This window comes from Roseibium denhamense (genome assembly GCF_009711415.1).
Classification (GTDB): Bacteria; Pseudomonadota; Alphaproteobacteria; order Rhizobiales; family Stappiaceae; genus Roseibium; species Roseibium denhamense.
Window position 1 is genome coordinate 47084 of record NZ_SMLZ01000113.1, and the last position, 56091, is coordinate 103174.

Genomic DNA, 56091 nt, shown 5'->3' on the forward strand with positions numbered 1-56091 from the left:
CGGGCAAAAGCCAGATTGGCCGGGAGGTCCGGCCTATTCGGCCGGCTCCTCGGACTTGCCCGATCTGGACCGCGGTTTACGGGCCGCCGGTTTGTTCGCTGCTGCGGGCTTGGGCGCCGCTTTTCGGGTGGCAGGCTTGCGCGGAGATGCTTTCGTCGCTCCACTGGCCGCGGTGGCCGCTTTTTCCGGTGCCTTTTTGGCTGCCGCCGGTTTCGTAGCAGATGCCGACTTTGCTTCTGGCTGCACATTTTCCACCAACGGATCTTCCGTGACATCGTCAGACACCGGTGGGAGATCCAGAATCTTGTGGAACGTCTGCAAGACCTCCAGCGTGTGCGGGGTCATCTCGTCAATCGCCCCTGGAATAAACCGCACGACCTTGGACGCCAGCTCGCGTTCCTCTTTGGTCCTGAGCAGGCTTGGGAGGGTCGCAACCGCCTGATCCGGCGCAAACTCCGCAATCAAGGTCTGTTCCTGCAGCATGAAGCTGCGTTCATCGGGCGTCAAAGACTTGAACGGCTCATCCTGGGTCAGAACCCTCGCCGACCGCTCAAGGCGGTCACGCCGGACATTGCCCCGGCTGTCGGCAAGAAGGATCAGCATGCGGATGACCGCCTCGCAGAAACCGCCTTCCTCGATATGCATGAGCGCGGCCTGGACTGGAGGCAGACTGCGCAGTTCCTCCTTGCTCTTCAGGGTCCGCCCAGGCTGATGGGTCCGGCCGAACCAGCGCATATAAGGTGATCCCCAAATGCCATAGAACATGTTCTCGTACGCGGTGTCGCGCATGTCGCGGAACAAGTCGAGTGACTGCTCGATAAGCGCGGCATTGGCATTTTGCAAAGCAACAAACGGATTTGACGCATCCGCAGGTGTGCGCTCCGCCTTCACCCGGTCCGCCAGGCTTTCCAGGCCGTTCAGGAACGGGTTCATGCTGGACATCATCGCCCGCTGCAGGCGCAGCGGGTGCGTTTTGCGCCGGAAATCTGCAGACTGCTCCGTGACTCCGGCCTGCACCCATGGGCGCACGCAGACATCGTAGAATTCTGCTTGCTGTTCCGATGTGCGCGCAACCGCTGCAAACGGGATCTCGTCATCGCGTCCATCATCGATCTTCTTAAGATCATCCATCTTGCGGTCGTGGAACGAAACCGTGAACTTGCGGTCCAGCAACCCGCCTTCATAGTCATCGATGGTCATCTCATAGAGGCCGGGCGCCAAAGCCTCGATGGTTTTCAGCGTCGAGGTGACCTCGGTGTGTTCCTTCTTTGCGATCTGCGAGGAGACGAAGATCCCGAGGTGGCCGACCTGATCATGAACCATGTAGATGATCCGCTGGCCACGGATGGCAATTTCGCTTTCATCAGCATAGGTGTCGATAATCCAGTTGAGCGCCTGCTGCGGCGGCGTGATGTTGTCGCCCCAGCTTGCAAAGACGATGATCGGTGCCCGGATCTGCTTGATATCAACGTTGCGTCCCGGTTCCAGCTGGGCTTCGTTCTTGGCAAGCTTGTTGCCGACGAAGAGCTGTTCGACGATCCATTTCATCTCCGCTTCGTTGAGCAGGAAGTATCCGCCCCACCAGCGTTCGAACTCTAAAAAGCGCTTCGGCTCCGTGTCGACCTTGGCGTAAAGATCGTAGTACTTGCCGAAATAGTTCCGCGCCGGGTTCAGCATCTCGAAGTTCTGGACAATATCCGCGCCATCGAACACACCGTGGCCGAGATCCGAATAATACATGGCATTGTAAGTGCCACCCAAAATGCCGCCATTGTAGCGCATCGGGTTTTCGCCGACCCGTCCCGCCCAGGTGGAGACCGGCGCGCCGTTCAATACGATCGGCCCGGTCAAGTCCGGGTTGCTCGCCGCCAGCAGCAGGGTCGCCCAGCCGCCCTGACAGTTGCCGGTGACAATCGGGTTGGGCGCGTCCGGGTGCTCTTCCATGACCTTTCGCACGAAAGCGGCTTCGGCGCGGGTCACATCCGCCAGCGTCTGGCCCTTTTCGGGCATGCGTTTGAATGCAACGAAATAGACCGGGTGGCCGTCGCGCAGCGCAACTCCCACCTGACTGTCCGGTTTGAACCCGCCGATCCCGGCTCCGTGTCCAGCCCGTGGGTCGATGATGACGTAGGGGCGCTTCCACGGCTGCATGTCGCGGTGTTCGCCGTCCTGCGGCGGAATGATCCGCAGCAGCATGTAGCAGCACGGGCGCGGAAGATCCGCACCATCGACCACCACCTCGTAGTCATAGATCAAAACCGGCGGGCAGCCGTCAGCCTCATGTTCAATAAAGATGTCGCCGCGCTGGCGCAGCGTATCCATGGTTAGCACCATGCGCTGTGCCGCGTCCTGCCAATAGCTTTGCCAGGCATCGAGAAGCGATCCGTTTTTTTGCTGGACAGCCATGGCTTCCATGGTCTCCCCAAGATCCGCAATGCTTTTCTGCCAGCGGGTCTTGTGGTTGTCCGTAATGCCGGTCAAGTGCTTTGTCAGGCCGCGGCCCATCAGCTCGCCGAGGTTCGACAATTCCGTTGCCTGTGCCTGCAAGGCGGTAAAGCGTTCAGACGGTGTCCAAGCCGTCGCGTCGGTCAGGGAATTCAGGAATTCGTTCTGGCCTTCTTCGAATGCGTCGAATATGTCCTTCATCCGGACCTCCTGTCAGAGAATGCTGTAGCCGCCATCGATCGGGTGGACCCCGCCGGTGACGTTGAAGGCTTCGCGGCTCGCCAGAAAAGCGGCGTATGCACCGGTATCCTCGATGGTTGCCAAGTGGTGGGTCGGCGCTCTTGAGGCCGCATCGTTCAAGAGATCGTCAAACTCGGCGATTCCGGACGCCGCCCGGGTTTTCAACGGACCGGGCGACAAGGCGTGAACGGAAATGCCGCGTGGACCCAATTCGGCCGCGGCATACCGGACGGATGCTTCAAGAGCGGCTTTGACCGGCCCCATGACGCCGTAGTTGTTGACCACTTTTTGAGCCCCCATGAACGACACCGTCATGCAGGTTCCACCGTGGGGCATCAGAGGTTCGGCATGACGGATCAGCCTCAGGAACGAGTGGACCGAAATATCCATGGCAAGCGCAAAGCCATCGGCGGAGCAATCCACCACCCGACCATGCAGATCTTCCTTCTTGGAAAAAGCGATGGAGTGCAGGACCGTATCGAGTTTGCCCCAGGTGCTGCGGATTGTCTGAAACAGGGCCGCCATCTGCGCCTCGCTGCGCACATCCAGAGGCATGATGATGTCGGCTCCAAGGTCTTCCGCCAGGGGCCGGACATGGGGCTCGGCTTTTTCATTCAGATAGGTAATGGCCAGATCCGCACCCTGCGCCTTGAACGCCTTGGCGCAGCCATAAGCAATGGACTGATCGTTCGCGACCCCGACGACCAACGCTTTTTGACCGGATAAATCGAACATGAATGCACGGCTCCAATAAGAGGGTCTGCGCGGATTTTTCCATGCAGACATGGCAAATCACGCGTTGCAACGCGTTGTTGACTTCACCTTATCGCAGTGCAGCATAACTGGTGTGACGAAACTATGAAATTTGGGCCGGATCAGGATTAGTGCGGATATGCCAGCACTCAGGAAGACCGGCCGAGATGGTTGAAAAAGAAGCTCAGCAAGCGCTCATTATGCAGGTTCTCGCCTTCTGAATCCGGCAGGTGATCCTGCCCCTCATAAAGATGGACCTCTGGATCACGTCCCGCGGCGCGCAAGCGCTCCGCCAAACGTTTTGTCATTTCGGAGCTCCAGACCCGGTCTTTCGTGCCGTGGGACAGCATGATGGGGCCGGAATACGCCTCCACCTCGATCGGCGTTGTCGGCAGAAGACCTTCCGACGTTCCCTTCCAGGTCCAAGCCCTTTTTGCCAGGTCCCAGGCCTGCCACCCCGGATCGCCGCTGTCCCGATAGGATTTGGCATCGAAAGCGCCGCAGATGACATCCGCCGGCGCATGGGCGGCAACGGCATCGGGGAGCGGGGTCAGCCCTTCCTTTGACATCAGCGATGTCACGAGAAGGGCCTGTTCACCGCCGCGAGAGACCCCATAGAGGCCCACCTTGCCATTACAGGCTGAAAAGCGGCGCAAAGCATGAAGCGCTGCCACCGTCCGGTCCAGCGGTACGTTTTCGATGGCACCGGCATTCCAGGCATTTCCGCCGACCGAGTAAGCGTGCGGATAAGCCAGGAATCCATGCGCGGCAAACAGCGTTGCAGTCCGGTGCGACCAGCCGGACAGACCGCCTTCGGATCCGTGCAGAATAAGAACGGCGGGAAACGGCCCCTCGCCCGCCGGCCCGTATGTGGTCCCGAAGTCCGGCAGCAAGCGGCGGTGAATGGTGAGTTTCATGGGCTGCCTATCAGAGAAAGAACGATCAAAAAGTTGCATCTGAAATTAATAACAACTTTTCGATGACAACCAACAATAATACCCAAGTTGTTAAACCGGGCAGCCATGATGCCGGCTAACTCATCCTCTGCCTCACCGGCCTTGGGCCGCCCCTCCCTTGTCGTCCCGGACGCAGCGGAGCGGAGATCCGGGATACACGCGTTCCCAGAGATCAAGCCTTATCCGTTGGGTCTTTCGGCAAGTGAAATCGTGCGTGGGTCCCCACACATTCCCGCGTCGCGGGCTGCTGGATGGCAATCTGTGAAGGTTTGGCAAGACTTCTCCCCTCGCTCCGTCATCCTCGGGCTTGACCCGAGGATCCATGCCGCTCCCTCGCCACAAGCAGGGCTGATCGAGTGGATACCTCACGGTATGGATCCCGCATCAAGTGCGGGATGACAGCGGAGGATGTGGTGGGCTCTCACCTTTCGCGGTCAGCGGCCGTCAAAGCAATGAGTTGATGACGTTGTTCATGGAAACGCCGTAGCGGGGTGCCGGTTCGCCCTATCCCGCCTTGAAGAGCCTGCTCCCGACATGATCGGGGTGGTCATCCATCCCTTGCCCCAAGCCCTTCCAATTGTAAGGCGAGGAAGCGGCATGACGGCGCGAAAGAATAGCGCGCTCCCTGATCAGGTCATCAAATACAAACGGCCCCGGAGATCCGGGGCCGCTCAATAGTCTAGTCATGGCCGAGATTGCCTGAGACGGCAATCAGGCCAGCTCAAACCGGTCGGCTTCCATCACCTTGGTCCACGCAGACACGAAATCGAAAACGAATTTTTCGTGGCTGTCGTCCTGGGCGTAGACTTCAGCGTAGGCCCGCAGGATGGAGTTGGACCCGAAGACCAGATCCACACGGGACGCAGTCCATTTGGTGGTTCCGGTCTTGCGGTCACGGATGTCGTACTGGCCGTCACCGGTATGGATCCAGCTGTTGCCCATGTCGGTCAGGTTGACGAAGAAGTCTGTCGTCAGAGCGCCTTCCCGGTCGGTGAAGACACCGTGCTTGGCGCCGCCATGGTTGGTGCCGAGCGCACGCATACCGCCGACAAGGACTGTCATTTCTGGTCCGGTGAGACCCAGCAGCTGGGCGCGGTCGAGCAGCAGCTCTTCCGTTGCAACGGCGTAATTCTCTTTGACCCAGTTGCGGAACCCGTCATGGATCGGCTCGAGCGGTTCAAAGCTGTCGCCGTCAGTCATCTCTTCGATGGCATCACCACGGCCCGGCTCAAACGGCACTTCGATGGCGAAGCCGGCAGCGCTGGCCGCCTTCTCGATGCCGACATTGCCGCCAAGAACGATGGTATCAGCGACGGAGGCTCCAAACTTTTCGGCCAGCGGCTCCAGAACACCCAGAACCTTGGCAAGACGGGCCGGCTCGTTGCCTTCCCAGTCTTTTTGCGGCGCGAGGCGGATACGGGCGCCGTTGGCGCCGCCGCGAAGGTCCGACTGGCGGAAGGTGCGGGCACTATCCCATGCGGTCGCGACCAGCTCAGAGACTGTCAGGTCCGTTGCGGCAATCGCAGCTTTCAGACCGCCAATATCGTAGTTGAACGCACCAAGCGGAACCGGATCCTGCCAGATCAGCTCTTCTTCAGGTGCATCCGGGCCGATATAGCGGACGTTCGGCCCCATGTCGCGGTGGGTCAGCTTGAACCAGGCGCGTGCAAAGGTTTCCTTGAAGTAGTCCGGGTCAGCCATGAATTTTTCGCAGACGGCGCGGTAGGCCGGGTCCATCTTCATGGCCATGTCGGCATCGGTCATCATCGGCATGCGGCGGACGGACGGATCCGACGCGTCGACCGGCATGTGCTCTTCCTTGATATCGACCGGCTGCCACTGATTTGCGCCTGCCGGGCTCTTTGTGAGTTCCCACTCGTAGCCGAACAGCAGCTCGAAATAGCCCATGTCGAAGACGATCGGGTTGGTAGTCCAGGCGCCTTCGATACCAGAGGTCACCGCTTGAGAAGCGACGCCCTTCATGTTCGGGTTGATCCAGCCAAAGCCCTGGTCGGCAACATCGCCGCCTTCCGGCTCCGGACCAAGCGCTTCAGCGTCGCCATTGCCATGCGCCTTGCCGACAGTGTGGCCACCGGCGGTCAGGGCCGCGGTCTCCTCGTCGTTCATGGCCATGCGAGCAAAGGTTTCGCGCACCTGCGCTGCGGTTTTCAGCGGGTCCGGCTGGCCGTTGACTCCTTCCGGATTGACGTAGATGAGGCCCATATGGACGGCCGCCAGCGGGTTTTCGAGCGTGGACGGGTCGTCCAGGTTCTCATAACGCTCTTCACTTGGCGCCAGCCATTCTTTTTCGGCACCCCAATAAACGTCTTTTTCCGGATGCCAAATGTCCTCGCGGCCAAAGGAGAAGCCATAGGTCTCCAGGCCCATCGATTCATAGGCAACGGTGCCTGCAAAGAGGATCAGGTCGGCCCAGGAAACCTTGTTGCCGTACTTCTTTTTCAGCGGCCACAACAGGCGGCGGGCCTTGTCGAGGTTGCCGTTATCCGGCCAGGAGTTCAAAGGCGCAAAGCGTATGTTGCCGCCAGCACCGCCGCCGCGGCCATCGGCAATCCGGTATGACCCGGCAGAGTGCCACGCAAGGCGGATCATCAGACCACCGTAGTGGCCAAAATCGGCCGGCCACCAGTCCTGGCTGTCGATCAGCAGCGCCTTCATGTCTTCTTTCAAGGCACCGAAGTCGAGGCTCTTCAATTCTTCCTGATAATCATAGTCGTCGCCCAGCGGGTTGGACTTGGTATCGTGTTGATGAAGAATGTCCAGGTTAAGGGTCTTCGGCCACCAATCCGTGACGGTCTTGCCGGTCTCGGTCAAGCTGCCGTGCATGACCGGGCAACCGCCGCCATTGTCCACTTTTGCGTCCATGAGTATCTCCCTGTGGCATCTGCCATCAAAATATCTGCATGACCTAAATTGGCGGTCATGCATCCAAAATCCATGTGTCCGATCCTAAAGCCGGAATTTAAACCGGCTATGTCAGAACGGTTCTAAACTAGCAAGCAGTTATAATCAGTAGAAGTTGTATTTTCTAATAAAGGTGATAATTTTTTCTGATGATCAATATCACCCTCAAACAGCTCCGCTATTTCGAAGCTCTGGCGCGCCACAGCCATTTCGGGCGGGCCGCAGAAGACTGCGCGATTTCCCAGCCGGCGCTCTCCATGCAGATCAAGGAACTGGAGGCCACCCTTGGTGCACCGCTGTTCGAACGCACGGCCCGGAACATCTCCTTGACCAGCTTTGGTGAAGAGGCAGTGGTGCGGGCACGGGCCATTTTGAGGTCTGCTGACGAGCTGGGTGACCTTGCCCGTGCATCGAAGGACACGCTTGAAGGCCGGTTGAGAATTGGCGTCATTCCAACGGTGGCCCCATACCTGCTGCCGCAGATCGTCAGCAGCTTGACGGCGCGCTATCCGGGGCTGGATATCCATGTCCGCGAAACGGTAACCCCCAAACTTGTTCAGGAGCTGACCGACGGCCGCCTCGACACCGCTATTCTGGCCCTGCCCGTGTCCGAGCCGGGCCTTGCGGAAACGCCTCTATTTGAAGAAAACTTCGTGCTCGTCCGGCCGGGCAGCGAAGCCAACATGCCCGTCCCTTGCGCCGACAGCCTCAAGGAGATGCGGCTCTTGCTCCTGGAGGAAGGCCACTGCTTCCGCGACCAGGCTCTTTCCTTCTGCGATATTCAAACCGGGCGCCCGCGCGAAGTTCTGGACGCCAGCTCGCTGTCAACGCTCGTACAGATGGTCAATGCGGGGATGGGCGTCACTTTCATTCCAGAAATGGCGGTGCCGGTGGAAACGCGGTCGGCGGATGTTGCCATCAGCCGGTTCGCGCCCCCAGAACCGGCGCGCACCCTTGGCATGATCTGGCGAAAGACAAGCGCTCTCGCCCCGCAACTGCAAACCATCGCTGACATTGTGCGCGAGGCCGCCCACCGGACATGAGCCGAATTTAGGAGTTCAAGTAATTAGCTCGCGCGCTTGAAAATGTTGTACCAGCGCTTTTGCGGAACCGTAATCGCCCGCTCAAGCAGCTCCGCCGCATAAAGCGATGCATTTTCCTTGGCTTTTTTCACGCCGGACACTTGTGCCGGATCGAGATCGGACAAGCCGCCGCCAAATTCGAACAGATCGCGGAACGCCGCCCGTTCAACAATAGGCGTCATCAGAACATCGATGTTCTGTGCCTGGAGGAAGTCCTGAACCGCCTTCATGGCACGGGTGGTCACCGCCGCATTGGTGCGGGTCAGCACCACACAATGCTTGATGTCGTGCCGGACGATTTTTTCCAGTTTCTTGATCAGGCTCAGGATTTTGGCCCCGCCGCGGGCATCCATGCTGGACCCCTGGATCGGAACAACGACAAGATCGGACACGGACAGCGCATTGGCGACAATCAGGTTTTCCGTACCCTCCAGATCCACGATGACATAATCGGATTGTTCTGCCGCGAAGGTTATCTGCTCGGTGATCGATGCAGGAGAAACCTCGCTCACCACGGAAATGCCACGGCTTGCTCCGGGCAACTCGTGCCATTTGGAGATCCATTTCTGCGGATCGGCGTCGAATATGGTGACACGTTTTCCTCGGGCAGCGACTTCTGTCGCCAACAAGAGAGCGGCCGTTGTTTTTCCGGCTCCGCCCTTTGCGTTTGCGAAGGAAATGACTGGCATGTGGGGGTCTCCTAAGCTGGCCCGTGCACTGTCTAAGCAAGTAGGCCTTTGGCAGCCTATCTCACTGCGCAGTCTTCGATTTTTATGGTTACCAATTTCTTAAATTCGCAAAATGAACGTCGGATATTCAGAAAGTGTTAGGAATTTGCCCGCCAACCGCCGATCCTGCTCGGTAGAATTTGCAAGGCCATTGGCCGGGTCTTGTCCGATGCAAATTCGGCAAGCGGTGATTCCGTTGACATCCGCCGGGCGCTTCTAAGTTCAGGATAAGCGCCACGATGGTGCTTGACCGCGTTGCTATGCCTTTTCATGGCGCGTAGGTTAAGAGCGATTTCGTGCGCATCGTTTCCGGCAACAGGAATGGCTGATGATCCTCACCAGTGCTCGTCCGTGGCATCGCTTTTTGACCCTGGCATTGACGCTTTTCATGGCCGCGATGGTCGCACCACCTGCGCTTGCGCAGAGCCTCAAGCCCTACAAGGACCGCTTGTTCCAATACAAAAAGGTTCACGAGACGCTTTACGGCGGCGACTTTCTGGTTGTCGAATATTCCAAACAGCGGGACCTGAGGGACCGTGACGAAGTCGATGAGCGCAGGGTCTTTGGCAATTACGTTTCGTACCGGCCCAAACGAAGCCGCGGCGGCGGCGAGCTGAACGTGAATGGCCGCACGCTCAAATACATGGGCACGGGCAAGTGGAAAGGCGGGGCAAACGCGATTGTTCTTTACATCCACGGTCAAGGCGGCAACCGCTTTCAGGGCATGAACGACGTCTCGTTCGGCGGCAATTTCAACCGGATCCAGAACCTCATGGTCCGCAATGGCGGCGCCTACCTGACCGTTGACGTCAACTCCTTCGACAAGCGCGGGACAGCTGACATTGCCGCCTTACTTCAACAGCAAAAACAGATCTCCCCGCGAGCCAAGGTCGTCGTGGCCTGCGGATCCATGGGCGGGATCATTTGCTGGAATCTCATCAAGAACGCCAATTATGCGCGTCTGATCAATGGCATTGTGCTGCTCGGCTCCCCCAAGGATCCGAACTTCCTGTCCTCCGGCGCCCTGTCGCGCAATGTGCCGATCTATATGGGTCAGGGCACGCTTGATACGGTGTATAATTGGGAAACTCAGGCCAACTTCTTCAAAACGATCAAGGCGCGGGCACCGGGTTATCCAATCAAGTTCACTTTGTTCGACACCGGGACCCATGGCACACCGATCCGCATGACCGACTGGCGTCTCGTGCTCAACTGGATGTTTGCGGCGGGCTAGGGCAAGTCGCGTTTAAACGGAATCAGGTTTCGCTGCCATTCGGTTGTACCTCCTACGCAAAACCTGATGTTACCTGGATCTATATAAACGCGGCACGCCATAAATCAGCAGGCGATAAAACGGCATCGGTTGCCGGCCTCACTCGGCGGTCTGAGCCTGATAAACGAATGACCCATCAAAAAGCGGTTCCGTTGTCCGCACCCGCCGGGCGGGAGCAACGGCGAGCAATCCATCCGCGAGAAAATCAAAGACCAGACGGATCCTCCGGCTGGTGTTGAGTTCCCGGTGCGTGACAAGCCAGATCGGAAAGGTCACTGGCGCCAACTCATCAAACACGCTGTCAACTTCCGGGCACCTGTCCGCCACCTCGTCCGCCATCATGGACAGGCCTAGGCCCCGGCGGACATATTCCCAAGACACCACGCCGCTTGGTGAACTGACTTTGATATTGGCAAGGCTCACCGGCAGCCCAAGCGCCTGCAAGTGCATCACGAATTCTTCGTTATTGTCATAGCCAACGAAATCCAGGTGTCTTGCATCCTCCAGCGAGACCGGCCGGTTCAGACGGTTGAGAAAGCTGCGGGCTGCATATATCCGCGCCGGAGCGTCCCGGAGTTTGCGGGCATAAAGATCAGGATGATCTGGTGCCACATGACGGATCGCAATATCGGCTTCCCGGCGTCTGAGATCACTCAGCGAGTTGCTGCAGTGAAGCCTGACCTCAATGCCCGGGGCGGCTTTGCGCAATGCGGTGAGGATTTCCGGCAGGATATACGCCGCCATTATGTCGGTGGCAGCTATCGTGACGAGCCCGTCGATCTGTTGCGCCTGACCGGAAGCAGACAGGGATACCCGGCTTGCCGCCTCGCCCATGGCCCGGACATGATCGGCCAGTTCCAGGCCAGCCTGGGTCAGGACAAGGGATTTGGAAACCCGTTCAAACAGCGTCACCCCAAGGGATGCTTCGAGAGCTGCCACCTGACGGCTTAAGGTCGGCTGGGTCAGCCCAAGCGCCCGCGCAGCCGCCGACAGGGACCCTTCTTCGGCCGTCACAAGAAACGCCCGGGCCTGATTCCAATCAAAGTTGATGCTTTGCCAGTTCATGCAAATATGTATATCACCTCCCCATATTTCCGCAATTTACCTTTGATTTTCGTATCAATAAGACGGGCTGAGTTTTCACCAACTGGAGCTGAGCCATGGCAACGCCCGACCACCTTTGGACCAAGATGTCCCGCAAATATGCGGCCCAGCCGATCAAGGACCAGGCCGCTTATCAAGAAACCCTGTTACGGACCACGGAACATCTTGGCCCGGATGACCATGTGCTTGAACTGGGATGCGGAACCGGCTCGACAGCTTTTTTGATCGCACCTGCCGTCAAAACGTATCTCGCGACCGACTTCTCCTCCGGGATGATCGGGATCGCAGAGGAAAAGATGGCAGCCGCCCGGCAGGCAGGTGATGCGCCTGAAGGTTTGCGGTTCGCGGTCGCCGAAGGTTTTGACGAAGCGGTCGAAGCTGACCCGGACCTTGGCGGCTATGATGCCGTGCTCGGCTTCAATTTCCTGCACCTGATCGAAGATCCGGCAGCCCTTTTGACCCGCGTCCGCACATTGATCAAGCCGGGCGGGTTGCTGATCACAAAAACCGTGTGCCTGCGCAAACGGGCCTGGCTGTTTGCGCCTCTGATTGCTGTCATGCGTTTTGCCGGCAAGGCACCTTACGTGAACATGCTCTCCTTTGACGGGCTGGAAACTCTTATCCAAGATCAAGGGTTCGAGCTTATTGAAACCGGCACGATTCCCGAGCCCTACAGCCGGTTTGTCGTGGCCCGCAAAGTCTGACTGCTGCCTTTTTGCGAACAGGCTAAGAAAGACAATTCCATAGCCGGGTCTCCGCAGGCGCGATAAAGTAGAGCATCGATTCTCAAGTCGCTCTGTCGTGCCGGGGACCCTTACCATGCTGCGAACGCCCGCCCGCTTCCTCCTTTTGGCCGCCCTATTCCCTGCCCTTGCCGCTTGTACGGACGATATGGATGGCGTTGCGCTGGGAACGCTGGAACGCGACCGTGTCGCACTGACAGCCACTGCCGCCGAGGTCCTGATTGAGCTGCCGGTGCCGCAGGGCACGCAGGTTGCCAAGGGAACGGTCCTCGCCCAGCTTGATCCTTCTGAACAGCTCGCCATCGTCAATCAGGCCCGCGCAGAGGTAGCCAAGGCCAGAGCCAATCTTGAAAAGCTGGAAAATGGCGCAAGAGCGGAAGAAATCGCCAAGGCAAGAGCCGATGCCGCCGGGGCAAAGGCCGAACTGGTGGATGCGCAAGCCACATTCCAGCGCTATCAGGATTTGACCGGGCGCGGCACCACAAGTCAGGCACAGCTCGACAGCGCAAGAGCTGCCCGCGATGCAGCCGACGCCACCTTGCAAAGCGCGGAAGAGCAATTGAAAGAGCTGGTGACCGGCACACGTCCGGAAGACCTTGAAATTGCACGCGCAGAATTGGCCGCGGCCGAAGCCAGCCTTGCGACACAGGAAAAGATCCTGTCCGATCTCACCATCACGGCTTCGAGGGACGGCGTTCTGGATAACCTGCCCTGGAACCTTGGGGAGCGGGTCACTGTTGGCAGCCCGGTTGCAATCATGCTTGCCGGAGATGCCCCCTATGCAAGGGTTTATGTTCCGGAGCCGCACCGGGTCAAAATCAACGAAGGCGACAGCCTCGAGGTCCGTGTCGACGGGCTCGACGAGACACTCCCGGGCAAAGTCCGCTGGATCAGTTCGGACCCGTCGTTCACGCCCTATTACGCCCTGAACCAGTCAGAGCGGGCAAGACTGATGTATGTCGCGGAGGTCCAGTTGCCCGAAAGTGCCAGCGACCTTCCAAATGGCGTCCCGGCCCAGGTGCTCCTGCCGTGAGCGCTGCCCTCTCCGATATCGTGGTCCGCGCCGAAGGCCTCGTGAAGAGTTTCAAGGGGTTCCGGGCGGTTGACGGCCTTGATCTCACCATCGAACGCGGAATGATTTACGGGTTTCTGGGCCCCAATGGCTGCGGAAAGACGACGGCCATGCGCATGCTCACAGGTCTTTTGACCCCAACAGAAGGCACTGTGGAAGTGCTCGGCCTGTCCGTGCCGAAAGATGCCGAGACGCTGAAATACAAAATCGGCTACATGACCCAGTCCTTTTCGCTCTATGGCGATCTGACCGTCCGCGAAAATCTGGATTTCATGGCAACGATTTACGGCCTGTCCGGCAAGCGCCGGAAGTCCCGCATCGGCGAGGTCATGGAGCGCTACGAGCTGACGGATCTTGCCAACCGGTTTGCGGGCAAGATGAGTGGCGGCCAGCGTCAGCGCCTTGCCCTGGCAACGGCAGTCCTTCACGAGCCCCAGCTTCTTTTCCTAGATGAACCGACATCGGCTGTGGACCCGGAATCCCGCCGGCACTTCTGGGAGCAGCTATTCGATCTCGTGGAAGCCGGCACGTCCATCGTCGTGACGACCCATTTCATGGACGAGGCTGAGCGCTGCCACAAGATTGCGATCATGGAGGCGGGCAAAAAGCGGGCCGACGGCCGGCCGAAAGACCTAATGAACGGGATGGGCGCCAATGTCATTGAGATCGAGGCGCCCAATCTTCGCGCGATCCGGCACGACCTGCTTGGCTCGGATGGCATCCTCGCAGCGGCGCAGCTCGGGGCGCGGCTGAGGGTTCTGGTCAAACAGGAGATTGCCGATCCGGAGGCATTCTTGCGGGCCAACCCGGCACTTCACCCGGCTACCGTGATCGAGAAGGTGAGGCCCAGCCTCGAAGACGTCTTCGTGACGACCACCGGAGAGGGCCGCCAATGAGATCGCTGTCGCGGATCGCCGCAATTCTTTTGAAAGAATTCAACCAGCTGCGCCGGGACCGGATGACCTTCGGCATGGTGATCATGATCCCGCTGATCCAGCTCATCCTCTTTGGCTATGCCATCAACACCAATGTCCGGGACATTCCTGTTGCTGTGGTCGACTTGAGCCAGACCGGCATCAGCCGTGTGCTCACGCAGATGGTGGAAGCCACACGCGTTGTCAAAGTCACCGAGCACCATTCAAGCGTTGAAGCCGCCGAGGCCGCGATCAAGTCCGCACGGGTGCGGGCCGCGTTCATCATTCCAAATGATGTCGCTCAGCGCATTGCCCGCTCCCCGGCGACAGGCCTTGGCACGCCCGCCTCCACGGATGAAGAAACGAGCCGTCCGGTTGCCCAGTGGATCGTGGACGGGTCGGACACGATGATTGCAAGTTCGATCAAGGCTTTGCGGTCCATGCCCTTGTCCGAACTGTTCCGCGAGGCGCCGAACCGGTCGACCCCGACCTTTGAAGTGGCCTTGTTCTTCAATCCAGAGCAAAGGACGGCGATCAACATCGTGCCCGGCCTTGTCGGCATCATCCTGACCATGACCATGATCATGTTTACGTCTGCTGCGATCGTGCGCGAACGCGAACGCGGCAACATGGAAATGCTGATCAACACACCCGTCAAACCGCTGGAACTGATGATCGGGAAGATCATTCCCTACATTTTCATCGGACTCATTCAAACGGTCATCATTTTGGGTCTCGGGCACCTGCTGTTCAATGTTCCCTTTGGCGACAAGACAGTCGATCTGTTCGCCGGGACGCTCCTGTTTATCGGAGCCAGCCTGTCTTTGGGGCTTGTGCTGTCTACGATCGCGCAGACGCAGTTGCAGGCAACGCAGATGACCGTCTTCGTGCTGATGCCCTCAATCCTTTTGTCCGGATTCATGTTCCCTTACGAAGGCATGCCGGTGATTGCGCAATATATTGCCGAGGTCCTGCCGGCCACACATTTCATGCGCATGATCCGGGGGTTCGTCCTGCGCGATGCCGGCCTGCTCGATCTGCACCGCGATGTTCTCTGGATGGCCGGTTTCTTCGTGATCGGGATGATTGTTGCAGCCCTCCGGTTCAAGAAACGCCTGGATTAGGCCGACCCATCATCAAATCTCTAGGCGGCCTCATCACTGCCACAATCACACTTACAAATACTCACCCTAGATACAACACGCATCGCGATGATTTATTTCATGCTTAATCATGTAATGTACAAAATTTAATAAAATATTTTTCTTTAGATTACTTTCAAACTGAAGCAACATTATTTTCCATAACGTCTATAAAGATGAATGGAAAATAAAATGATCTTTCCAGCTGAACGTCAACTTGGATTACTCTGCACAGCAGCTCTCGTTTTACTGCCCCTCCCAACAGCAGCCGAAGAGCCTGCTCCCGTTCAGCAAAGCGAATTGAACGCACTCGTGCAAGAAGACCCGGCAGCAGCCTTTTTGGATGCTTTTGAAGCTGGCGATGAACTCACGGAAGCAACGTTCACGGCTCGGCGCGGCGTCGGCGCCAAAGTCAACCAATCAGGGCAAAGGTTCACACGGTTTCCACGGTCCGATCTGACCGCGTTTGGTGAATGGACCAACCACTTGCCAAAGCGTGAAACCGGTCCGGTTGCCCAATCCTGCATTTCCTGCCACTCCGCGCCCTATGCCAACGGTGCCGGACCAAACCCGCTGAACGGGATCGTTGACCCGCTGCACACGGGGGACCCTTCGAAGTATTTGCACCGCAACACACCTCACTTGTTTGCGCTCGGTGGCAAGCAGCGCATCGCGGAGGAAATGACCGCTGACCTGAAAGCTCAAGAAGCGCTTCTGGAAAAGGATGTGTGCACCTTGAATGAAGCGGCATCCCGGCCACTCTCGGCAAAAGGCGTTGCATTTGGCACCTTGTCCGCCAAACCCATGCTCGATCCGGATACCGGGATCTGTGTTGCCGATTATGACCGCAGCGCAATTGAAGGCGTCGACCCGGACCTGGTGGTCAAAGTGTTCGGCTGGAAAGGATCGCACGCGACCCTGCGTGCCTTTACGCGCCATGCGGCGCACAACGAACTTGGAATGCAAGGTGAGGAGCTGGTCGGCGGTCATGATGGTGACCATGACGGCGTGACCAACGAGCTCTCGGTCGGAGACCTGACGGCACTCACGATTTATATGGCGGCACTGGAGCGCCCAACGTCAAAGCTGGAACTGGCCGCGCACGACTTGATGGACCTGACACCGGAGGAAACATCTGAAATACGCCGCGGTGAAGTGATCCTGGCCGAAGCCAAATGTACCGGTTGCCATTTGCCTGTCATGAAAGTATCGACACCCATCTTTAGCGAGCCAAGCCTACAGGCTGGTTTCAAGGAGGACGTGTTTCCGTCTGGCCAACCCGCAGCAGAGGCAGGCCTTTCCGCTGACACTGCCATCTGGTTCGATCTGACCACGGATTCCCCGAACAATCATGTAATCACTGCCACCGGCAATACGCTTAACCTTGGAGCGTTCCCAAAAGCGGAAGACGGCTCTGCAGAAATTGCATGGTACTCGGACTTCAAGCGCCATCACATGGGCGAAAAGCTTGCCGATCCGATCGACGTCCACGGGTTCGGGGCAGCCACCTGGCCTACTGCGTCTCTCGCCGGTGTCGGCTCGACCGGCCCTTGGCTGCATGACGGCAACGCAACGACATTGGAGGCGGCCATCCTGGCTCATGGCGGGGACGCCGAAGACAGCCGCCGGGCTTATGAAGCTTTGGCGGACGATGACAGGAAAGCCCTGATTGCCTTCCTTGAAAATCTTATCATCATTGATCTCGATCCTGAGGAAGAGGAACAGCAGGAAGATCACGCTGACGCATCCAAAGCTCCAGCGGCGACACCAGCGACACTCTTGGTACGAGCTGTCCCGTCCCCCAAACCGTAAGACCAAACTCTGCCCCTCCGGATGTTCTCGGTCATGCGCGGCACGGATCCGGCATGACACAAGAGAAAATGGGACGAGTGCGCAAAGAAGCGCTGCGCAAGGTTATGCGCAGCGCTTTGTAGCCAACCTGTTGCTTTCCGGCCTTTGAAGCACCGGACCAAGGCCGCAGGGGCGAAGGCAGGGGCCGGCAAATCCGTACTGACGTTTTGCCCGAAACCCCTCTAGAAACTGGCGCCAACGAAACACCAATCCGCCTGGCCTTTTGCGGCCGCACGCTTATTCCCGGCAAAGCACATGAATGCTGTCCCCCGACCGGATGACATCGAGCTCCGCCTCGAATGTCTCGCTGAGCTTCCGGCTTTCCAGCATGTTTTCAACCGGACCGTGGTCGAGCAGCCGCCCCTGTTTCATGATGGCCACCTTGTCCGCGAACCGGGCTGTCAGGTTCAAGTCGTGCATCACGGACACAACCCCTCCGCCCCGCCTGGCGTAATCCGCCGCAAGGGCCATGATCTGGTACTGGTGCTTGATATCAAGACTGGACACCGGTTCGTCCAGAAACAGCCAGCGCGGAACGCCATCCTTGGACACCGGCTCCCATACCTGGCACAGCACTCTGGCTAGCTGGACCCGCTGCTGTTCGCCGCCGGACAGGTCCTGATAGGTGCGGCCCTCAAACCCGCTCAAACCGACCTTATGCAGGGCATCCGCTATCCGGCCCGCCCGTGCCGGACGGCCTGCGCGAAGATCGAGAAGACCCAGTCCGATCACTTCCGCGACGGTCAGCGGAAACGACAAATGACTCGCCTGAGGCAGCACGCCGCGTATTTCGGCCTGGTCTTCAGGGCTTGTTGCGCGGACGTCCCGTCCCGCCAGCTCTATCCGGCCCGAGTAGCTTCGTTCGCCGGTGATGGCCTTTAAAAGCGTCGTTTTCCCGGACCCGCTCGGTCCGATGATCGCGAGCAGCTCGCCAGCCTGGGCCGTGAAGGACACGCTTCTGACGATACCGGCCCGTCCTATGGAAACGCTGACGTCACCGACACTCAGGAACCGGCTGGCCGGATCTTCACAAACAGGAGTTTCGTGGGATCGTGCAAGTGCGGTCATAGTCCGCTCAGCCCCCTGTTTTTCAAGAGAATCCAAAGGAAGAACGGCGCTCCGGCAAAGGCGGTAATGATCCCAATGGGCAACTCTGCAGGGGCTACAATCGTTCTTGCAAGCGTGTCGGCCGCAATCAGAAGAATGGCACCAAGGAGCGCTGCTGCGGGCAAAAGGAACCGGTGATCCGGGCCAATTGTCAGGCGCAAGAGATGCGGAACGACAATCCCGACAAACCCGATCCCGCCGCTGACCGCCACGGACGCACCGGTCGCCGCGGCAACCAGCAGGATGCTGATGTTCTTCAAGCGCTGGACACGTATCCCGATATGCGCGGCGGCGGCTTCGCCAAGCGTCAGCGCGTTCAGACCGCGCGCGAGAAACGGCGTTGCAAACAACATGGCCAGAATGATCGGTGCGGCTGACGCAACTTTTTCCCAGTTGGCACCGGCAAGCGACCCAAGCCCCCAGAATTGCAGATCCCGAAGTTCCTGATCATCGGCCACATAGACAAGCAGACCCGTGGCCGCGCCGGTGAGAGCGCCCAGCGCAATGCCTGCCAGCAACAGTGTTGCGACCGAGGTAAATCCACCGCGTGTTCCGATCCGGTAAAGAAGCAGTGTGTTGATCAGACCGCCCGCAAAAGCGGCAATCGGTACGGCATAGATCCCGAGCACGGCCATGACAGGCGCAAGAGCTGCATTGCCGAGCACGATGAACAAGGCCGCCCCGAGGCCTGCGCCGGCGGAAACGCCAACAATGCCCGGATCAGCCAGGGAATTCCGGAAAAGGCCCTGCATCACCGCGCCGGAGACGGCAAGTGCTGCCCCAATCAGCGCGCCGAGGACAACTCTTGGCAAGCGGATCTCGGTAACAACAACCCAGTCCCGCATGGAGACGCTTGCTGGAAGCTCTTCTGCTGTGAAGAGCTTTGGCACATGCGGAAGCAGATCCAGAACCGGGACCGTAATCGGTCCTGTCGCCAGGCTGCCAAGGACTGTAACCCCTAGGACAAGCGCCAACAGGAGGATCAAGGAGCGTGCAAGAGCGGCCCGGTCACCTTGCCGTGCGGCCGCTAGACCTGTCCGTTCGGCCAGCCATCCCGGCCGTGCATTCGGGAACGTTTCTCCAACGGCCATATCAGCTCCGGAAGGCTTTCAGCTCTGCCGCCAGATCGCGTATGGCATCTGCGGTCCGGGGCCCGAAACCGAGCAGATACTGACCATCCATCTTGATAAGCCGGTTGTTTTTTCCAGCCGGGGTTTGGGACAAGGCAGGATGGGAGAAAAGCTCGTCCGCTGACGCTGCATGATCTCCTTCCCGGTCCATCATCAGCACCACATCCGGCGCAGCGCTCAGAAGTGCCTCATCACTGAGCTGCTTGTAACCGGAGAATGCCGCCACGGCGTTGGTTGCCCCGGCCAGTTGCAGGATGCCATGCGCGGCCGTGCCACTGCCGGATGCCATAATCCGGCCGCCAGCGGTAGACAGAACGAACAGGACACGGATTTCCGGGCTTCCGGCATTTGCGTCTCTCGCGGCGGCGTCAAGACCGGCCTCCATTGCCACAATCAAGGCGGCTGCCTTGTCCGGTACACCCAGCGCCTCTCCGACCGCGCGAACCTTCTCCACGATGCCTTCTGGCGTGAAGCTGTTGGGAATGTCTGCAATCGGAAGCCCGGTTTTCTTCAGGACATCCACGGCCTCTTGCGGACCGCTCCCATCCAGCATCAGCACCAGATCAGGATCAACAGATAGGACACCTTCCGGCGACAAGGCGCGGATGTAACCGACATCCGGCAAGTCTTGAGCTTCTTCCGGGAAGACACTTGTCGTGTCCCGCGCGACCAGCCGGTCCTCCTCGCCCAAGGCGTAGACAATTTCGGTGACCGATCCGCCCACCGCGACAACCCGCAGAGCATCCTCACCAGCCCAAAGCGGCTTACCGGTCATGAAAAGGGCGGCTGCCGTGAGCAAACCGGCCGTCATGAATTTAAGGGATTGCCCTATGTTCAAATAGGTCATTCAGCTGCTCCAAGATTGATCGCCCGGTCCAGTTTCGGCAGGTTTTCGGCAAGACCGCGCCAATCCGCGCGCTCCGCATTACCCTCGCCCCGCACTCCGAAAAAACTGATGATCTGCTGCCCGTCGCTGGCATAGGCCTCAACCGAGGTCACGTGGCCAACATCTGCAGGTTTTCTGACCGCCCAGACCTCATGGATTTGATCCGTGCGCAGATGCAGATGGAACGTTGGATCCATCACATTGATCCATGGTCCCTTGGTCATGACCGTTTCCACCTGGCCGGAATGGATCTGGATGCAGCCGCGGTTGCCGACGAAGCACATGATTGGAATAGCTTCAGAGGCCGCGTGCCGCAGCAGAGCCGGAACAGCCCCTTTGTCCAGCGGCCATGCCCAGCTCTCTCCGGCAAGCTCGAAGGCACTGACCCGGTCAAGGTCCAGATCCTTCAAAAGGCCATGGAACTGATGGGGATCCGACATGGCCTGCCAGCGGTTTCTCAGTTCCGTTTGTGCGCCATCTGCCGGCACCTTCCGGCTGAACGGCTTTGCCGGTGTCACCTCCGGCAGCCAATCCGGCGTCTGATCTGCGCTCAAAAGCGCTGCGACCAGATCATCCCAAGCCGCCATATCCGTTTCCGGGCGTGCATGAATTTTCTGGACGGCGTCTCCATGCGCATCAAAGAATTGCAGCGACCGGCGCACATCTTGTCCCTCATGCTTATCGACCGCAAATCCGTAAATCCAGTTGGCCGGGAACATGCGGGTATCGATATGCTCACCGAGCATCAACGCGGCCCGTTTGCCGTTCACGAACTTTTCGAACGGCCCGATTTTTTCATGCACGGCGCTCTCGTTCCGCGTGAGCGCCATGACGGTTCCGACCTTTTTCAGGCCGTCAAACAAATCCTCGAACCGGGGGTCAATCCGGCATGTGCCATGGCCGACAAACCCCGCCACAAGCTCAGCCTCGGAGATACCGAGGGACCGGGCGAGATCGCGTTCGCGCATCTTCGGATACTGGGAACGCGCCGCTCTGATTACGGCTGCATCCGGCCTTGTTTCTGCATGGAACTGGTCAGCAGTCATGGGTTTGCCTTCGTCTGAATAAGTCGTTTCCGCACCTGCACTCCGACCAAACGCACCCCACCCAGAACGGAATAACCCATTGGATTAGAAACTTAATCTTGAATCATTCCAAGAAGGCGGGAAATCGGCACAAGCGCGATCTAATACTTGACTCGTATACTCATGTTTCATATTCACCGCAATACCTGAGTCACTGACTCATGTTTAAAGCGCCGTTTGAGAGGCGGCGAAAAGGACGCGACAACGCGCACTCTTGGAGAAGTATTATGGGGCTCACAAAAACCTGCCAAACCCGTTTGATGGGCGGGGTTGCACTATGGGTTTTGACATTTACCGGCAGCGCGTATGCGCAGGACGGCGCATTCGAAGACAGCGCAACACCATTGCAGCGTATCGTTGTCGGGACCGGTGTCGACAAGGTCGCTATTGACACGCCGCAAGCCGTAACGGTGCTTGATCAGGACGCAATTGACGCGCAACAGGCCCGTACAATTGGCGATGTGTTCAAAGAGATACCGGGGGTCATGCCAATCGGCAGCAACTCGGTGTTTGGAGAAAGCATCAACATCCGCGGGATCGGGGAAAACCTGTCCTCCGACGAGACCCGGATCATCCTGCAAGTCGATGGGGTCAACAAGTTTTTCGAACAATACCGGATGGGATCGTTTTTCTCTGATCCGGAGCTTTACAAGCAGGTGGAGGTTCTGCGCGGACCGGCCTCCTCAACGCTTTATGGATCTGGCGCCATGGGCGGGGTGGTCACCTTCACCACGAAAGACGCGAGCGACTTTCTTGATCCCGGCGACAAGTTTGGCGGCCGCCTGAAAACCTCCTGGGACTCCAATGGCAACGGCTGGCTCGGCAGCGCGATTGTCGCAGCAGAGCCTATTGAAAATGCCGAGATCCTGGGCGCGTTGAACTACAGGAAATCACAGGACCTTGCCGACGGCCAAGGCAATGACATCGACGATTCCGATTTTGATTCGATCAACGGCCTGATCAAGGGCCGTTACACATTCGGCGCAAATAACGATCAATCCGTCCTTTGCAAGCTATCAGCGCTGGACCAGCGATGAAGACAACCAGGGTTATGACCAGATCACCTGGGGCACGACCTTTGGAAATGTCGACCGGACGGTAACAGATCAGACCGCGATTGCCGGTTATGAGAATGCGTTCACCGGCAACAATCTTCTAGACTTCAAGGCTCAGGTCAGCTGGTCCGACACGCGGGTCAAGCAAAGCAACATGGACCCGGTTTGCTTTGGACCTACGACTTGCGTCTACGCGTTCGGCCTAAATTCCGAATATTCCTATGAAACCTGGCAGGGCAAGGCCGATAACGTATCCACGTTCGACCTTGGAAGTGACTGGATGGCCTATGTCACGACCGGTTTGGATGCCCAGTACCAGGAACGCCGCAATCCCCGCGACATGGGCGCCTATACCCAAAGCGGATCCGCTACCCATCCGGAGGGCGAAACCAAAAACATGGGCGGCTTCGTTCAGACAGAGTTTGTCTGGAACGACCGCGTGACCCTGATCCCCGGCATGCGCATCGACTATGGCAATGTCTCGATCGGCAGCTACACGGACAGCAGCGGCGATACGGTTACCTTGAATGAGGAAAAGACCAAGATCGGCTACTCACCGAAACTGGCGGCCATGGTCAAGATGACCGATTGGCTTGGCATCTTCGGATCGGTCGCACACACCGAACGCCTGCCATCCCTGGATGAAGTCTTCTCGAACTACACCGTCAATGCGATTGAGAAGGAAAAATCCAACAACTTCGAGGCAGGCTTTACACTCGCCTTTGATGACCTGGTCCGCGGCGGCGATGCCTTCCGCCTGAAAACAACCGCCTTCCGGAACAACATTACCGACTATTATGCAAGCTACTGGAACGGCACCACTGTGGTGACCGACATTATTCCGGAAGCCCGGTACGAAGGGTTCGAGGTCGAGGCGTCCTACTGGACAGACACGATCTACGGGACACTTGGGGCATCCGTCATCCGCGGTAAAAACCGCGACACAGGCGGCGACCTGAATGCCGTTCCAGCCGACAATGCCTTCCTGAAGATCGGGTATGTGCACCGCCCCTGGAATCTCGATTTCGGCTGGCGGGGTGACTTCTACGCCGCCCAGGACCGGGTCGGCACTTCCGGAAACACGACCGCCGGATATGCCCTTCACAACCTTTATGCGGCCTGGAAGCCGGACGAGGGCCTGATGGCGGGTAGCGAACTCCGGTTCAACGTCGACAACGTCTTCGACAAGTCCTACCGGAACCACCTGGATGGCGACGAAGGCGCGGGCCGGAGCTTCAAGTTGAGCTTTGCGAAGACGTTCTGATTGAACCGAGGGTGCCCGGACCATGCGGGCACTCTCCCCTGTTTGAAGGAGACCCGGCATGCCCCCGTTAAACTGGACCTTGTCTGTCTACGCCGTGGCCATCGCGGCCGGCACTGTCTTTGGCCCTGGTGCCGTCGAAGCGGCTGACCCCGTGATTTCGATGGAACTCAACAAGACCGAGCCGTCGGGCGCAGGATGCCGGTTCTCGTTTGTCCTTCGGAATGAGACCGGACGGGATCTGCCCGCAGCCGCCTATGAAGCTGTCCTGTTCAACACAGACGGCGTCATTGATCAGATGTCGGTGCTGGAATTCGGAGCCTTGACGTCTGGCAAGACGGTGGTCCGCCAGTTCGAAATGCCGGGTGTCGACTGCACCAAGGCCGGACGTCTTTTGATCAACGGTCCGGTGGGATGCACTGCCACCAACACGCCCGGACATTGCTCTGCCGCTCTGACTGTGTCGAGCCGGTCAACCTTCCCTCTTGTTCAATAGGAATTTGCCATGCTGCCTCAATTGATCAGTCAGATTTCCGCGTTTCTTCAGCTTGGCGGACCGGTTGTCACCGTCATCGCCGGTCTGTCGGTAATTGCACTGGCGCTCATCCTGGTCAAAGTCTTTGAGTTTGTCAGTTGCGGGGTAGGCACGGGCACGCGTGCAAAGGACAGTGTCGCCCTCTGGCAATCGGGCCGCCTGACCGGCCTTCAGACCCGATTTGCCGATCCGAAGAGCGCTGCATGCAATGCCGTTGCGACCACATGCAAGCTGTTGGCCCAGCGCGCGCGCAAGGCAGACATTGAAGAGCGGGTCAGCGTCCAGGCGTCCAAAGACCTGCATCATTTTTCCAAAGGCGTCAGGGCACTCGAGGCAATCGCTCAGGTCGCGCCTCTTATTGGCCTATTTGGAACCGTGCTTGGCATGATCGAGGCTTTTCAGGCCCTGCAAAATGCCGGTTCGAATGTTGATCCTTCGGCGCTGGCGGGGGGCATCTGGGTCGCCCTAATGACAACGGCCGCCGGACTGGCGGTTGCCATGCCGGTTTCGCTGGTGGTCACCTGGCTGGAAGCACGCCTGGAGGCGGAGCGCATTCTGATTGAAACGCTGACATCCGCTTTGCTACTGCCATCAGCGGCGGAATCCGACCATCCTGAACCGGCTGCGTTCGAGCCACAGCTGTCCTATGCACGTTGATCCGCTTCCCAAGAAACACAAACCAATCTCACTGACACCGCTGGTTGACGTGATCTTTCTGCTTCTTCTGTTTTTCATGCTGTCCTCGACATTCACCAAGTTTGGACAGGTAGAGATCGGGGCACCGCCCGCGAGCGGTGGTGCGGGGGCCATGCCGAAAGCCATTTTGACGGTCAGACCAGAAGGGCTGCGGCTCAACGGATCGCCCATTGCGGACGAGATGCTGGAAGACCAGGCCGGCACGCTCATGGCCAAGGATATCGACAACATATTGGTGCTGGTGCGCGGTGAGAGCACGACACAGCAGCTTGTCACCGTCATGAGTGTGCTGCGGAACGTCGAAGGCCTGACGGTCACGGTCGCAGGTGGACAATGATCAATCTTCCGTCCAAACCGTCGAAACGCCCGATGGAGACGACCGTCTCGTTGATCAACATCGTTTTCCTGATGCTGATCTTCTTTCTGGTGGCCGGCCAGCTTTCCCCGGCCCAGGATCCTCACGTTACGCTGTCAGCAACCGAAACTGCCGATCCGCTTCCGCCGCCCGATGCCCTTTTTGCCCGGCAAGACGGCAGTCTTTACGTCCGTGAACAGGAAGTCACGGCGGCGGACTATCTGGCCCAAGTGAGCGCTATCCATGACGGCCAGGACACAATTGTCCGCCTGGCGGCCGATGAAGCGTTGAACGCAATACGTTTGCTCGACCACATCGGCGCCCTTTATGGGGCGGGCGCAGCCAAGGTTGTGGTTGTGACGCGCAAGGGGGCGCAATGACACGGCGCGGCCGCGTGTGGACAATTGCCCTTCTTGCCTCAGCCGCTTTACATGCCGGCGCGGTTGCCGTGAGCCTTTCCGCAAAGCCGAAGCTCGAACTCGGCGGCGCCGGGGCCTACGAGGCCCCAACTCTTGGCAGTTCGCCCTTCAACACCGTTGTTGCGGGCACACTTGCGGCAACTGTAACCCCGGCGGTCGACGTCCCGATCTCCGAACCAGCTGCCGACGCTTCTGTTGTCAGCGCCAAACGCGTGCAATCCGCCCCCCTGACCACGGCCCGCCCTGTTTCTCCGGCCGTGCCAGCGACGGCGGCCGTTTCAACGCAATCCTCAACGGCCCTGCCTTTGTCATCACGGGGCACCCCTCTTCTGTCTGCCAAGCAGGCGCAAAACACACCCGAACAGTTCCTGAAAGCCGCAAGTCCCGTCCCCTCTAACCTTGCGAAGCCCGCACCGGTGGAAACAGCACCGCACCTCCCGCCTGAGACGCCTGAGGATGAGCCCCGCGAAAAAGAGGCCGACCCGGTGCGGGAACAAGACAGGCAGCTCGACGAGAGCGTGGCCGAACCGGCTGCTGCCGTTGAGATATCCAGCAAGAGCCAGCAAATTGCCCCCGAACCAGCTGATGCCGTTGAGGAGACTACGGCCTTGCCTGCCGATGCTCCCTTGCCGCGCACCAAACCGGCACCGCCAAAGCGGACGGTTACAACGCAACCGGACCGAAGCGTGCAGGAGCAGCCCAAAGCTGCGGCCAAAACCCGGTCCGGCGCAGGCGGACAATCAAACCAAACGGCACAAAAGGGTGGATCTCAGCGCAAAGGCAAAAGCGACACGGCCGGTAATGCTGCTGTTTCCAACTACCCGGGAAAAGTCTACCGCCAATTGCTGCGGGCGGTTCGGGCGCCGCGCAGCGGACGGCCACCCCGGCGGGACGCGCAGGTGCGCTTCACGGTCAACGCGGCTGGTGCGGTTTCGGGCATCCGCCTCTTTCAATCGTCAGGATCAACCGCATTCGACAAAGCTGTGCAAGCCGCGGTCCGGTCCGCCGCCCCCTTTCCGGCCATTCCACCGGCCGCAAACCGGTCCACCTGGACCTTCACCCTGCCGGTTGGCCAGTAACAAGGCATATGACTATGATTTCACAGGCAACTGGCACACACCACAAAGCCCCCCATATTCCGTGAGCTCCAACCTCAAATAAGCGCAAGACCAGCAGCGAACGGCACAGCAAGTGGATCCAGGATCGAGTCCGGGATGGGGGATTGCCCCAGACCGCTCTTGAAAGTGGCGCCAACGAAACACCAATCGGACTTGCCTTAGCATGGCGCAGAGGCGAAGGCAGGGGCCGGCAAATCCGTACTGACGTTTTGCCCGAAACCCCTCTAGAAACTGGCGCCAACGAAACACCAATCCGCCTGGCCTTTTGCGGCGGCTGGCGCTCCCGGATCCCGGTGCGATGCGCGGCCCGCAGGACGGCTTTGACCGGGCTTGCCCAGGAGACATATCAATGGCCACCAATGGCGCGGCGCCCCATCAGACCCGGCGCACCTTCGCGATCATCTCGCACCCGGACGCCGGTAAGACAACGCTCACCGAAAAGCTTCTCTTGTCGGGTGGTGCAATCCGGGCCGCCGGTCAGGTCCGTGCGCGCGGCGAACGCCGTAGGGCCCGCTCAGACTGGATGAAGATCGAGCAGGAACGCGGGATTTCGGTGTCCTCGTCCGTCATGACGTTCGAGCGGGGCGGCATCATCTACAATCTGCTCGACACACCGGGCCACGAGGACTTTTCCGAAGATACGTACCGCACGCTCACCGCTGTCGATGCGGCCATCATGGTGATTGATGCGGCAAAAGGCATCGAAACCCAGACCCGCAAGCTGTTTGAAGTCTGCCGCCTGCGCGACATTCCGATCATCACCTTCGTCAACAAGATCGACCGTGAAGGCCGTCACGCGCTGGAGATCTTGGACGAGGTCCAGGAGGCCCTTGCCCTGGACGTCTCCCCGCAGACCTGGCCTGTCGGCATGGGCTCGGACTTTTTCGGGGTCTATGATTGGCAGAAAAAGGAATTCCACACCTCGGCCGGGGAGCGCGGCGGGCCGTATACGCAAACTAAGACCGTTTCCGGCCTGGACGATGAGACCCTTACCGGCACCGTTTTCGACCGGATCATGGATGAACTCACCGAAAATGTGGAACTTGGCAGCGAAGGCTATGCGGAGTTCGACAAGGAGAGCTTCCTGGAAGGTCACCTGACCCCGGTCTTCTTCGGGTCCGCCCTGCGGGATTACGGCATCGAAGAGATCCTGAATTTCATCGCGGACTTCGCACCGCCGCCCCATTCGCAGCCGGCGACCGGCGGACGCACGATCATGCCGGAAGAGGACAAGGTCACCGGATTTGTCTTCAAGGTGCAGGCAAACATGGACCCCAAACACCGGGACCGCATTGCTTTCGTGCGCCTGTGCTCGGGCACCTTCAAGCGGGGCATGAAGCTGAAACATGTGCGCGCGGGCAAGCAGATCGCGGTATCGGCGCCGATCTTCTTCTTCGCCGAGGAGCGCGAGATTGCCGAAAACGCCTATCCGGGCGATGTGATCGGCGTGCCCAACCATGGCCAGCTGCGGGTCGGCGATACGCTCACCGAAGGCGAGAACATTCATGTGACCGGCCTGCCTGCCTTCGCGCCGGAAATCCTGCGGCGCGTGCGCCTGTCCGACACCATGCGCGTCAAGCAGATGCGCCAGGGCCTCCAGGATCTGGCCGAAGAGGGTCTTGTCCAGATCTTCAAGCCGGACCTTGGCTCCAACTGGATCGTCGGCGTGGTCGGCGCCCTGCAGCTGGACGTCGTCGTCGACCGTTTGAAGGCGGAATACGGCACCGAAATCGGTTTTGAAACCGTGCCCTACTCGACGGCGCGCTGGATCGAGACCGACAGCCAGACGCTTCAAAAAATGATCGAGGCACACCGCATGTCGATTGCCAACGACCGCGACGACAAACCGGTGTTCCTGTTCAAGAACGCCTGGGAAATCGGCCATATCACCGAAAAATTCTCAGATGTCACTTTCCGCGAAACCCGCGAGATTGTTTACGAAGACTGATTGTTAAGTTAGTAACTTTGTTATTCCTGTCGTAATCCCGACGATGTTTTTTACATGCGGGAGTATTTCAGTTATTTTTTCCCAGTATACAGACAAGAGCGCTTTCTTGGGCGAGCCAGAATTAATCTCTGTAGAAATGGCAGTTAAAAACTCCCCAGCATCTTCGTTCTTCGATTTAAAAACTTCCTCAGAAAGAATTCGTAACATCTCTTTTACTTCTTTCTGATCGTCTCCCAATTTGTTAAAGGAATTCTGTATTTCTCCTGTGTTAAAAACACTGTTATCGCCCATCGTTACGTTGTAAATAACACCCTCTTCCATCAAGCTGTTCCTCTTCAAAAAAAGTACTGCTTCATCTCGATCTAATACCCTGATGTCATCATCTTGGTAGTCAGATGCCTCCCAAGCTATTACTTCGTTTCCGCCCTTTTTGTTTCTCGCAACAGCCCTCACAACGGACTTCGTGTTCCTAATTCTTTTACTGATTGGAACACTATAGAAATAAAGATGTTCACGATCTTGCATTGTTTGAAGTATATCGCCCCAAACATGGCTTTTACTGATCTGAGCAGTATACAATTCTTGCAATTTTGAATTACTATCCACCGCAAGCTTAACCGGCTTTTCTAGAATTAAAAGTCGAGCCAAAATCTTGTATTTGTAATCCCGCGCACTCGAATCACTACAGATTTCTACGACACGAGGACATAGAACTACGCTGTTACTCATCACCAAGCATCCTCATCCGACTCTTAATTGTAGCCTTGAGGTCTTCGTCCCGCGCTTCGAAAAAATCCTTCGGCCACTCGATCCCACCAAATTTATTGATCTCGGAGAATCGAATACCAGCCCCGTCTCCAACACTCGAAGACTCTATGAAGAAGAGCCCCACTTCTTCAGATCCAGGTGAAATTGATTTATGATCGTAACTTTTATATTGCTTTTCAGCGATTCGACGAGCAAACCTTTTTATTAAATACTCACTATGAGTTTCAATTATTATAGTGAAATTACCACCCTCTTCCTTCCGTTTGAAATTATACAAATCAATGAAAAAATCTGCAAGCTCTGCCTGCATATTTGGATGAAGGTGAATCTCAGGTTGTTCAACTATAAATATCGCATCTTTGTCCGCAATCAGTCCTTTATACAGTATTGGCAAAACTTGGGAGTATCCGAAACCTGAATCTATAAGATCGACATTTAGATCAACTCCGTTTACACGGCGCCGTGTGTAGATTTTACCCAAAAAGTCTTCATATTCAGAGGCATCCATCTCAATGTCAAATCTACCAACCCAATTGTTGATGAACTCCTTCGCCTCTTGGTTGTGTTTGAGGACATTTATTATTTCAAATGCCTCTTCTTTAAGGTCACTTCCATAGGCGTCGTAGTATCTACGTGGGTATCCTCTAAGTGGTTTGACAACAGCAACTTCGCGACTGTGAAAGTAATTTCGTACTTTACTCTCTAATCCGCCGAGCCACTTACTCAGAATGTTTACAGATAACTCATCATAATCTGCTTGATACACAACCTCAAATATACTCGCATTCAAATCAAATAGATTTTCTCGAGCTGATTTGTAATGATCGAAAAAACTTGGATTTCCATCCCCACTTTCCTTGGATCCAATAGCGCTATTAATCACTCCGCCATCGAACGAACAGAACAATTGGTTATGCGAATAAAATGAAATATTTGAAATATTAATTCTTGATGACCTCTGCGCAGAGTTATTTGTCACCTTTAATTCGTAAACTATTCTACACCCTCCTGAAAAATTAAATATCTCCGAAATCAACTTCTGTGAGATATCTATGTCGACTAAACTGACTTGGTGTAATTCGTATCTAGGGCGATATCTATTGTAATGAGATTTCCGATCACGTGCTATTCTCCGCCTAGACAAACGGAATGCTATTTTTTCATTTTCAGTAGGACCGAACAATTCTTCCGATTTTTTAATAAGATCTTTAACTTCGACATAGAAATTACATTTGTCTTTATACTCTTTGAGAGTATAATTTTCTTCTCTTTTTCTGCTCCATCGCTCAGACCTTTCTACTAAGCTAAGCACGTTTTCATCAAAATTTTTATCATGAGCACGCGAGCTCAAAAACTCCAAGTAATATATCCCTCTCTCGATCAGGTTTTGAATTTCTTTAAATGCATACGACAAAACCTGATCTTTAACATCGCTTACAATTTTCTCTGATATTGTAAAATCAAATACTAACTCTTTTCTTGTGTCTTTTAGATTGAAGATGTTCTCAACTGAACCGAATGAACACAACGGCCCGTTGATCTTTATAGCAGAATTGGAACTTTCATCTATAAGGGACGAAGATTGCGAAAGCATCATTATTAACTGCAGCACAGAACTTTTGCCGCTTCCGTTAGTGCCCATTAAAATATTCATAGGCCTCAATGAAATTTCTGCATTCTGAAATGCTCGAAAGTTTCGAAAACCAATTTCGATTTGCATATTGAACTCGTATTTTTAAAAGAACTATTCAATGTAAATTTATCACACATTATTACATAAGGTGCAATAATTCCACTATACACTAAATGGATGCAGCGCCAACGACCGCGATGACAAACCGGTGTTCCTGTTCAAGAACGCCTGGGAAATCGGCCATATCACCGAAAAATTCTCAGATGTCACTTTCCGCGAAACCCGCGAGATTGTTTACGAAGACTGAGCGGCGGCTGAGCTGCGCCCGGTACATGACATCCCATTGACACAAAATTCCGCCAGATTTTGCGCTGGTCGGGGCACGGTCATCGGGCTGTCATACGGGATGAGATCGCACTCATGTTCACGATACCGGAGCTCGCGGCAGACGCGCTTGGCAATTTTCTCACATCTTATGTTCAAAGGCGTTTTGGCCAGTCAGACCCGGAACTTGCGGAACTCGTTCCTTCCATCGGACGGATCGCGATGGAATGCATTGGCAACAGCGATGCGCTCTACCACAATATTGAACACACCATGTTGGTGACCCTTGCCGGCCACGATATCCTGCGCGGACGTGCGCTTCACAGTCACATGCCGCCTACCGATTATGCCCATGTGATTGTTGCCTGCCTAACCCATGACATCGGGTATGTCCGGGGGATTTTGCCCGGCGACAACAAAGAAGCCTATCTGGTCAACGGGGAAGGCAAGACCGTCCGGCTCGCACGTGGTGCCTCTGATGCGGCATTGACGCCTTATCATGTGGACCGCTCAAAGCTTTATGTGCTTGAACGACTGGAGGGTACCGGTCTACTCGATCCACAAAGGGTCGCCGATGCGATTGAAGGATCCCGGTTTCCCAGCAAGTTTCCCGATGACAGCGAAATACTAGGTGATGATGCCAATCTTGTGCGGGCTGCAGACTTTATCGGTCAGTTAGGTGACCCGCATTACATCCGCAAAGCCAACGCGCTCTATTTCGAGTTTGAAGAAGCAGGGCTCAACAAGCAGCTGGGGTATGAGACGCCAGCCGATCTTGTTCACCGTTATCCGCAGTTCTATTGGAACAGTGTGGCTCCATATATTCAAAAAGCGATCGAGTATTTAAAGATCACAGCGTCCGGACGGCAGTGGATCGCAAACCTTTACTCCAATTTGCTGCTCGCTGAGCGGGATATCGCCTTGCTGGGTCCGCAGCGCTGACGATCCTACACAATATGGCTTTAAAACATATCCGTTTGCGTATCCATGAGGATGTAAACGCCAGCCGCGATCATCACGAGCGGGGCGAGACGTTCGAAGAACCGCTTGCCTGCGTCCGTGGGTTTGAACACCGTGTTGACGGCCAGGGCGCATGCCAGGGTCGCGGCGATTGCAGCCACGCCGCCCAGAAGGATAAACACATCCAGCTCCCCGCGTGTGTCGGCAAAAAAAGCGGCCATGACAACAAGCGTGTCCGTGCTGAGCGAGAGAAACAAAAGAGTGGCGGTGAGCACAGACCCGGCTTGCGGTGGAGGGGGTGCGTGACGCGTTTTGCGTGACCGGTTTTTCAAGATCTCCCGGAACCCGAATGCGACCGGCACGATACCCAGAAGTCCCAGATCCGCCGGAGCAAACACCATTGCCCCCGCGCCCAGAACCAGCGCACTGCCTAAAACAATAACATGGGCAATGAGAAAACCAATTGCCGCCATGACCGCCCGGCCACCCGCGGCCAGGGCCAGAACCGCAAAAAAGCCGTCGACATTGGTCAAACCATAGGCCAATGCGACCGTAAGCATAAGGATCATAAAGTCGGTTCCAGCGGCAGCGATTCAGTGAGCAAGACGCAGAAGAGTCTAGCCGCTGCTCGAACAACTTGTCTGCATCTATCTTTGTCCGCCCTAGGTACAATCCCGCCCATTACGGTTCTCCGGGCGGTGCGCTACCCCTCAGCCCCTGCAACGCGGATTAGGACAACCGCAGCGGCCGCGATATGGCTGAGCGTTATCAAGACCGACACGAGATGCCGAGTTTTGAAGCGCTTGGTCTGACCGGCATCTGTTGCATCGTTGATGGCTGGCATCAGGATCTGGCGTGCGTAGACCGTCGACAGCACTGTTGCGATCAAAAGAGCGCAGGAAAGCGGATCAATAAACGCTGCACCACACGCGGCAATCGCCGAGACGCCCATTACAAACAGATAAAAATGCGGAAAGGCCTTCCGGATCAGGGGACCTGCTGTGTCCGCAGGAAGCGCGGTGAACACGAAGGCCGCAAAGCCAAACGAATAAAGGGTCATGCCACCGAACAAAAGGGCGGTCGCTAAAAGTGTGAAGGCTGAAACGATCATTGATCCGGTCTCCGGGACATTTTTGGCAGCATGTAAGGCACCCGCGCCTGATAGGCCCTGAACCGCGCCCCGAACTGCCCTTCAAACCGGCGCTCCTTCAACACCGGCGCCGCGAGGCAGTAGGCTGAAAGGACGAGCGCGACTACAAGCTGGTCGGGTGTCCAAACCGGAACAGTCCAGGTTGTGAGTGCAAACGAGACGTAGATTGGCTGGCGTATCAGCCGGAAAAGCCCCGTCTCCGGCATGTCCGGGAAGACCGGCCGGATGTTCTGGGCCAGCGACATCCAGCCGAGCGCACCGGATTGAACTTCCGCGCCAGCATCATAGCTCGCCTTGATCAAGAGCAGCCATGAGAAGCCATAGAGCCCGCACAAGAGCCAGAAAACCGCTCCCTCAGCCTGCCACCAGACAATTCCGCTTGGCGACCAGAACGCAAACAGCAAGAGCAGTTGCAGGGATGCGATAACGGCATAAGTGGTTGTAGACAGCGCCGGGCCGTAGCCGAACGGGGCGAGCTTGCTCAGGAAGGACCGTCCGCGGCGGCTTAACAAAAGCGAATGCGTGAGTGGAAACTGCAGCAAAAGGGCCGCGTTCGCCAGATAACTCCAAGTGCCGGAAAGCTGGCCCAGACTTTCGCTCATTCCGAAAAACATGGCCACGATCATCGCAGCCACGGCAGCACCAAATATCAGATGACAGGCCAGCCCGTAAACAGTGGCAACCAGCAGCCTTGTGCGGCCAGGTGGGACGGAGCGCAAGCCCAGAACAAGGCGCAGCAATCGCAAGGCCGGATGTTTCTCTTCACTGATCATGGGAAGGGAGGTAGCGCCAACAAAGGACAGCTCCAGCCCGTTTGACAGAGTGTCGCAGCTGAGTTGCGCCGGGGTCGAGAGGATTTTTTGGGTGTCCGGCCCGGCTGTTGCACTTGCCGGGCGGTGCCATGCCTCCATGTTTTGTCACGAGAAAGAGGAGAGGTCTCCGATATGTCAGATCCGGTCGTTGCCCAAACTGCCCCGTATGCCGTCGATGTCGAGGAGGGCAAAAACTACTTCTGGTGCGCCTGCGGCAAGAGCAATACCCAACCGTTTTGCGATGGCAGCCACAAGGGTACGGACTTTGCGCCGGTCAAATACACGGCCGAAAAGGACGGAAAAGCATTCTTCTGCGGTTGCAAGATGAGCGGAAAGGCCCCTCTTTGTGATGGCAGCCACTCCAGGATCTAACCTTGGGCGCCGCGGGCAACGCATGCGTTTTATCGTCATTTGTGTCAGTGCTATCGCATGACTGCATTTGATTACAATACAACCTGAACGGTAAATTACGCCGATTTTCTTAAAACCTGTTCTAAAACCCCACCGTGTAAACAGGTTGCGGTCAGATAGATCTACGTTTTTGAAACTAGGGCCGGTTAATATGAAACCAGCTGGCGGACGCCCCGCTGATCGACTGGCCTAAGTGAAATAAACCATGGTTCAAGCCCGCTCTGTTAAAACAGCAGCTGAATTGAAAGACATGAAACGGCTTTATAGGCCGTTCTGGGCCGTGATCCTCATCGGCGCTGCAGGGCTGTTTGTTTTCGTGACAGTGCTGACCCTCGCGCTAGACCGCACCTCTCTTCGTGCGTCTGAGCAGATCATGGCGGCAAATGTCGACGACCGAATGAGGCTGCTTGAAAAACTGACGCTAGAATACGCGTATTGGGATGAAGCAGCTGCCAACCTCGTTGATACCGTTGATTTCGACTGGATCAGCGCAACTTTCGAAGACTATTCGAAAACAACTCTAAACATCGATGCCATTCACGTTGTAGATGGGTCAAACACTGCAAAAGCGCATGTCGTTGATGATGCCATAGCGGACGTCGATCTGAGTGACCGATACGGTCCATCGGTTTTAAAAACACTCGACGCAGCAAGGGTTAGTGAAGACCAGCAAGTTCCGGTTCCCATCACTGGATTTGTCGAACAAGGAGCGCGCTACTACCTGATAAGTGCAGCCCGCATTACCAGTTATGACAGTGAGAAAACAATCCCGACAGACCATGTGATCATGCTTACGCAAAATGTAGGCGAAGAGTTTCTGGCAGAGCTCGGTCAGCGCTACCATTTACCAGGACTGCAGGTGTCGCGTGATCCTTCTAAGCTCTGGCAAGGCGGCATTCCGATCCTAGGTTCGGACGGCACCCAGATCGGATACTTTGTCTGGTCGCCGGAACTGGCAGGCTTCAAACTCCGCCCCGCTCTGGCAGTCGGGATCCTTGGTCTCGGCATAATCGTCCTGATCGCAGCGCGTGTTTTCACAAAACGGGCGACTCAAATCGTCCATGAACTTGATCTCGCCAGACGGGAAGCCGTTGCCGTTCGCAGCCTCTTGGAAGACCAAGCCCGCCGCGATCCGTTGACCGACCTCGGCAATCGCCGCCTGCTAGATACGGTTTTGGGGGATATGGAAGATGCCCGTCCCCCTGATCCGCCCCATGCGCTTCTGAGTATTGATCTGGACGGCTTCAAGGAGATCAACGATGCCTTCGGTCATGAGACCGGGGATCAGGTCCTTCAGCATGTCGGCAAAATCCTGCTCACCCTTGCCCCGCATGATGATCAGGCCTTCCGCCTTGGAGGCGATGAGTTTGTAATCATCTTCAAATCCGCTCAGCGCGAACATGTGGAAGCGGTTGGGAGCCTCATCGTCGAACGTCTCTCCAAGCCGGTATCCGTCAACGGGTACAACTGCAAATTCGGGGCAAGTGTCGGAATTGCGTTCTCCCGCAACCCAGGCGATTTGCTTCGCAATGCGGATGTCGCGCTCTATTCGGCAAAACGCTGCGGCCGGGGACGGACATCCGTTTATTCTCATGCCCTGATGGATCTCAGGGAAGACCCTCAGCTGCTCGCCCAGCAGACGTGACTGGCAAAACGATATTTGCCAGCCGGTCTTTTTGAACTTAAGCCATCCTTCAGGACGCTCTGGCCGTCGGCGGCAATTCAATATCGATGCCGAGGGTCGTCACATCGCCGGACCGGTCCATTTCAAGGCGTACGGAATCGGGATCTATCGCGATCCGCTTGGCCACGACTGCCAGAATATCTTCCCTGAGGTTCGAGATCAGAACCGCATCGGACCCATCGGCTGCCCGTTCATGCGCGAGAAGGATCTGCAGCCGGTTCTTGGCGACCGAGGCACTCTGGCCTCTTTTGCCAAAGAGGCTGAGGATGTTCATGCCGCCCTCCCCTTGAAGATCTTGCCGAAGAAGCCTTTCTTTTCTTCCGGGATCGTGACCGGAATGTTTTCGCCAAGAAGCCGGCGGGTCGCCTCCGTATAGGCCCTCGATGCCGGTGAGGTTTCATCGGAGAGCGTGACCGGAAGGCCGACGTTGGATGCTTTCAGCACATCCTTGCTTTCCGGCACGACGCCAATCAGCGGTACGGACAGGATATCGACCACATCGTCGGTCGCCAGCATGTCACCGGTCTTGGCACGGTCCGTGTCATACCGTGTGATGAGAAGATGTTTCGGCATCCGGCCGCCATCTTCGGCAACCTTGGTCTTGGCATCCAGCAAGCCGATGATCCGGTCACAATCGCGGACGGAGGACACCTCCGGATTGGACACGATAATTGCCTCGTCCGCATAGCGCATTGCAAGCGTCGCCCCGCGTTCAATCCCGGCAGGACTGTCGCAGATGATCCAGTCGAAATACATGCGCAATTCGCTAATCACGCTCGCAACACCCTCCTCGGTCAAGGCATCCTTGTCGCGGGTCTGCGACGCCGGAAGGAGATAGAGGTTGTTCAGCTTCTTGTCGCGCACCAGAGCCTGCTTGATCGAGGCTTCACCGCGGACAACGTTGACGAGGTCGAAGACGACGCGGCGTTCCGCCCCCATGATCAGGTCGAGATTGCGCAGGCCAACATCAAAATCGATTGCGCAAACCTGATAGCCTTCCTTGGCCAGCGCCGACGCCAGCGCGGCTGTGCTGGTCGTCTTGCCAACCCCGCCTTTGCCTGACGTAACCACTACTACAGTGGCGTTGCTCATGGTGTTCGTCCCATCGTTGTCAGCCGTCCCGTTGCCCGGGCCATCTCGGCCTTGGTTAATTCAGTTCTTCGAAAACAAGGGTCTCGTTCTCGAACCGGATCTGCGCCGGTGCGTTCTTGAAGTCCGCGTTGAAATCATCCGCGACTTTGTAAAGACCATTGATGGACACCAGCTCGGCATCCAGTTTCGTGCAAAAGATCCGGGCACAGTCCTTGCCTGCGACCCCGGCTAAAGCCCGTCCGCGCAAGGCGCCGTAAATGTGGATGGACCCGCCCGCGATAATCTCTGCCCCCGAGCTGACCGAGCCGATGACCGTGACATCACCATCCGGATGCAGGACGCTTTGGCCTGAGCGCACCGGTTCCGTAATGACAATGGATGAGCCACTTGCAACGGAGGCCGGGCCGGCAAGTCCGCCCTGCTTGGGTATGCCGCCGGATTTGCCTGCGGATGTTTCGGTGTCTGCTGGTCCATTTTTGGCCTCTGACGCCTTGGTCCCGGCCGGAGCATTAGGAGCAGGCTCAGAACTGTCGCCCTTTGCTTTGCCCGCAGTCCCGTTATCTTTTTTGATGGCCGCCCCCGCGCGTCTGGGCGCGTCACCGGGTGCATCATCGGACTGGACTGCGGAAACGTCCTTTCCGGGCGCTCCATCCTTTTTGGGCAGCCCACCTTCCCCAGTGTTTTCGTCGGTCTTGGCGGCCTTCTTGTCGGCGTCTTCGCCGGTCCCAGAACCGCAATCGGCTGGCTGCGGCACATCCACCTCGGCGGTGAGCCGCCCGCCGCCGAAGCTTGGCGGCATGCCCGGCTTCAGGCGCGTGCCAGCAATACCGTCAATCCCGAACACCTTGACTGACCGCTCAGCGAGACCTGCCAACACGGTCTCCAGATCCTCAATCGCAATGTTCGTCCCGCGCACGTCGAGGACGATTGGCCGGTCAATAAAAAACCCAGGAGTACGTGCAATGATGCGGTCGATTTCAGCAAACCAGGCATCGTACGGCGAGGCCGGTGAAAGCACGATCGCAATAAAGGATTTTCCCTTGAACTTCATCAACGAGGTCCGGCGGCTGTCTGCAAATCAATTGGTTAGGCACATAAACCTATCATTAACCGTACGGGACAATCGGGCAGCCATCCGTTTTCCACCGATATCAATTTTCACAAGACTTTTCAGATAATTGGCGCTTCCAACAAGGAGAAAGCCCGGACCGGGCCACCAAGGCTTGGGAAAACTGCGCATGCAGCTTGCCAGAATCACAGCCCGACCGGCGGATGTTTTGGTTTGCCGGATCAAAAGTTAACTCACAATCGGTAAACCGCTTCACTTTTGCCTTATTGCAGTGCAATATATCCACATGATCATCAGTTCACATCCTGTGATAAAGTTTTTTCATGAGTAATTTCAGTGATATAGTTGACTATCTTGGGCTCTCACCGACAGAGGCAGCCACCGAACTGAACGTCACGGAGACGCTCATTCTTCGCTGGCGCAACACGGACGAGGCCCCGCCGCTGTACATTTGGCAATCTCTTGTCCGGATGGTCGACGATGTCAGGTATGCGGCCGAGGAGGCTGCCAAATCGGCAGATCTCGATGCCCTGGATGCGGCGGACCTGAACAAGGTCACGCTGCAGGTCCCGGGGCCGGAAGGCTTGAGCGGCCCGAAACGCGCAGCGACCGCCCTTGCGGTTGCCACGCTGGCCCGGGTGTTTGTCTGAAATGGAATAGACCGCGACCACGTGGAATGCTGCTTCTCCAAGATGAAGCCTTGCCGGAATTCACAGCGCTTTGGAAAATGGGCAAGGTCTGGTAACAGGACCGAACTGCAAAATTGAACGCGCACCGCCGCCCGGCATGGCCTCAGGCTTGGGCTGGCCCCTACCTTCCCCGCGCGGCTCCTTCAGGAAGATGCCATGTCCGGAACAATCAAGGGAATTCTGACGGCACTCACGGCCTTCGCCCTGTTTTCCACCCATGATGCGATCATCAAGGTTCTGGGCGAGACCTACTCGGTGTTCCAGATCATCTTCTTTGCCATGCTGTTCGCCTTTGTCCCGATGTCCATGCTGATGCTGGCGGACAAGGAGCGGTCGAACTTCCGCCCAAGGCGCCCCGGTCTGGTGTTGTTGCGCTCCAGCATGGCGATTGTGGCCATGTCCGGCGGGTTCTATGCCTTCACCACCCTGCCGCTTGCGGAAGTCTACGCCCTTTTGTTTGCAACCCCGCTTCTGGTTACTGCTTTGTCTGTCCCGCTTTTGGGCGAAACCGTCCGGCTTCAACGATGGGCCGCGGTGATAGTCGGCCTGATCGGTGTTCTGGTGGTTTTAAGGCCCGGCGTCACCGAGCTGTCTCTGGGCCATTTGGCAGCGCTTGTGGCCGCCTGCGCCAACGCGCTGGCCACCGTGTTGGTGCGCAAGCTTGGCGGCACCGAACGCCCGGCTGTCCTGATCCTTTATCCGATGATCTTTTCAATGATCGCCATGTCCGTGATGATGCCGGCCGGTTATCAGCCCGTTGCCCTCACCGACCTTGCGCTGATGGCTTGTGTGGGTCTCCTGTCGGTCCTTGCACAGCACTGCATCATCGGCGCCTACCGGGCAGCCCCTGCGGCCGTGATTGCGCCGATCCAATACAGCCAGATCCTTTGGGCTACCGCCTTCGGCGCCCTGTTCTTCATGGAATTCCCCGACATCTATGTCGGTATCGGGTCAAGTATCATTATCGCATCCGGCCTGTTCGTGGTCTGGCGCGAAAGCCGCGAGAACGTTTCCCTGCGCCTGCCGGTCCTCAAGACCGCCAACCCCCGCTTTGACACTGGCCCTTCCCCGCGCGCGGGCGAGCGGGAAACTGAGGACGATTAATGGCAGGCTCCGCGCTGGCATCGGGCTGCTGCAGGAAACGCCCAAAGATGCCCGCCCCCTGACCAAGAGAGCAGCGTTGAACGTTAAGCTGTTTCCGGTGTATTGCCCGCAGATTTAGCGCAAATCGCATTTAATCGGTGTCGTCTTTCACTTTCTGAGATCAATGATTTCAACGCAAAAAACGACACATGAGGGATTGGACATAATGCGACACGCGCTAGCGCAGCTCTGCGATAAACTTCCTCTCTGCGGATCTCAGCGAGGGAAGGTGCGGCTGGAAACGCTCCCACAGATCCGCATTTGCGGATTTTTTGGACAGCGCCAGGAATATGTCCGACACGCCGATCGGATCCTGGAACTCCTTAACGGCGGAGATGCCCAAATTATTAGCGGTCCAGATAGTCAAAAGATAAGGAGCGACAAAGGCATCTAGCCTGCGCAATTGTGATCCGCGCAGCAGCTCCTCGATGGATTCACGCCCTTCGACAGTCGCCTTGCCGCTTTCTTCGAGCGCTCTGAAATTCGGATGCATCCGGCCATTTGCTATTTTGCCGATTGTCATTCCATGGAGGTCTGATGCATCCCCGGAAAACGAAAAAGGCGCGTCCTTGTGCGCAAAGATCATCATCTCGAATTGGGTAATTGGATCAATCGGATATTCGAGCCAGGCCTCACGTTCCTTCGTGTAAACGACCGGAAAAATGAGATCAGCCCGGCCGCGCTCTGTTTCCAGCTGTGCCCGAGGCCAGCTCGTAACAAGGAATTTGACCGGAACTCCAGATTCTTCTGACGCACCCCTTACAATATCCACCAAAAGACCGGTGGGCACCCCGCTTGCATCAAGATACAGGTAAGGTGGCGCCTCAAACCCGGTCAAGACCAGCGCCCGGTCTTCTGCTTTCGCGACCAATCCAAATATCGAACAGAGAACGAAAAACCCAAGCTGCATCAGCCATATAGTTCTCCGCATGCCCAAGGCCCCGCCCTCTTTCTTACGTTACGTCAAAACGGTGCACCAAATCACAGTGGCGTTCAACCTCCATGACCAGATTAAAGCGGGGACGACTTTTAATGGTAAATGACATGGACGCTCGCAGCGGCGAACACTGAGGACACCGGGCAGCATGCGCAAGCGATTTATTTGGTATAGAATTTGGGAAGATGAGTGGTGCCCGGAGGCGGATTCGAACCACCGACACGCGGATTTTCAATCCGCTGCTCTACCAACTGAGCTATCCGGGCGTCTGACAGGCGGGCGGGGTGCCCGTTCGCTGAAAGCCCGGCTCTTATAGAAGCAGATCCAGCCCTTGTCCAGCGCCCCGGCAAAGTTTTTTGCAAATCGGCGACACTGTTCCTGGGGATAAAAATCCGGCTGGCTCCAGACCAAAAAGGATCAGCTATTTCAGCCACTTAAAAATTCCTGCCACGACCCTGCCCGCGGTCCGCACCGGTCATGAAAATGCCGTTCCGGACGAAATCCGGAACGGCTTGGATGAAGCCCGGTCAGGCCGGGTGCATGTTGGAGCTACGGGCGTTTTGTTTAAATCGCCCAAGAGCGCCGACAAACTCTAATTTCGTCATCACCTCATTGTTTTGACGAGCGCTGACCACGAAAGGTGAGTGCCCGCCACACCCTCTGCTGTCATCCCGCACTTGATGCGGGATCCATCCCGTGAGCGTTCCATTCGATCAGCCCTGCGTGGGGCGAGGAAACGGAATGGATCCTCGGGTCAGGCCCCAGGATGACGGAGGGAGGGGAGAAGCCTTGCCAAACCGTGACAGACCGTCATCCCGGTTCGCGCTGCGCTTGACCGGGATGACCGCAGTTGTGTGGAGCGTTGCCATCAAGCTCGACCGCACCACAATCGATCAGCTTTGGGCAGTGAACCAGGTCCGATTCACCACCCGCTGATCTCGCAGTGGCCGGATCACTGCTCGGTGATGCGGCCATCGGTGTAGGGTGTATAGCCATCGCCTGCAGCAATGAAATCCGCGACAACAATTTCAAGGCCCGGACCGTAGTCATAGGCGTTTTCGCCCTTCTCGGCGAAGACGGAATAGCCATCACCGCCACCGCGCATGTAGTTGTTGGAAACAACCCCGTAGGTCTTGTCCGGATCGATGGCTGTCCAGGCACCATCTTCCATCACTTCGACCAGAAGGATGCGGCCCTCACCGGCCGGCTTCTTCTGGGTCCAAGTGTATTTCAGACCGGCCACCTGCGGGAACCGCCCGGCGCCTTCCTCAACCTTCGACACGCCATTTTCCAGAGCCGCGATCACATCAGAGCCCTTCAACTGGAATGTTGCGACCGTGTTCTGGAACGGCAGGACGGTGAGCACCTCTCCCATCGTGACTTCACCCGCGTCGATGGAAGCCCTCAACCCGCCACCATTTTGAATGGCGATCTGAATGCCCTGGTCCTTGACCCGGTCAAGCATGGCATCGGCAACCAGGTTGCCCATCTGGCATTCGCCGGCACGGCAGGATCCGCGATCACCGTCAATTGCGGCATCCGATGAACCGATCACCTTGGCTTTCAGTTCCTCAATCGGGGCTGCCAGTTCGGCAACGCGTGCGGCAAAGGCTGCGTCCGGCTCAACAGAGGCGTCCAGCAGGATCGGCTCGCCGGAAGCGGAGACAACATTGCCGGCATCATCCCAGGTGACCTCGATTTCGCCGAGAAACTTGCCATAGGCATAGGCTTGGACAATCGGCACCTGCTGGCCATCCGGGTTTTCAACCATTACCGGATAAACGTCTGATGCACGCTCTTGAGTATTGGACAAAAGCGTATGGGAGTGACCGCCAACGATCAGGTCAATGCCAGGAACGGTCGCGGCAATCTGCTTGTCGCGGCTGAGCCCCATATGCGTAACGGCAATGATCTTGTTGATACCAGCGGCCTCAAGGCCTTCGACCGCACCTTTCAGGTAGTCTTCAGCCGACAGGAACCGCACATCATCACCTGGCGACGACGTTTCGGCCGTATCTTCGGCAAGCGTTGAAACCAATGCGATCTGTTCGCCGCCCTTTTCGACGATCAGCACGCCCGGGATTTTACCGGCCAGCGCTTCATCAGCGGACACGTCGATATTGCCGGACAGGATCGGGAACTCGGCCTTGGAGAGGAAATTCGCAAGAGCAGCCGGGCCATCGTCAAACTCGTGGTTGCCGACGGCCATCATGTCGAAGCCCATACCGTTCATGAACTCGACGGCTGCAAACCCTTTGTAGGTGGTGTAGAACAGCGAGCCTTGGAACTGGTCGCCCGCATCGACGGTCAGGACGGCCTTGCCGTCAGCCTCGAGCGCGGCCCGGCGTTCATCAATCTTTGTCTTGATCCGGGCAATCCCGCCAAAGCATTCCCCAGCCGCTTCCGATTCAGCATCGCAAGTTGAATCGTATTTGTTGATTGATTCAATGCGCGAATGCAGGTCGTTGATATGCAGAACCGTTAGCGAAAAGTCGGCATAGGCCGCACTGGACAACGCTGTTGCCGCAGACAGGACCGCCGCGCTCAGGAGTGACTTCTTCATGGAACCCTCGCCCTTAAGTTAAGGAAATTACGTCACCCGGCGGCAAAACCACCGGTCACCATATCCTCCACACTGCCGGGAGGCCGGGCCAGGCGCGAAAACAGTCGTTCTCTGCGGCCCGCCCGGAGCTTTTCCCGGCCAGGAAATCGGTGCAAGCAAATCTTGGTGCAGTTTTGTGACAACCGCAAGCAGATCACCATAAGGAATCATGAATTTATTTTGCCGGGTAATTTTCGGCCCGCAGCGGCGCTGCCTCACACCCGGCGAGCCAGAACTCATGTTTCTGAAAATCGTCAGAAATCCGGGATGTTACCGCGTGCTAGATCAGGCTGTCATTCGACGTGGTCAAGACCTGTCCGCGCCATCACCATCGTCAAAATCTTCGATGTCATCGGTTTCGACAACAGGAATTGTGTAGCCTTCTGAAAACCAGCGGTTGAGGTCAACCTTTGCGCAGCGGTCCGAGCAGAAGGGGTAGTCCGCCGGGGTCGACATTTTGGAACAGATCGGGCACGGGCGCATCCGCCGCCGTGATGTCTCGTTAGATATACCGGTCAAACTGCCCTCCCATCGTGCGGATTGTTGTTACTGCCATGAGGCCGCTCAGGCGGCACCGGTGGCCCAGCCCCGGTGGATGGGATACCCGGCGGCGCTGAGGAGATTTGCGGTTTCAACGAGAGGCAAACCAACAACAGCCGGGTAAGACCCGACCAGCTTCACGACAAAGCTGCCGGCAAGGCCCTGAATGGCATAACCGCCGGCCTTTCCGCGCCATTCTCCAGAAGCAATGTACTCGTCCATGTCCTGGCGCGACAGCTTCTTGAAACGCACCCTTGTCTCAACGAGCTTGGACCGGATCTTGCCGCCCGGCTGGGCAACCGCAACGCCGGTAAACACCCGGTGTCCGCGGCCGGACAGAAGCGACAAGCACAACAGCGCCTGATCGGTCAGTTCGGCCTTTGGCAGAGCGCGGCGGCCCGCAGCGACAACCGTATCGGCCGCCAGGACAACGCCGTCCTGAAGGCTCTCGGACGCATCCGCCGCCTGCCGGACGGTTTCGGCCTTTGAGCGGGCAAGCCGCATCGCAAGCGACCGCGGTGTTTCGTGCTTCTTCGGCGTCTCGTCGATATCGGCGGGCATGAGATGATCGGGTTCGAGACCGATCTGCTGCAGCAGGGCAAGCCTGCGCGGGGAAGCAGATGCCAGGATCAACTGAGGGGCCGTGGTCATGGACGCAAAATGCTTTCCGCTCTGCTTCACCTGCACTGCCTACTTGAAGCGGTAGGTGATGCGTCCCTTGGTAAGGTCATACGGGGTCATTTCCACCAGAACCTTATCGCCCGCAAGCACGCGGATCCGGTTCTTACGCATACGCCCAGCGGTGTGAGCGATGATTTCGTGTTCATTTTCAAGTTTTACGCGGAACGTCGCATTCGGCAACAGTTCTGTTACGACGCCCGGAAACTCCAGAGCTTCTTCTTTAGCCATATTTTATCCTGAATGAGGCGGGCTGGCCCGCAGGTGCGGGGGAACCTAACGGATTAGGCTTAGAAAGTGAACCATTCTTTCTTAGCAAACCGAGAATTCTACAAGGGGCCGGTTTCCCAGCCATTCAGGGCCGTTTTCAGCTCCTGCGGCGGCTGTTCGCCAGTCCTTGCCTGCCATTCTCGGTTCAGAATCGCATAGTAGTACTCTTCGTCCCACTCTCCCTTGAAAAGCGCATGTTCGCGGAAATGTGCCTCGCGGCGCATTCCGAGGCGCTCCATGAGTTTCCAGGAGCCGGCATTGCGCGCGTCGCACCGCCCGAAGATACGGTGGAGCTTCAGCGCCCCGAACCCGAACTCCAGAAAAGCGGACGCGGCTTCAAGTGCATAGCCCTTGCCTTGACGGCCTGGATGCAACGAGAAGCCGATTTCCGCCTGGCCAGCCTCTACGTTGGTAATCCGCAAGGAGATATCGCCGATCAGACCGCCCCCGTCCGCACGGCAAATGGCGAATTCCAGTGTTCCCTCGCCACTGAGCGCGTTCATCTCCACCCAGTCATCCAGCTTGCGATGGAATTCTTTCAGCGTCCGGGGGCTCCCAGTAATGATACCGGGCCACCTCCTCCAGTGACTGGTACTCAAACAGGGCATTTGCGTCGCTGCGCAGGAAAGGACGCAACAAAAGCCGCTCTGTCCGGATAGGCGCCACAGGCTCCGACATGTCAACTCCCAGTTCAAACCGGCTCCGCCTTATCACCCGCTCGGCGGCGGTGTCCAGTGAAGGCGTTTCTTGATCCGCATCATCAACTGATCCCGCACCGCCCTGTATTCGGACAGGATCTGCTCGCGGCTGCCGCTGGCTAGCGTCGGGTCGAGCGTCGGCCAGTATTCGACATCGACAGCATCGGTCCGTGTCAGCTCGAGCGCCTTGTGGTGCGCCTCTGGTGCAAGGGTGATCACCAGATCGAAGCCGGATTCATCGAGGTCCTCAAACGTCTTTGGGCTGTGCTTGCTCATGTCGGCCCCGATTTCGGCCATCACGGCATCCACAAACGGGTCGACTTTTCCGGGCCGTACACCGGCGGAGCGCACATAGATCTGGTTGGGAAAAAGCTTTTGGGCGATCGCCTCGGCCATGGGCGAGCGCACAGCGTTCATGCTGCAGGCAAACAAAACTGCCGTCGGACGCAGGTCCGGCGCGGCCACTTCGCTCAGCCCTTCCAGTGCAGGGCGTAAACCAATGTGAACAGCCGCCGGGCCGTCGGCATGTCCACGGCGATCTTGCCGTTGAGGCGCTCCATCAGAATAGTGGATCCTTCATTGTGAACGCCGCGCCGGCCCATGTCGATCGCTTCTATCTGGCTTGGTGTGGCGTGCCGGATGGCCTCGTAATAGCTCTCGCAGATAAGATCGTAGTCCTTGACCACCTTGCGTAAGGGCGACAGGGACAGGACGTGGGTAATCACATCGTCCCCCGCCTCCGTCCGTATTTGCAGAACAAGCCTTTTTTCCACCACGGACAGGTTCAAAATATAGTTCTGCACGGGATGCCCCACCGGCTGAAACGCGTTCTCCTCGATCAGATCATAAATCGCCACGGCCCGGTCGTGTTCAACTTCCGGCGTGGAGCGGGCAATCGACGCTTCATCCAAAACCACATCAACCAGCTTTCCCGAAGCCGGTTGTCCGGTGGCGTCTGGCTGAGGATCGGTCATGGTTTAACGGCTCCAGTGCAAGGACGTCCCTTAGATGTTCAATCGGATGGAAACAGAACGCGCGTGCGCCGACAAGCCCTCCGCTTCGCCAAGCGCGATTGCAGCCGGACCAAGTGCACGCAAATTGTCCGAATTGCACTTCAAAATGGATGTCCGCTTGACGAACTCCAGAACGGATAATCCTGAGGAGAACCTGGCAGAGCGGGCGGTTGGCAGGACGTGGTTGGAGCCGCCGATATAATCGCCAATCGCTTCGGGCGTGTGGTGCCCCATGAAAACGGCCCCGGCATTACGCACTTTTTTGAGCAGGGCTTCCGGATCGGCAACCGCCAGCTCGAGATGCTCCGGTGCAATCCGGTTGGACAAGGGCATGGCCTCGTCCAGGCTGTTAACCAGAATGATCGCCCCAAAGTCCTGCCAGCTGGCCCGGGCGACTTCTTCCCGCGGCAGCATCTTCAACTGGCTCTCAACCGCAGCCTCCACCTGATCCGCGAGCTCTGAACTCGTTGTGATCAAGATCGATTGGGCCGCTGTGTCGTGTTCGGCCTGGGCCAGAAGATCGGCCGCCAGCCAATCCGCATTGTTTCCCTCATCCGCGATGATCAGCACTTCAGAGGGGCCGGCGATCATGTCGATGCCGACCGTGCCGAAGACCCGCCGCTTGGCGGCTGCGACGAATGCGTTGCCCGGTCCCACAATCTTGGCGACCGGCGCAATTGTCCCGGTTCCATAAGCAAGCGCTGCAACAGCTTGCGCGCCGCCAATCCGGTAGATCTCCGATACGCCAGCGACCTTTGCAGCGGCCAGAACCAACGGGTTCAAAACCCCATCCGGGCTCGGCACCACCATGACAATGCGCTCGACTCCGGCCACTTTCGCCGGGACCGCATTCATCAAGACGGAACTCGGATAGCTGGCCGATCCACCCGGCACGTAAATCCCGACCGCCTCGACCGGCGTCCACAATGAGCCGAGCTCAACACCAATCGGGTCCGTGTAACGGTCGTCCTTGGGGACCTGACGGCTGTGATGCGCATATATCCGGTCATGTGCCAGCTGAAGGGCGTCCAGCGTCTGAGCCGGCACCTCGCGGACAGCCGCCTCAATCTCGGCACTGGTAACCTTGAGCTCCGCCATCGAGGCTGCCTGAAGGCGGTCAAACCGCTCGGTGTATTCCAGAACGGCTTCATCCCCCCGGGCGCGGACGTCCTCCAGGATATCGCGCACGATCTGGTCCACATCTTCAGACACTTCGCGCTTACCGGAGAGCAAGGCTTTGAACTGCGCTTCGAAATCAGGGGCTGTGTTTGTCAGGCTTAGAACCACACGGGTCTCCATCAGTCAGGTGCATCGCACCCCAAGCATCAAATAGGGTCTTTTGGGCCAGATCAGGTAAGGTCAGGTCAGGTCATGGCTGGGCAAATTGGGCGTTGCCCAAGCCGCACCGAGATCTGCCAGCTGCGCTTCAATGCAATCGACCGTAAGACGCAGGCTTCCGCCCCCGGCAAATGCGAGCAGGATCTCGCCGGACGGTGCGTCTTTTGCCGAGAAGGTCACAGCCAGCAACTCCAGCACTTCAGCCTTGGCGTCCTGACGGATATTCTGCGCCTTCATGGCAGTCACTTGCGAAAAAGACAGGGCCGAACGCCGGCGCTCATGCTGTTTTGAGCGTTTGTCGGCGTTCTTGTCCCAGACAAACCGGTTCATGACAAAAACCGCCTTTTGCTCTTTCGGGAGAAAGCGGATATCCGCCACGGTCAATACGGCATCCTGCACATGGGCCGACAGGACCTGCAGGTCTTCTTCATCAAGTGCGGAGAGTTTCAGTTGATCCATGATATTCGATAATCGATCCGGTTTGTTTTTACATCGATGTCAGGATGTAGGGAAATTCGAGCGAAATCCAAGGCCGTTGACCTAGCCTTGTTTCCAGGCGTTGGCAACGATGAATGCTGTCCGGCTTATACCAAAGACAATTGACTATGACCCATCTGACGGGGGTTAGAGGGCTTTCGGATAGGTTATAATCAGTTGTCTTTGATATTACTTGGAGCCGTTGTCCATTTCGTTCAAGCGCCGGTGAAGCTCGGCACTTGTTTCATCCGCCTTCCGGAACGTCTTGTAGAGAAAGTGGGAAATGATCCATCCGGCAAGAACCAGCACGACGCAGATCCCTGCCCCATAGGGCCAGGGAAACAAGAACGCTGAAAGAAGCGCGACCACACCAAAGGTTAACTGAACAACAAGCTTGATCATCAGCGCGTTTTTCAATTCGTCCCCCTACCTTGCGCGACACCCGACGCCGCAGCGGTGCACTCTATCAGCTTCTGCTGTAAAGGCCCTAGCTTCAAAAAGCCATGGCGGTGCGGGTGAGTGCGATGCTCTGCGCACTTCCAAATCAGGGTTCACCATGTCAGCATGGTATTCAAGACGACAGATTTTCTATGAGACGACTTGGATCTCCCGCTCACAGCCTGGAAAAGCTTGATCATGTTCCGGATGTTGACCGCCCTGCTGCTGGCATCGCTGCCGCACACAGTTTTCGCTGATGATGCGCTTAAAAGATATCTGGGCGAAACGGTTTATGTGCCCGCCTACTCGCGCATCTTCACTTATGAAAGCCGCTCAGAGCTTCTGGCGGCAACGCTTTCTGTTCACAACATCGATCCGGAAACGCCGATCCGTCTGGAAAGTGCCGTGTATCACGATGAAGCAGGCGCTCCCTTGCGGAATCTCATCGAAGACCCGGTCGATCTGGCGCCCTTTCAGTCGATCTCGCTGCTAGTTCCCATCAACGATACAACGGGCGGGATCGGAGCGAACTTTATTGTGACATGGTCGTCGGCTGTGCCGGCCCTCAGTCCCCTCTCGGAATCCGTCATGACCGGGGCGCCCGGAACACCCGGACCGTCTTTCACGTCACGCGGCCGCGCAATCCGGCAGGACCTCGACGGCAGGTGACATCCTGCCGGACAAATTTCCGGCTAGAGAAAAGCTTAATTGGAAATACGCTCGATCTGCGCCCCGCAGCGGGTCAGCTTCTCTTCAAGCCGCTCAAAGCCGCGATCCAGGTGATAGACCCGGTTGACCATGGTCTCGCCTTCCGCGGCAAGGCCCGCGATGACGAGCGACACAGATGCCCGGAGATCCGTTGCCATAACCGGCGCGCCCCGCAGCGTCCCGACACCGTCGACAGTTGCCGTACGGCCGTCAATATGGATCTGCGCACCGAGCCGGGCCAGTTCCTGCACATGCATGAAGCGGTTTTCAAAGATTGTCTCGGTGATCCGGCTGCTGCCGCCCGCCTTGGTCATCAGGGCCATGAACTGCGCCTGTAGGTCGGTCGGAAAGCCGGGAAACGGCTCGGTTGTCACGTCGACGGGCTGAATACCATTGCCATTGCGGTAGACTTTGACGCCGTCCGCGGTCGCGGTGATTTCAGCGCCGGTCTGGCGCAGTGTTTCCAGCGCGCTTTCAAGAAGATCGGCCCGTGCGCCCTGCAGCATGACATCGCCGCCGGTCATTGCAACAGCCATTGCGTAGGTACCGGTTTCAATCCGGTCGGCGACAACGGCATGATGGGCGCCATGAAGCCGCGGCACACCCTGAATGCGGATCGTGGACGTTCCCTCGCCTTCAATGCGTGCGCCCATGGCCTTCAGGCACTTCGCCAGGTCCACGACTTCAGGTTCACGGGCGGCATTGACAATTTCAGTCTCGCCCGATGCCAGTGTGGCCGCCATCATGATCGTATGGGTCGCTCCAACGGATACTCGCGGGAATTCCACCCGAGCGCCTTTGAGGCCACCTGGGGCCCGGACCACGACATATCCGGCCTCGATTTCAATATCAGCGCCAAGAGCCGCCAGACCGTCGATGAAGAAATCGACCGGGCGTGTCCCGATGGCGCAGCCGCCCGGCAGGGAGACCCGTGCTTCGTGCATCCGCGCCACCAGCGGGCCGACGACCCAGAAGCTGGCGCGCATCTTGGAGACCAGCTCATAAGGTGCCGTCGTGTCGACGATTTCGCGGGCGGTGAGATTGAGGGTCTGGCCAGCGAGGCCGTCCTGCCCGTTGCGCTTTCCATTGACGGAATAATCAACGCCATGGTTGGAGAGGATCTGCATCAGCTGAGCGACATCCCGCAACCGCGGCACATTGCTCAAGGTCAAGGTCTCGTCGGTCAGGAGCGAGGCAATCATCAGAGGCAGCGCAGCGTTCTTTGCCCCGGAAATGGGAATAACGCCGTTCAATTCTGCTCCGCCGACGACCCTAATGCTATCCATGCTGTTCCCCGAAACCCAAGCCGCGCGCTGCCAGGCGCGGGCATCCCATATTATCCTGATTGATCAAGCGTGCGATCTACACGCTCCTTGTGACCCATGCAAGGCGAGGCTCGCGCCACTGTCCGGCAAATTTGTGGCCGGCAGTCCTCTTTCCTGCGGACACCGCTCAGTCCTGCGGCGCCTTTCGCGTCTTTGATGCGGATTTGCGGCGGCGCAAATTGGCACGCAAAGCCTCCGCAAGCCGGTCCTCTTTGGATTTGGCAGCCGGTTTTTGAGCAGCTTTGGCCCGGTCCTCCCCGGTTCCATCTTCACCAGCTTCAGCGTGTTGTTTTTTCTCGTCGTTTTCCATATGCGTCCATTATCACCCTTGTGGCGCCCAGCCTGATCCTACGGATGGTCCAACGCTCCCGGCAGCGGAAAGGCCCGACACGACAAGACACGAACCGCAGGTGGTTTGCATGCCAGCAAAGATGGCGAAAATTCCACACCCCATCCAAGCCGCTTGTGGCGCCCGGTTGGTAAATATCCACAAGCTGTGAAAACGGCAAGATCGCGGGATTCGTTTGCTGAACCGTTGCCAGGTCGAAACAGCGCCCGGATTGCCGTTTTCCCAATTGGAAAAAAACAAAAACGGCGCTTGCGTCGCCGAAGCGCTTGTGGCAAAAGCCCCCTCATTCCGAAGGGCTCAGCTGTTCGGAACCCCTCCTTTCACTCTAAGCGCGCCTAAAGTGGTCGCCGTGTGAGAGAGATCGGACCGGAACACACGCCCACCGGTCCTGGCAAGCTGCCGTAGCTCAGGGGTAGAGCACTCCCTTGGTAAGGGAGAGGTCGAGAGTTCAAATCTCTCCGGCAGCACCATTCCTAGCAAATAGAAGTTTTTCTTTGAAAAGCGGAAGCCGTTGTGCTGGCTTCAAACCGCAAAAAGCCCGCTGGGTCCAGCGGGCTTGATTGCTCGTTTCAGGCAGCTGTCAGAACTTGTACTTGCTCTCCACCAGGACGCCGTAACGCTGATAGTTCTGGTCGAACACCACTTTTTCGCTCGTTGGTATATACCGCAGATCGTAATTCGACTGCAGCCACCAGTAGCGCCCTCCGACACCGATGTCCCAATTGTCGGTCACCCCGATATTGAGCATCGCATCCGCTTCAAACCCGTAGGTCCAAGAGTTTCTCCAGTCCCCTAAGGAGACACCATTTTGCTCAAAATCCAGCTGGTTATACGCCCAGGGAACGGCCGCCACATCAACGGACCAGCCAATGCGATCACTGATAGCGCCCTCAGCACCAACACCCAGACGAATGGCATGCCAATTCCGGGACCACTTGGAGTCGCTTGTTCCGGTTTGCGTTTCCGCATCATCGGATAAAAAATGATAACCAAGGAACGCGTTCACACGGGCTGCATTGTCCGCAGTGGCCGCCAATTGCCATCCCCCGTCGACAATCACGTAACCGAGCACAGTGTCTTCCATCCGGTCAGCCTCGGCTCCGAAAACATTAGCATCTCCGCCAATATTCGTTCCAAGCCCAACCAATCCCCGGAAGAAAGCCGACGTGGACGTGTCTTCCAGCTCGAAAACAAGCTCCGACGTATAAGAACTGATATCGTCGGTGCTGAGGAAATCTGCTCCCGTAAATGGGCCGAATGAGTCATCGGTATTCAAGTCCGTTGTCGACCGGCTGTACCAGGTACGGACCGCAATACTTCCTCTCAAGGCTCCGGTTTTATAGAGCATCGGGCTGTTCGGCCCCAAATCGGCCGCAGAGACTGCGGCTGGGGCGGCGAGAAGCATGGGCAATGCAAGAAAAATGGATCTGGTCATCGGCTGAACCTTACAGAAATGGATCGCTGAAATTCGCGTAATAAGTGTGTTCAGATACGCATTTCATGGTTAACGCGATGTAAAAATCAGGACGCATCTCACAAGAAACGCGCAGATTCGATAGTTACATCCTTTACGGGAGATCGTGTTTTTGCTTTGAAAGCCCAGCGACCCCAACGTCACCCCTAAAGCCGGGTTTTGCCCGAAAATCTTTGCAGATGAGTGCGTTTTTGGGTACCTAGTGCCCCTTTCACGGATCTACCGGCCAACAGCGGCGCACCGCTACCTAAAAACTCAGCGCCCCGGCCCGATGATCTGACTGAAACACCCGTTGTTGTGACTTAACCGAGAGTGCCTGTTGGACACACATCTTGATCAGAAGAACGCAGATGAGGGCGGGAGCGTTACACTGCACTGCCCCGACCTGAAAGCGGCCGATGCCCTTGCGCGCCGGCTGGCCGCCGAGCTCGGCGCGGGCGATATTATTCTCCTGGACGGGCCGCTGGCTGCCGGAAAAACCACCTTCACATCCGTGCTCTGCAAAGCGCTCGGCAGCGATGCGCAGGTATCCAGCCCGACCTATGTGATTACCAACACCTATAAGGCGCCGGATTTCGAGATTTTCCATATCGATGCCTATAGGTTGTCGAGCGTTCAGGAGTTTCAGTTCCTCGGTGTTGAGGAGTTTTTTCCCACCGCATTGACACTGATCGAGTGGGGCTCACAGGTCAGGGAAGCGTTTCAGGACTATCTCCAGGTGGAAATCGGGTTTGCCGACGGGGGCGAAGAGGCAAGAGCCTACACCCTGACCGGCGTTGGCCCGCGCTGGCACGGGGTGATCCAGGCCTTTTCAAATGCGCAGAGCGGGAACAGCTGACATGAAGCTCGCCATTCAAACATCCTCCGGCGACTATGCGCTCGGACTTATCGACGGGACCGGCCAGCTGGTGAACGCGATCAGCCGCGCGCCGGACACGGCTGCTGCCAAGAATATCGGTACGCTTTACTCAGCGTTGATGCAAAAAGCCGGCAAAGAGACGTCCGCACTCACCGGTGTCATGGTCGATCTTGGCCCAGGCGGCCTGTCGTCAACCCGGGCGGGTGTGAGCTTTGCCAACGCGCTGTCCTACGGGGCCAATTTGACGCTGACCGGTGTTTCCGCGCTGGAAGCCACCATGCTTGATGCCAAGCGCAAGACGGACCGCCCGATCCTTGCCATGCGCCCGTCTCCGGGCGGGGCCTGCTTCTGGGCCTACTATGAGGCCGGACATAGCGTTGCGAGCGGCTGCGAAGCACCGGACCAGCTTTTTTCCCGCCTTGCGACGGAAGGCAAGGCGTTCGCGCTTGCCGGCCCGCTGCGCCGGATCGGAACCGAGGCTTTGCGCGCAACCGCAGCCGAGCAAATCGACATTCCAGCTGCAGATCTTGCGTGTTTTGCAAAGACGACGCCGATTCTGCCGATCACAAACGGAACTCTCACCTATCTGGAGCCGATCACGAACATGGACGGCGCACATCACATCGCGGCAAAAGACCTGGCCTCATGACAACCAACGACCTTTTTCTGTCGAACCCTGATGTTCAAAACGTTGCGCACTGCCTCAAGGACGGCGGAGTTGTCCTGATCCCTACTGATACGGTGCTGGGCCTTGCCGCGCACCCGGCGCACCCGGATGCCGTTGCCCGCGTCTTTGCGCTCAAGGAGCGCCCGGTCGAAAAGAAGTTGCCGATCATGGTTTCGTCCGTTGAGGCGCTGGAAGCCATTGGTGCCCTTGTCACGGACAAGGCTCTCGCCTTGATCAATTCACCCTTTTGCCCCGGACCGATTTCGATCGTGCTTGGGCTCGACCCATCCAGGACGCCGGACTGGCTGTCCGGCCGGGAGGAAATGGCGTTCCGCATGCCCAATGATCCGTTCCTGCTGAAGGTGCTGGACGCCGCCGGACCACTGTTTGTGACCAGTGCCAACCGGTCAGGCATGGGAACCTTGCCGAATGTGCGGGCTGCCGTCGATCAGCTTGCCGGACAGCCAGACCTGGCTGTCGAGGGCGAAGACTGCGGCGCGGTTCCCTCCACCATTGTCAATTGCCGCCTTTCTCCACCCGTGATCGAGCGCCTTGGCGCGGTTAGTGAAGCTCAGCTTGCGGAGTATCTGTGACCATGGGGCAACAAGATCTGATCCTTGGCATCGAGACCTCCTGCGATGACACGTCCGTTGCGCTTGTGGCGCAGGACGGGACAATTGCCGCTTGTGAAACCTTCAACCAGTTCGAGATTCACGCAGGCTATGGCGGCGTCTTCCCCGAACTTGCCAGCCGGGCGCATGTGCAGGCCATCCTGCCCGCAGTCGACAAGGTCATGGCGGCGGTTGATCATGACCGCAGCCGCATCAAGGCAATCGGCGTCACCCGCGGGCCCGGTCTGATCGGATCGCTGCTGGTGGGCGTGAATGCGGGCCAGGCGCTTGGGTTTGCCTGGGACAAGCCGGTCTACGGCATCAACCACCTGCGCGGGCATTTGCGCAGTCCGGACCTTGAGGAAAAACGGATCGAGTATCCGGCGGTCATGCTGCTGGTCTCCGGCGGCCATACGCTGCTCGCCTATCTGGCCAACCAATCGGACGTGACGCTTCTCGGCACAACGCGGGACGATTCTGCCGGTGAGAGCTATGACAAGGTCGCCAGAATGATCGGCCTTGGCATGCCTGGCGGTCCGGCCATCGACAAGC

General features: G+C 57.4%; 58 protein-coding genes and 2 tRNA genes (1 of these 60 running past the window's edge). 26 read left to right on the top strand and 34 right to left on the bottom strand.

Annotation, left to right across the window (positions count from 1 at the left end):
* Positions 1-33: 33 nt before the first annotated feature.
* From E1180_RS16605 to katG, 4 genes are all read right to left on the bottom strand, one after another.
* Entirely contained in the window at positions 34-2646 is a 2613-nt protein-coding gene (locus E1180_RS16605) for a DUF3141 domain-containing protein (RefSeq protein ID WP_155192724.1), read from the bottom strand.
* A gap of 12 nt (positions 2647-2658) precedes the next feature.
* Positions 2659-3420: an enoyl-ACP reductase FabI gene (gene fabI, locus E1180_RS16610; protein WP_155192726.1), complete on the bottom strand. Its 762-nt coding sequence runs from the start codon at positions 3418-3420 to the stop codon at positions 2659-2661.
* A 167-nt stretch (positions 3421-3587) separates the two neighbouring features.
* A complete protein-coding gene (locus E1180_RS16615; RefSeq protein WP_155192728.1) occupies positions 3588-4355 on the bottom strand; it encodes an alpha/beta hydrolase family protein in 768 nt (255 codons plus the stop codon).
* 750 nt (positions 4356-5105) lie between these two features.
* Entirely contained in the window at positions 5106-7277 is a 2172-nt protein-coding gene (gene katG / locus E1180_RS16620) for a catalase/peroxidase HPI (RefSeq protein WP_155192730.1), read from the bottom strand.
* A gap of 188 nt (positions 7278-7465) precedes the next feature.
* Between katG and E1180_RS16625 the strand changes: the two genes are divergently transcribed.
* Entirely contained in the window at positions 7466-8359 is an 894-nt protein-coding gene (locus E1180_RS16625; RefSeq protein ID WP_155192732.1) for a hydrogen peroxide-inducible genes activator, read from the top strand.
* A gap of 23 nt (positions 8360-8382) precedes the next feature.
* On the opposite strand, the gene E1180_RS16630 is transcribed toward E1180_RS16625, so the two are convergent.
* Complete coding sequence (locus E1180_RS16630) at positions 8383-9087, bottom strand: ParA family protein (RefSeq protein ID WP_155192734.1); 705 nt, start codon at positions 9085-9087, stop codon at positions 8383-8385.
* 367 nt (positions 9088-9454) lie between these two features.
* Between E1180_RS16630 and E1180_RS16635 the strand changes: the two genes are divergently transcribed.
* Positions 9455-10360: a lipase family protein gene (locus tag E1180_RS16635; protein ID WP_155192735.1), complete on the top strand. Its 906-nt coding sequence runs from the start codon at positions 9455-9457 to the stop codon at positions 10358-10360.
* Between the two features lie 138 nt (positions 10361-10498).
* Here the strand turns inward: E1180_RS16635 and E1180_RS16640 are convergent, their stop codons facing one another.
* Positions 10499-11464: a LysR family transcriptional regulator gene (locus E1180_RS16640; RefSeq protein WP_155192737.1), complete on the bottom strand. Its 966-nt coding sequence runs from the start codon at positions 11462-11464 to the stop codon at positions 10499-10501.
* Positions 11465-11559: 95 nt separating this feature from the next.
* Here E1180_RS16640 and E1180_RS16645 point away from each other — a divergent pair, with 95 nt between their 5' ends.
* The 5 genes from E1180_RS16645 (at position 11560) to E1180_RS16665 (ending at position 17186) form a co-directional block, all read left to right on the top strand.
* Positions 11560-12207 (top strand): class I SAM-dependent methyltransferase, encoded by a 648-nt coding sequence (locus E1180_RS16645; RefSeq protein WP_155192738.1) that lies wholly within the window; start codon positions 11560-11562, stop codon positions 12205-12207.
* Between the two features lie 115 nt (positions 12208-12322).
* Complete coding sequence (locus tag E1180_RS16650; RefSeq protein ID WP_155192740.1) at positions 12323-13279, top strand: HlyD family secretion protein; 957 nt, start codon at positions 12323-12325, stop codon at positions 13277-13279.
* On the top strand, positions 13276-14214 hold the full coding sequence (locus tag E1180_RS16655) for an ABC transporter ATP-binding protein (RefSeq protein WP_208997194.1): 939 nt from the start codon (positions 13276-13278) through the stop codon (positions 14212-14214). The genes E1180_RS16650 and E1180_RS16655 overlap by 4 nt, the downstream gene beginning before the upstream one ends.
* Positions 14211-15356 carry an ABC transporter permease gene (locus E1180_RS16660; protein ID WP_155192742.1) on the top strand — a complete coding sequence of 382 codons (1146 nt, stop codon included), beginning with the start codon at positions 14211-14213 and terminating at the stop codon, positions 15354-15356. The genes E1180_RS16655 and E1180_RS16660 overlap by 4 nt, the downstream gene beginning before the upstream one ends.
* Positions 15357-15566: 210 nt before the next feature.
* Complete coding sequence (locus E1180_RS16665) at positions 15567-17186, top strand: di-heme oxidoredictase family protein (protein ID WP_196220630.1); 1620 nt, start codon at positions 15567-15569, stop codon at positions 17184-17186.
* A gap of 276 nt (positions 17187-17462) precedes the next feature.
* Here the strand turns inward: E1180_RS16665 and E1180_RS16670 are convergent, their stop codons facing one another.
* Genes E1180_RS16670 through E1180_RS16685 form a run of 4 tightly spaced genes read right to left on the bottom strand, consistent with a single transcriptional unit; the run spans position 17463 to position 21394 of the window.
* Positions 17463-18293, bottom strand: a complete 831-nt coding sequence (locus tag E1180_RS16670) for a heme ABC transporter ATP-binding protein (RefSeq protein ID WP_155192746.1) — start codon at positions 18291-18293, stop codon at positions 17463-17465.
* Positions 18290-19423: a FecCD family ABC transporter permease gene (locus E1180_RS16675; RefSeq protein WP_155192747.1), complete on the bottom strand. Its 1134-nt coding sequence runs from the start codon at positions 19421-19423 to the stop codon at positions 18290-18292. Before E1180_RS16675 ends, E1180_RS16670 begins: the two co-directional genes overlap by 4 nt.
* Position 19424: 1 nt before the next feature.
* The gene (locus E1180_RS16680; protein WP_155192749.1) at positions 19425-20309 is read right to left on the bottom strand and encodes a heme/hemin ABC transporter substrate-binding protein; all 885 of its coding nucleotides are present in this window, start codon (positions 20307-20309) and stop codon (positions 19425-19427) included.
* Positions 20306-21394, bottom strand: coding sequence for a hemin-degrading factor (locus E1180_RS16685; RefSeq protein ID WP_155192751.1), 1089 nt, complete (start codon positions 21392-21394; stop codon positions 20306-20308). The genes E1180_RS16680 and E1180_RS16685 overlap by 4 nt, the downstream gene beginning before the upstream one ends.
* A gap of 266 nt (positions 21395-21660) precedes the next feature.
* Between E1180_RS16685 and E1180_RS22260 the strand changes: the two genes are divergently transcribed.
* From E1180_RS22260 to E1180_RS16720, 8 genes are all read left to right on the top strand, one after another.
* Positions 21661-22470, top strand: a complete 810-nt coding sequence (locus E1180_RS22260) for a TonB-dependent receptor plug domain-containing protein (protein WP_208997195.1) — start codon at positions 21661-21663, stop codon at positions 22468-22470.
* Between the two features lie 22 nt (positions 22471-22492).
* Positions 22493-23752 (top strand): TonB-dependent receptor, encoded by a 1260-nt coding sequence (locus E1180_RS22265; protein ID WP_341873562.1) that lies wholly within the window; start codon positions 22493-22495, stop codon positions 23750-23752.
* Positions 23753-23810: 58 nt separating this feature from the next.
* Positions 23811-24245, top strand: coding sequence for a hypothetical protein (locus E1180_RS16695; protein WP_155192753.1), 435 nt, complete (start codon positions 23811-23813; stop codon positions 24243-24245).
* 9 nt (positions 24246-24254) lie between these two features.
* Positions 24255-24941: a MotA/TolQ/ExbB proton channel family protein gene (locus tag E1180_RS16700; protein ID WP_155192755.1), complete on the top strand. Its 687-nt coding sequence runs from the start codon at positions 24255-24257 to the stop codon at positions 24939-24941.
* Positions 24931-25317, top strand: coding sequence for an ExbD/TolR family protein (locus E1180_RS16705; protein ID WP_155192757.1), 387 nt, complete (start codon positions 24931-24933; stop codon positions 25315-25317). Before E1180_RS16700 ends, E1180_RS16705 begins: the two co-directional genes overlap by 11 nt.
* Entirely contained in the window at positions 25314-25715 is a 402-nt protein-coding gene (locus tag E1180_RS16710; RefSeq protein WP_155192758.1) for an ExbD/TolR family protein, read from the top strand. The genes E1180_RS16705 and E1180_RS16710 overlap by 4 nt, the downstream gene beginning before the upstream one ends.
* The gene (locus tag E1180_RS16715) at positions 25712-26833 is read left to right on the top strand and encodes a TonB family protein (protein WP_155192760.1); all 1122 of its coding nucleotides are present in this window, start codon (positions 25712-25714) and stop codon (positions 26831-26833) included. Before E1180_RS16710 ends, E1180_RS16715 begins: the two co-directional genes overlap by 4 nt.
* 388 nt (positions 26834-27221) lie before the next feature.
* Entirely contained in the window at positions 27222-28820 is a 1599-nt protein-coding gene (locus tag E1180_RS16720; protein ID WP_155192763.1) for a peptide chain release factor 3, read from the top strand.
* Between the two features lie 3 nt (positions 28821-28823).
* Here E1180_RS16720 and E1180_RS16725 read toward each other — a convergent pair whose 3' ends face one another.
* A complete protein-coding gene (locus E1180_RS16725) occupies positions 28824-29549 on the bottom strand; it encodes a hypothetical protein (RefSeq protein WP_155192765.1) in 726 nt (241 codons plus the stop codon).
* On the bottom strand, positions 29542-31308 hold the full coding sequence (locus tag E1180_RS16730; protein WP_155192768.1) for an AAA family ATPase: 1767 nt from the start codon (positions 31306-31308) through the stop codon (positions 29542-29544). The genes E1180_RS16725 and E1180_RS16730 overlap by 8 nt, the downstream gene beginning before the upstream one ends.
* A gap of 333 nt (positions 31309-31641) precedes the next feature.
* Between E1180_RS16730 and E1180_RS16735 the strand changes: the two genes are divergently transcribed.
* Positions 31642-32487, top strand: coding sequence for a metal-dependent phosphohydrolase (locus tag E1180_RS16735; protein WP_155192770.1), 846 nt, complete (start codon positions 31642-31644; stop codon positions 32485-32487).
* A gap of 20 nt (positions 32488-32507) precedes the next feature.
* On the opposite strand, the gene E1180_RS16740 is transcribed toward E1180_RS16735, so the two are convergent.
* The 3 genes from E1180_RS16740 to E1180_RS16750 all read right to left on the bottom strand — a co-directional run bounded on the left by E1180_RS16740 (position 32508) and on the right by E1180_RS16750 (position 34566).
* Positions 32508-33074, bottom strand: coding sequence for a hypothetical protein (locus E1180_RS16740; RefSeq protein ID WP_155192773.1), 567 nt, complete (start codon positions 33072-33074; stop codon positions 32508-32510).
* A 134-nt stretch (positions 33075-33208) separates the two neighbouring features.
* Complete coding sequence (locus E1180_RS16745) at positions 33209-33616, bottom strand: DUF4149 domain-containing protein (RefSeq protein ID WP_155192776.1); 408 nt, start codon at positions 33614-33616, stop codon at positions 33209-33211.
* Entirely contained in the window at positions 33613-34566 is a 954-nt protein-coding gene (locus E1180_RS16750; RefSeq protein WP_244314099.1) for a methyltransferase family protein, read from the bottom strand. The genes E1180_RS16745 and E1180_RS16750 overlap by 4 nt, the downstream gene beginning before the upstream one ends.
* Positions 34567-34599: 33 nt before the next feature.
* Here E1180_RS16750 and E1180_RS16755 point away from each other — a divergent pair, with 33 nt between their 5' ends.
* On the top strand, positions 34600-34839 hold the full coding sequence (locus E1180_RS16755) for a CDGSH iron-sulfur domain-containing protein (protein WP_155192778.1): 240 nt from the start codon (positions 34600-34602) through the stop codon (positions 34837-34839).
* A 244-nt stretch (positions 34840-35083) separates the two neighbouring features.
* Entirely contained in the window at positions 35084-36523 is a 1440-nt protein-coding gene (locus tag E1180_RS16760) for a diguanylate cyclase domain-containing protein (protein ID WP_155192780.1), read from the top strand.
* Positions 36524-36572: 49 nt separating this feature from the next.
* On the opposite strand, the gene minE is transcribed toward E1180_RS16760, so the two are convergent.
* The 3 genes from minE to minC are packed head-to-tail and all read right to left on the bottom strand — an operon-like array spanning position 36573 to position 38705.
* A complete protein-coding gene (minE, locus tag E1180_RS16765) occupies positions 36573-36836 on the bottom strand; it encodes a cell division topological specificity factor MinE (RefSeq protein ID WP_155192782.1) in 264 nt (87 codons plus the stop codon).
* Positions 36833-37654 (bottom strand): septum site-determining protein MinD, encoded by an 822-nt coding sequence (gene minD / locus E1180_RS16770; protein WP_155192785.1) that lies wholly within the window; start codon positions 37652-37654, stop codon positions 36833-36835. The genes minE and minD overlap by 4 nt, the downstream gene beginning before the upstream one ends.
* A 55-nt stretch (positions 37655-37709) precedes the next feature.
* A complete protein-coding gene (minC, locus tag E1180_RS22270) occupies positions 37710-38705 on the bottom strand; it encodes a septum site-determining protein MinC (protein ID WP_244314100.1) in 996 nt (331 codons plus the stop codon).
* A 341-nt stretch (positions 38706-39046) separates the two neighbouring features.
* Between minC and E1180_RS16785 the strand changes: the two genes are divergently transcribed.
* Entirely contained in the window at positions 39047-39373 is a 327-nt protein-coding gene (locus E1180_RS16785; RefSeq protein WP_155192787.1) for a hypothetical protein, read from the top strand.
* A 195-nt stretch (positions 39374-39568) separates the two neighbouring features.
* A complete protein-coding gene (locus E1180_RS16790; RefSeq protein ID WP_155192789.1) occupies positions 39569-40516 on the top strand; it encodes a DMT family transporter in 948 nt (315 codons plus the stop codon).
* A 217-nt stretch (positions 40517-40733) separates the two neighbouring features.
* On the opposite strand, the gene E1180_RS16795 is transcribed toward E1180_RS16790, so the two are convergent.
* The 13 genes from E1180_RS16795 to E1180_RS16850 form a co-directional block, all read right to left on the bottom strand.
* Positions 40734-41486, bottom strand: coding sequence for a transporter substrate-binding domain-containing protein (locus E1180_RS16795; RefSeq protein WP_155192791.1), 753 nt, complete (start codon positions 41484-41486; stop codon positions 40734-40736).
* Positions 41487-41682: 196 nt separating this feature from the next.
* Positions 41683-41758: transfer RNA gene (locus E1180_RS16800), tRNA-Phe, on the bottom strand.
* Positions 41759-42444: 686 nt separating this feature from the next.
* A complete protein-coding gene (locus tag E1180_RS16805) occupies positions 42445-44055 on the bottom strand; it encodes a bifunctional metallophosphatase/5'-nucleotidase (RefSeq protein ID WP_155192794.1) in 1611 nt (536 codons plus the stop codon).
* 345 nt (positions 44056-44400) lie between these two features.
* Positions 44401-44613: a DNA gyrase inhibitor YacG gene (gene yacG, locus E1180_RS16810; protein ID WP_425280925.1), complete on the bottom strand. Its 213-nt coding sequence runs from the start codon at positions 44611-44613 to the stop codon at positions 44401-44403.
* 45 nt (positions 44614-44658) lie between these two features.
* A complete protein-coding gene (locus tag E1180_RS16815) occupies positions 44659-45285 on the bottom strand; it encodes a Maf-like protein (RefSeq protein ID WP_155192797.1) in 627 nt (208 codons plus the stop codon).
* A gap of 39 nt (positions 45286-45324) precedes the next feature.
* A complete protein-coding gene (gene infA / locus E1180_RS16820) occupies positions 45325-45543 on the bottom strand; it encodes a translation initiation factor IF-1 (protein WP_068413114.1) in 219 nt (72 codons plus the stop codon).
* Between the two features lie 98 nt (positions 45544-45641).
* A complete protein-coding gene (locus E1180_RS16825) occupies positions 45642-46148 on the bottom strand; it encodes a GNAT family N-acetyltransferase (RefSeq protein ID WP_341873563.1) in 507 nt (168 codons plus the stop codon).
* Entirely contained in the window at positions 46096-46260 is a 165-nt protein-coding gene (locus E1180_RS22540) for a GNAT family N-acetyltransferase (RefSeq protein ID WP_244314108.1), read from the bottom strand. Before E1180_RS22540 ends, E1180_RS16825 begins: the two co-directional genes overlap by 53 nt.
* A gap of 32 nt (positions 46261-46292) precedes the next feature.
* Positions 46293-46745, bottom strand: a complete 453-nt coding sequence (locus tag E1180_RS16830; RefSeq protein WP_283404543.1) for an arsenate-mycothiol transferase ArsC — start codon at positions 46743-46745, stop codon at positions 46293-46295.
* 5 nt (positions 46746-46750) lie between these two features.
* Positions 46751-47254: a UPF0262 family protein gene (locus E1180_RS16835; protein ID WP_155192801.1), complete on the bottom strand. Its 504-nt coding sequence runs from the start codon at positions 47252-47254 to the stop codon at positions 46751-46753.
* 30 nt (positions 47255-47284) lie between these two features.
* Positions 47285-48580 (bottom strand): histidinol dehydrogenase, encoded by a 1296-nt coding sequence (gene hisD / locus E1180_RS16840; protein WP_283404552.1) that lies wholly within the window; start codon positions 48578-48580, stop codon positions 47285-47287.
* 72 nt (positions 48581-48652) lie between these two features.
* The gene (locus tag E1180_RS16845; protein WP_155192806.1) at positions 48653-49090 is read right to left on the bottom strand and encodes a DUF2948 family protein; all 438 of its coding nucleotides are present in this window, start codon (positions 49088-49090) and stop codon (positions 48653-48655) included.
* Between the two features lie 207 nt (positions 49091-49297).
* Positions 49298-49525, bottom strand: coding sequence for a hypothetical protein (locus E1180_RS16850; RefSeq protein ID WP_155192808.1), 228 nt, complete (start codon positions 49523-49525; stop codon positions 49298-49300).
* Positions 49526-49744: 219 nt separating this feature from the next.
* Between E1180_RS16850 and E1180_RS16855 the strand changes: the two genes are divergently transcribed.
* A complete protein-coding gene (locus tag E1180_RS16855; RefSeq protein WP_155192809.1) occupies positions 49745-50215 on the top strand; it encodes a DUF3124 domain-containing protein in 471 nt (156 codons plus the stop codon).
* Between the two features lie 35 nt (positions 50216-50250).
* Here the strand turns inward: E1180_RS16855 and murA are convergent, their stop codons facing one another.
* Together murA and E1180_RS16865 are read right to left on the bottom strand one after the other, a co-directional pair.
* Positions 50251-51540 (bottom strand): UDP-N-acetylglucosamine 1-carboxyvinyltransferase, encoded by a 1290-nt coding sequence (murA, locus tag E1180_RS16860; RefSeq protein WP_155192811.1) that lies wholly within the window; start codon positions 51538-51540, stop codon positions 50251-50253.
* Between the two features lie 166 nt (positions 51541-51706).
* A complete protein-coding gene (locus E1180_RS16865) occupies positions 51707-51889 on the bottom strand; it encodes a hypothetical protein (protein WP_155192814.1) in 183 nt (60 codons plus the stop codon).
* Positions 51890-52323: 434 nt separating this feature from the next.
* Between E1180_RS16865 and E1180_RS16870 the strand changes: the two genes are divergently transcribed.
* A tRNA-Thr gene (locus E1180_RS16870) sits at positions 52324-52398 on the top strand.
* Between the two features lie 110 nt (positions 52399-52508).
* Here the strand turns inward: E1180_RS16870 and E1180_RS16875 are convergent.
* Positions 52509-53363 (bottom strand): hypothetical protein, encoded by an 855-nt coding sequence (locus E1180_RS16875; RefSeq protein ID WP_155192816.1) that lies wholly within the window; start codon positions 53361-53363, stop codon positions 52509-52511.
* Positions 53364-53721: 358 nt separating this feature from the next.
* Here E1180_RS16875 and tsaE point away from each other — a divergent pair, with 358 nt between their 5' ends.
* The 4 genes in view from tsaE to tsaD are tightly spaced (at most 2 nt apart) and all read left to right on the top strand, a layout consistent with a single transcriptional unit that may run on beyond the window.
* A complete protein-coding gene (gene tsaE / locus E1180_RS16880; protein ID WP_196220631.1) occupies positions 53722-54240 on the top strand; it encodes a tRNA (adenosine(37)-N6)-threonylcarbamoyltransferase complex ATPase subunit type 1 TsaE in 519 nt (172 codons plus the stop codon).
* A 1-nt stretch (position 54241) separates the two neighbouring features.
* The gene (locus tag E1180_RS16885) at positions 54242-54910 is read left to right on the top strand and encodes a hypothetical protein (protein ID WP_196220632.1); all 669 of its coding nucleotides are present in this window, start codon (positions 54242-54244) and stop codon (positions 54908-54910) included.
* Positions 54907-55521 carry an L-threonylcarbamoyladenylate synthase gene (locus tag E1180_RS16890; protein WP_155192836.1) on the top strand — a complete coding sequence of 205 codons (615 nt, stop codon included), beginning with the start codon at positions 54907-54909 and terminating at the stop codon, positions 55519-55521. Before E1180_RS16885 ends, E1180_RS16890 begins: the two co-directional genes overlap by 4 nt.
* A gap of 2 nt (positions 55522-55523) precedes the next feature.
* Positions 55524-56091, top strand: partial view of a tRNA (adenosine(37)-N6)-threonylcarbamoyltransferase complex transferase subunit TsaD gene (gene tsaD, locus E1180_RS16895; RefSeq protein WP_155192839.1) — the 5' portion only. The gene runs 431 nt beyond the window's last position; 568 of the gene's 999 nt are visible here — the first part of the coding sequence; it begins with the start codon at positions 55524-55526; its stop codon lies beyond the right edge, outside the window.

Excerpts from the sequence above, each read along its gene's own strand:
- E1180_RS16605 (WP_155192724.1), bottom strand. The coding sequence starts at position 2,646 with ATGAAGGACATATTCGACGCATTCGAAGAAGGCCAGAACGAATTCCTG.
- fabI (WP_155192726.1), bottom strand. The coding sequence starts at position 3,420 with ATGTTCGATTTATCCGGTCAAAAAGCGTTGGTCGTCGGGGTCGCGAAC.
- E1180_RS16615 (WP_155192728.1), bottom strand. The coding sequence starts at position 4,355 with ATGAAACTCACCATTCACCGCCGCTTGCTGCCGGACTTCGGGACCACA.
- katG (WP_155192730.1), bottom strand. The coding sequence starts at position 7,277 with ATGGACGCAAAAGTGGACAATGGCGGCGGTTGCCCGGTCATGCACGGC.
- E1180_RS16625 (WP_155192732.1), top strand. The coding sequence starts at position 7,466 with ATGATCAATATCACCCTCAAACAGCTCCGCTATTTCGAAGCTCTGGCG.
- E1180_RS16630 (WP_155192734.1), bottom strand. The coding sequence starts at position 9,087 with ATGCCAGTCATTTCCTTCGCAAACGCAAAGGGCGGAGCCGGAAAAACA.
- E1180_RS16635 (WP_155192735.1), top strand. The coding sequence starts at position 9,455 with ATGATCCTCACCAGTGCTCGTCCGTGGCATCGCTTTTTGACCCTGGCA.
- E1180_RS16640 (WP_155192737.1), bottom strand. The coding sequence starts at position 11,464 with ATGAACTGGCAAAGCATCAACTTTGATTGGAATCAGGCCCGGGCGTTT.
- E1180_RS16645 (WP_155192738.1), top strand. The coding sequence starts at position 11,560 with ATGGCAACGCCCGACCACCTTTGGACCAAGATGTCCCGCAAATATGCG.
- E1180_RS16650 (WP_155192740.1), top strand. The coding sequence starts at position 12,323 with ATGCTGCGAACGCCCGCCCGCTTCCTCCTTTTGGCCGCCCTATTCCCT.
- E1180_RS16660 (WP_155192742.1), top strand. The coding sequence starts at position 14,211 with ATGAGATCGCTGTCGCGGATCGCCGCAATTCTTTTGAAAGAATTCAAC.
- E1180_RS16665 (WP_196220630.1), top strand. The coding sequence starts at position 15,567 with ATGATCTTTCCAGCTGAACGTCAACTTGGATTACTCTGCACAGCAGCT.
- E1180_RS16670 (WP_155192746.1), bottom strand. The coding sequence starts at position 18,293 with ATGACCGCACTTGCACGATCCCACGAAACTCCTGTTTGTGAAGATCCG.
- E1180_RS16675 (WP_155192747.1), bottom strand. The coding sequence starts at position 19,423 with ATGGCCGTTGGAGAAACGTTCCCGAATGCACGGCCGGGATGGCTGGCC.
- E1180_RS16680 (WP_155192749.1), bottom strand. The coding sequence starts at position 20,309 with ATGACCTATTTGAACATAGGGCAATCCCTTAAATTCATGACGGCCGGT.
- E1180_RS16685 (WP_155192751.1), bottom strand. The coding sequence starts at position 21,394 with ATGACTGCTGACCAGTTCCATGCAGAAACAAGGCCGGATGCAGCCGTA.
- E1180_RS22260 (WP_208997195.1), top strand. The coding sequence starts at position 21,661 with ATGGGGCTCACAAAAACCTGCCAAACCCGTTTGATGGGCGGGGTTGCA.
- E1180_RS16695 (WP_155192753.1), top strand. The coding sequence starts at position 23,811 with ATGCCCCCGTTAAACTGGACCTTGTCTGTCTACGCCGTGGCCATCGCG.
- E1180_RS16700 (WP_155192755.1), top strand. The coding sequence starts at position 24,255 with ATGCTGCCTCAATTGATCAGTCAGATTTCCGCGTTTCTTCAGCTTGGC.
- E1180_RS16705 (WP_155192757.1), top strand. The coding sequence starts at position 24,931 with ATGCACGTTGATCCGCTTCCCAAGAAACACAAACCAATCTCACTGACA.
- E1180_RS16710 (WP_155192758.1), top strand. The coding sequence starts at position 25,314 with ATGATCAATCTTCCGTCCAAACCGTCGAAACGCCCGATGGAGACGACC.
- E1180_RS16715 (WP_155192760.1), top strand. The coding sequence starts at position 25,712 with ATGACACGGCGCGGCCGCGTGTGGACAATTGCCCTTCTTGCCTCAGCC.
- E1180_RS16720 (WP_155192763.1), top strand. The coding sequence starts at position 27,222 with ATGGCCACCAATGGCGCGGCGCCCCATCAGACCCGGCGCACCTTCGCG.
- E1180_RS16725 (WP_155192765.1), bottom strand. The coding sequence starts at position 29,549 with ATGAGTAACAGCGTAGTTCTATGTCCTCGTGTCGTAGAAATCTGTAGT.
- E1180_RS16730 (WP_155192768.1), bottom strand. The coding sequence starts at position 31,308 with ATGCAAATCGAAATTGGTTTTCGAAACTTTCGAGCATTTCAGAATGCA.
- E1180_RS16735 (WP_155192770.1), top strand. The coding sequence starts at position 31,642 with ATGTTCACGATACCGGAGCTCGCGGCAGACGCGCTTGGCAATTTTCTC.
- E1180_RS16740 (WP_155192773.1), bottom strand. The coding sequence starts at position 33,074 with ATGATCCTTATGCTTACGGTCGCATTGGCCTATGGTTTGACCAATGTC.
- E1180_RS16745 (WP_155192776.1), bottom strand. The coding sequence starts at position 33,616 with ATGATCGTTTCAGCCTTCACACTTTTAGCGACCGCCCTTTTGTTCGGT.
- E1180_RS16750 (WP_244314099.1), bottom strand. The coding sequence starts at position 34,566 with ATGGAGGCATGGCACCGCCCGGCAAGTGCAACAGCCGGGCCGGACACC.
- E1180_RS16755 (WP_155192778.1), top strand. The coding sequence starts at position 34,600 with ATGTCAGATCCGGTCGTTGCCCAAACTGCCCCGTATGCCGTCGATGTC.
- E1180_RS16760 (WP_155192780.1), top strand. The coding sequence starts at position 35,084 with ATGGTTCAAGCCCGCTCTGTTAAAACAGCAGCTGAATTGAAAGACATG.
- minE (WP_155192782.1), bottom strand. The coding sequence starts at position 36,836 with ATGAACATCCTCAGCCTCTTTGGCAAAAGAGGCCAGAGTGCCTCGGTC.
- minD (WP_155192785.1), bottom strand. The coding sequence starts at position 37,654 with ATGAGCAACGCCACTGTAGTAGTGGTTACGTCAGGCAAAGGCGGGGTT.
- minC (WP_244314100.1), bottom strand. The coding sequence starts at position 38,705 with ATGAAGTTCAAGGGAAAATCCTTTATTGCGATCGTGCTTTCACCGGCC.
- E1180_RS16785 (WP_155192787.1), top strand. The coding sequence starts at position 39,047 with ATGAGTAATTTCAGTGATATAGTTGACTATCTTGGGCTCTCACCGACA.
- E1180_RS16790 (WP_155192789.1), top strand. The coding sequence starts at position 39,569 with ATGTCCGGAACAATCAAGGGAATTCTGACGGCACTCACGGCCTTCGCC.
- E1180_RS16795 (WP_155192791.1), bottom strand. The coding sequence starts at position 41,486 with ATGCGGAGAACTATATGGCTGATGCAGCTTGGGTTTTTCGTTCTCTGT.
- E1180_RS16805 (WP_155192794.1), bottom strand. The coding sequence starts at position 44,055 with ATGAAGAAGTCACTCCTGAGCGCGGCGGTCCTGTCTGCGGCAACAGCG.
- E1180_RS16815 (WP_155192797.1), bottom strand. The coding sequence starts at position 45,285 with ATGACCACGGCCCCTCAGTTGATCCTGGCATCTGCTTCCCCGCGCAGG.
- infA (WP_068413114.1), bottom strand. The coding sequence starts at position 45,543 with ATGGCTAAAGAAGAAGCTCTGGAGTTTCCGGGCGTCGTAACAGAACTG.
- E1180_RS22540 (WP_244314108.1), bottom strand. The coding sequence starts at position 46,260 with ATGTCGGAGCCTGTGGCGCCTATCCGGACAGAGCGGCTTTTGTTGCGT.
- E1180_RS16835 (WP_155192801.1), bottom strand. The coding sequence starts at position 47,254 with ATGACCGATCCTCAGCCAGACGCCACCGGACAACCGGCTTCGGGAAAG.
- E1180_RS16845 (WP_155192806.1), bottom strand. The coding sequence starts at position 49,090 with ATGGATCAACTGAAACTCTCCGCACTTGATGAAGAAGACCTGCAGGTC.
- E1180_RS16855 (WP_155192809.1), top strand. The coding sequence starts at position 49,745 with ATGTTCCGGATGTTGACCGCCCTGCTGCTGGCATCGCTGCCGCACACA.
- murA (WP_155192811.1), bottom strand. The coding sequence starts at position 51,540 with ATGGATAGCATTAGGGTCGTCGGCGGAGCAGAATTGAACGGCGTTATT.
- E1180_RS16865 (WP_155192814.1), bottom strand. The coding sequence starts at position 51,889 with ATGGAAAACGACGAGAAAAAACAACACGCTGAAGCTGGTGAAGATGGA.
- E1180_RS16875 (WP_155192816.1), bottom strand. The coding sequence starts at position 53,363 with ATGACCAGATCCATTTTTCTTGCATTGCCCATGCTTCTCGCCGCCCCA.
- E1180_RS16885 (WP_196220632.1), top strand. The coding sequence starts at position 54,242 with ATGAAGCTCGCCATTCAAACATCCTCCGGCGACTATGCGCTCGGACTT.
- E1180_RS16890 (WP_155192836.1), top strand. The coding sequence starts at position 54,907 with ATGACAACCAACGACCTTTTTCTGTCGAACCCTGATGTTCAAAACGTT.